Here is a 54,928-nt window from a genome sequence, read left to right on the forward strand (position 1 = left end):
TGGCCATGCACCACGTCCGCATTCAACTCGTCATTGACGAGCATAATCGACGATGCACCATGTATTAGACCACCGCTGATAATATAATATCTTCTGTGTCTTGATTTAAATATATCCTCCTTTAATATATCTACAACGCTGTATATTGCGTCGGCTTGTAATTCACTAATAACTTTCTGGGCTTTATTGGCAATTTCGTTTTTTTCGATTCTGACTTTTTCATCGTCACTGCCTATCTTTCCAGAAATAAGATCTTTAAAAACAGCGGGGGCAAGTCCCAGTTCTGTAGTTAATTTCTGCTTGATTTGATCTTCAACTGTTCGGACACGTATTTCGGTCTTTTCCCAGAAGTCATTTCTGTATTCGCGCAAATATGCTAGTGCTTCTTTTTTCTTTCTGCTTAGAAAGAATTTTTCAACCAATGATTCTAGGACTCCTCCTTCTTTGCAAGCTTCTTCGCCGAAATGCATTTTCAAAAATTCTATAATGAACACATGCTTCCATAATACTTTGTAAAATAAATCCAGATTTGTTCCTAGGCTTTTTAAATATCTTATAATGTCAGAATTGCTTAAGTATCTCAAAGACATTGCTTCTGGATTGATCCTATTCACATGTTCTTCTTGATCTTCTAAGTATCTTAAAAGTGCAGATTTTCCCGAGCCTGTGCGGCCTATAAGGATGCATTTGGCATTCTGAGTATCTTGTAAGACCTCAAAGTCTCCCTTGTCAGTAAATGCTTCAATTAATCTAGCATCTGTCTCTGCTTCAAGACTTCCTATATCAAGATTGCGACGGAAAACGAACTTGCCCATTTGTTGAACTGTGTTTTATTATTTTGTAGCAATAAGTATAAGGGAAAAAAGGTTTATTCGAAAGATATGTTTGTACATTTTGTCGACTGATTGAAACATATTTTTAGCAATCTGACTCATGCCGCCCGTTCAGCATCCCTCAACACGCTCCCCCGCCGCCCGGATACTGGCTACCTGGGCGGCGGGGTTCGTTCTGGCGAAGAGCCGATCGGAAGTCGGGTAGCCCGCAAACCATTGATTACAGGTCCTCAGGGTTCTTGTTGAGGTGGGTGCATTGGTTTACGGGCCGATGTGACGTCACACGTGCCCGGAAACCATGGTTTTTGCCCTCATGTGACGTCACAGTTGTTCGGAAACCATTGATTTTGCCCAGGTGCGACGTCACAGGTGCTCGAAACCAATGGTTTTTCCCTGCATGGGAAGTCATAGGGGCCCGAAAACGATGGTTTCCGAACAACTTTGACGTCCTAGTGGCCCGGAAACCACTGTAGCGGCAGTATGGCGGCTGGGGGTGGCTGTTGTTTGCGAAGTTTATTGCTGTATGGGGTGTTTCATTATGGGAAAGGCAAAAAATATCAGTTACTGATACACAAGTTGCCTAGACGGGCTTCTATATTCCCTCCGAAGTACCACAATCCAAACCCATTTATGTCCACTCTAATTAACGGTTCGGACGCTACGGCGTCGACCACCAAGACCGTGCGGCGCACGGCGCAACTTCCCACCAAAGACGTGCCGCTGGGCATCCTGGCTACCACCGTAGCGGAGAAGTGGCGGGCTTCCCCGCTGCCGCCGCTGATGTGGCTCAGCAAAGACAACTTCGCGGCGCAGGTAGCGGCTTTCGTGCTCAGCCACAAGGAAGCCGACGACACGGGCGACGCCCGCACCCCGCAGTCGAAGCGCCTCAAGGTGCTGGACAAAACCCTTGATACCAGTCTGCGCTACGTGAAGGGCTACCTGGAAGAAGAGTACGACGACCACGAGGGCTACTACGGCGAGTTCGGTATTGAGAAGCAGGGCAAGAATTACAAGCTGCCGCTCGGCCGGCCCGAGCGAGTAAAAGCCCTCGGCAAGCTGCTGGCGGCCTTGCGCAAGCACAAGTTCGACAAGAAGAAGTACGGCACGGCCTACTGGCAGCCGCTCTACGACGAGTATCAGCCGCTGGTAGCCGACAGCAACGAAACTACCGGGCAGCGCAGCGGCCTGGTGGACCAGAAGGACCAGGGCGCGGCCCAAGTGCGCAAGGGCCTGCGCAGCATCATTCACCACGTGAAGGCCAACTACCCCGACACCTGGGAAGCCGAGCTGCGCGGGTTCGGGTTTTTGAAGGAGTCGTTTGGGGGCTAAGAGCTGATTTGGGAAGTTTAGAGCATCATGCTGAGCGCCCTTGTTCAGTTTGAACGACTATGCGGACAGGCAACAGGGCCACTTTAGCCGCTACGGCCCGCTGGTTCCCGGCCCGGTTGCAAGCCTTGCAGCCGGGCCGCTGCGTTGATGGGGGGCGGAGCCGTGGTGCCGAAAGGTGCAATGGGGCAACTTGCCCTATTATTGGGGCTGATTTCACACTACTACCAGCTTATGCATCTGACCTCTACTCAAGTTTTCCGGCGCGCCCTGTTTCTGGGCGCGGCCTTGCTCGGCAGCGCGGCCGGGGCACTGGCCCAAGGGCCGGCCAAGCAATGGGACAAAGGCTTCGGCGGGAGCAACAGCGACGTGCTCTACGCCCTGCAGCAAACCCGCGACGGGGGCTATATCCTGGCCGGCTCTTCCGCCTCCCCGGCCAGCGGCGACAAATCCCAGGCCACCGCCGGCGCCCTCGACTATTGGGTGGTGAAGGTGGACGCCCAGGGCCTGAAGCAGTGGGAGCGGACGCTCGGCGGCAGCGGTACCGACCAGCTCCGCGCCCTACAGCAAACCAGCGACGGGGGCTACGTGCTGGCCGGAGGCTCTAACTCGCCGGTCAGCGGCGACAAATCCCAGTCCTCCCGCGGGGACTACGATTTCTGGGTGGTCAAGCTGGACTCGCTCGGGGCGAAGCAGTGGGACCGGACGCTGGGCGGCCTGGGATACGACCTGGCTTGGTCGGTGCAGCAGACCTTCGACGGGGGCTACGTGCTGGCGGGGCCTATTGAGTCGGGGGCGTCGGGCGATAAATCCGAGCCGACCTATTCCGGCGGTTACACTGATGGCTGGGTGGTGAAGCTGGATGCCCAGGGCACGAAGCAATGGGACCGGACACTGGGCGGCAACCAGCCCGACGAGCTGTTGACGGTGCGACAGACCACCGACGGGGGCTACATTACCTGCGGATTCTCCGCCTCGGGCGTGTCGGGCACCAAGTCGGAGCCCAGCCGGGGCAGCAACGACATGTGGCTGGTGAAGCTGAGCGGCCAGGGCGTGAAACTCTGGGACCGGACCTACGGGGGCAGCAGCTTCGACCACGCCGTGACCGTGGAGCAGGCCAGCGACGGGGGCTTCCTGCTGGGCGGGGATACGCAGTCGGGCATCGGCGGCGACAAAACCGAGACCAGCCGGGGCGCCCGGGACTACTGGGTGGTGCGCACCGATGCGCAGGGTGTGAAGCTCTGGGACCGGACGCTGGGCGGCCCCTATATCGACTACGGCATGGCCGCTCGGCTGACCCCCGACGGGGGGTGCCTGATGGCCGGCTACTCCATCTCGGGGGCCGGCGGCGACAAAACCGAGGGGCAGCGGGGCGGCTCGGATTACTGGCTGGTGAAGCTCTCGGCCCAGGGCCAGAAGCAGTGGGACCAGACGCTGGGCGGCACGGAGCAGGACGTGCTCTACGCCGCGCAGCAAACCCGCGACGGGGGCTTTATCGTCGGGGGTGGGGCCGTGTCGGGGCAGAACGGCGACAAGTCCCAGCCCAGCAACGGCGGCGTCGACTACTGGATTGTCAAGCTCGGTGTGGTAACGGCCGCGCAGCCCCCGCGCACCTTCACCCCGCCGGCCCTCTATCCCAATCCCGCCCACACCCGCCTCACGGTGCGCCTGGCCCCGGATGCGCCCCCCGCCGCCCTGCAGCTCCGCCTGCACGATGCAAAGGGCCGCGTGCGGCTGACGCTGCCCGTAGCGGCCCGGCAGACCGACGTGCCGGTGGAGCTGGGGCCGCTGCCCGCGGGCCTATACCTGCTGCGGGTGGAAGGCCCAGGCGGCTACGCGGCCACCCAGCGCCTGGTAGTGGAATAGCAAGGGCCGCGGAGCTGCGGGTTCCGGAAGGATTCATTTGGGGCTAGGAACCCGGCCACCCCACTACCAATGCAACCACCGCCGCTCGGGTTCTGGCTATCCGGGCGGCGGTGGTTGCATTGGCAATGCCCCGGGCAACCCTGCCCCTGTCCTCTTAGTAAGCCCTACCAAGCCCCCGAACTTTTATCTAACCCCAACGCTCAACTGCCTTCCCCATGACCCCAGCCGAACCCGAAGCCACGCCGTGCAAATCCGTGCAGGAACTCTTGGAGCGCTACGGCGTCCTGGCCTACGACAAGCAAAACGACCTGTTCGAGGTTATCGGCGAGAACAGCTGGAGCTTCGATATGGCGGCGGGCGCCATTTCCTTCGGGCCGGCGCTGGTGTTTCCGGTGCAGATTCTGGGCACGTTCTCGCACGCGTCGCAGAGCTGGCTGTGGGCCTGGGCCAACACCCAGTCGGGCATTCCGGAGCGGCTGCTGGCGCAGGCCCGGCAGCTCAAAACCTACGGGGAGCAGCAGGAAATCGACCTGCTCAAGCACGACGCCGTCGACGCGGAGGAAGATGACCTGCACCTGATCGGCTCCATTGCCGCGGGAATGTTCGACGCCAGCGGCTACTACCTGGCCGACTACGGGCAGGGCGTGATGCTCGTCACGGTGCAGAGCGAGCAGATAGACCGGCTGCGCACCAACGACTTGCCCCGCCTGCTGCACGCTTTTCCGCAGGCCATTTCCCTGTACGAGCTGCGGCACCGCCCCGCTTTCATCAGCTACGCCACCCTGAAGGGCTACACCGTGACCGAAGCGGCCGACTCCGTCACGGCCAGCAGCGCCGCCGGCACCCTCACCGCCACTTTCGACGACCTCGGCCGCCTGAGCAACCTAACGGGCAGCAGCAGCTAAGGCCCGCGTAAGGCCGCGGCAAGATTAGGCAGCGGCCCGCGGCCCTCCATCTGGCCCGGCGGCCGACGCCGCGGCCAGGCGAGCCGGCAGGAGGCGCTTGGCAAACAAGCATTGGCGCCGAGCACGGCCCGGCGCCGCCCACCCCGTAATTTCCCCCGGCCAGTGGCCGGCAGCCCTGGCCGGGGCCGCCGGCCACTGGCGTTATCGGGCGGGGCTACTCCTTGCGGTCGGTGGCAGCTGACAACGCGCTGGCCTCTGCGCAATCAGCAGTGGCAGCACCAGCCGGCCCGCGCCACCGGCGCGGAGCCGCGGCTTCGTAGCCGGGGCCCGGCCGGCCCCGACCATAGCTTCCCCGGCCTGTTTGCAGCTGGCTGCAGCCGGGCCGGTGCGTTTAGCGCAGCACGCCAGCTGGCTGCTGGTGGCACCTCCGCACCAAATTCAATGATGTTCTCAACCCTTTCGAGGCACTGCTTCCCCTTTTTATGAGCACCGAGCGGCAGCAGGCAAGGCGACGGGCGGGCTGGTACAACGCCGTGCCCAACGTACTGTGGTCGGTGCTGGGCCTGGGGCCGGTGGCGTGGTTTGCCTACGCCCACGTGGGGCGGCCCTGGCTGTGGGGGATGGTAGCAGTGAGTTTGCTGGCGTACCTGCTGCCGGCCCGGGCGCTGGAGCGGCTGCGGCTGAGCGCCTCGCCGGCCCGCTACCGCCGACTGGGCGTGCATTGGCTCAACCGCGTGACGCAGAACGGGGAGCTGGTGAACCGGCAGCTGCGGCGGCGGTTTCCCGGGTTTCGGCAGGTACCGGGGCGGGCGGCGGCCGAGCGGCACCTGCGCGCCTCCTACCACCTGGAACGGTTTCACCTGGCACTGCTGGTGTTCTTTGTGCTCGTCGGCGCCTACGCCGCCGCCTGCGGGCAGTGGGGCTGGGCCCTGCTGATTCTGGTGCTCAACGTCGGCTACAACCTGTACCCCATGTGGCTGCAGCAGTACTTGCGCAGCCGCCTGCGCGCCGCCCTGCGGCCCGGCCGCTGAACTGGTGCTGCGAGGCTAAAAAACGCACAGCCCGCTGCGGCGCAAGGCAGCGGCGGGCGGCGACGTGTAGAGAGGGGCAGCAGCTTAGTGGCGACCGTGGCCGTGGCCCCGGCCGTGCCCGCGCCCGGGGTGGCCGCCGGGCACGTAATACACCGGTTGGGCCGGCACCAGCATCACGGGGCGCGGCTGGTAGTAATGGCGGTGTTTTTTGTACTTATACTTGACGGGGTGCGTCTCATGCACCACGATTACCGGGGGGGGCGGGGCCGGTCGACCAATGTTGATGGTCACCTGGGCCCGCGCAGGAGCCGCGCTGAGGGCGAGGGCGCCTCCCGTCAGCAGGAGGGTCAGGAGAAAGGATGGTCGCATACGGGGAAAGGGAAAAGTGGACAATAGCGGCCTCAGGCCCGGGCAAAGATTACGCCAAGTTACCGATTTCAGCGAGAGGCAGCCCGGGCGGGCTTGACGCAAGCATAACCCTGCGGTACCGCGGGCGCAACACTGCTGCCGCACCTTTGTCGCGGCCAACGCCTGCGGGCCGGTGCCGCTTTTCCCCACCGTCAACCAACCCCACACTGCTATGAAACTGCTGCTGCAAACCGCCGCCCTGATGACCCTGCTGCTGATCGGGACCGGCCGCGCCGCCACCGCCCAGGAGCCCACCGCCCAGCCCGTGTGCCTCGACCAGGTGGCCGAGTGCGTGTACCTGGTGCGCGTGAGCAACCCCGCCCAGCTGCCCGGCCGCCTGCAACTGGTGCGCGCCACCGACGGCGCCGTGCTCTACGAGCAGGCCAGCACCGCCCCCGCCTTTGGCCAGAAGCTGAACGTAGGCCAGCTCACCGACGGCCGCTACGCCGTGGTGGTGCAGCTGGGCTCCGCCACCCACCGCTTCGCCCTCGACCTGCACACCACCCAGACGCGCAGTGCCCGCCTTATCAGCCTGGCCACGCCTGCCCGCTAAGGTCCGGCGCGCAACTTCGCGGGGCCGGACTTGCGTAGGAAGCATCGTTCTGTGCCGCCGGCGAGCCGTACGTGCTCCGCCGGCGGCACTTTTGCTGCTGCCCCTATGCACCGTACTCTGGAAATCACCGTACCGCCCGCCGTTACCGAGGTACTCCAAACGGAACTCGTCGCCCTCGACGACGTCATCGGCCTGACCTTGCAGCGCGGCGGTTCGCTCAAGCCCGTGGGCGACGTGCTCACCGTGCACGTGCTCAACCGCGGCGCCGACGAGGTGCTGCGCCGCGTGCGTGCCGCCGTTCCTGATAAACGAGACCTGAGCATCGTTACGGCCGAGGCTACCAGCTTCATCAGCCCCGCCGACCACCACCACGTGCGCGCCGACCAGGACGAGGCCATCTGGGAGGAAATGGAAAGCGGGCTGCGCCATCAGGGCCGTGTCACCAGCAATTACTTGCTGCTGATGGCGCTGGGCGGCGTCATTGCGGCGGTGGGCCTGGTGTCGGAGCCGGTGCCGCAGGCGGTGGCCTTTGTGGCCTCGGCCATCATCGCGCCGGGCTTCGACCCGATGACCACCGTGGCGCTGGGGCTGGTGCTGCGCCGCTGGCCGCTGGTGCGCCGGGGCTTCGGCTCGGCGCTGGCCGGCTACGCGGTGCTGGTGCTGGCCGCCGCTGCTACTATGTGGGCCATGGTGGCGGCGGGCGAGGCCAACGAAACGCTGCTGGCCACCAACAAGGAAGTGAAACACCTGGCCGACCCCAGGCTGATGGAGCTGGCCGTGGCCGGGGCCGGGGCGCTGGCAGGCGTGGTGATGCTGGCGGCCTTCCGGCGCAGCTTCCAGGCCGGGCCGCTCATTGCCATGGCGTTCATTCCGGCGGCGGCCCTCATCGGCGCCGGTCCCGTGGTGGGCCGCTTCGATCTGGCCCTGGAGGGGCTGGAGCGGTTTGGGGCCGACTGGGGCTTTATCCTGGCCTTGGGCATTCCATTTCTGTGGCTGAAGCAGCGCTTCCTGCACCGGCGCGCCCCGCTGGTGTAAGCACCCGGGCCTACGCAAATACATGCCCCGCCCCGATGCCTAACAGGGCGGGGGCGAGGCACGGGCAACGTGGCGACGTGTGCTGGCCTAGCGGCCCATCAGCGCCCCAGGGCGTTGGTAGCCGTGGTGGGCACCAGCAGGGCCTGCAGGGCAGGCGAGGCGGCCACGGCTTCGTCGAAGCAGGCAGCCGTGTAGTAGCGGTCGGTCAGCGGGTTCAGCCGCACGAAGAGCGTTTTGCGCGTGGCGCTGGGCCGGCGGTGCTCGGCGGCCGATTCCTGGTAGATGATTTCCTTGCCGGTCTTGTTGGTAAACACCAGTACGTACAGCCGCTGGGTGCTGAGCTGGTGCGTCTGCGGGTGGTAGCTCACCAGCACCAGCTCTTCGTTCTGGTGCGCGCGGGCCGCGCTGATGGCGGCGGGCATGTCCTTTTTCAGGTAGGTCAGCGGCATGTCCAGCGCGCAGCCGGCTAGTTGCTGCTCACCGGGAAACAGCTCGGTTTGGGCGGGTACTGCGGGCGCGCCGCACAGGCGGGCCAACGATGCCCAGAGTATGAATAGGTGCATAACAACAGCCAGCGTGGCGGCTGGCCCGACAGAGTAGGTGGAAAAGCGCGTGGGCCGGCCGCGGCTGAGGCAACTCAGGGGGTGGGCAACCAGTCCATTGATGCGTACGCCGGGCGCCGTCGTGGGTTGCCGGGCCCGTACCTTGCCGCCGCTTTCTTATGCGCAACTGGCACGACATCGAGTACCTGCAAGCCGGCACTCCGCGGCAACGCGCGGCCCACGCGGCGCTGCGGCAGCTGGGTATCCTGGCCACGCTGCAGTCCTACGGCCCGGTGCTGGCCGGCACCATCCCGCTGGCCGTCGATGTGGCCAGCAGCGACCTGGATTTGATCTGCGACGTCAGCGAGGCGCAGCAGCCGGCCTTCGGGCAGCTGCTGCGCCACCACTACGGCCAGCTGCCCGGCTTCGAGCTGCGCCAGGCCCGGTGGCAGGAGCGGCCCATGGTGGTCAGCCGCTTCCGGGCGGTGGGCTTTGATTGGGAAATTTTCGCGCAGCCACTGCCCGCGCTGCAGCAGCAGGCCGTGCGGCACCTGCAAGTGGAACACGCGGTACTGCAGGCCGGCGGGGAGAACTGGCGCCGGGCGGTGCAGGCGCTGAAGGCGCAGGGCCTGAAAACGGAGCCAGCCTTTGCCCAGCTGCTCGGCCTGCCCGGTGACCCGTATGTGGCCCTGCTCGCGCTGGAAAGCTGGTCGGCGGCTGAGCTGCGGGCCTACGTGGCGGGGTGCACAACTTTCTGAGGAGTACCAAGCTCGGTAAAAAATGCAAGGCTGGGCAGGCAACGGTGGGATAGAAGTGGTGCCTATACGAATGTTTTCGTTGAAGCCGCTCGCGGCGCGCAACGCGTTCAACCCTTTCAACCCTTTTACCACCTAACCGCTATGAAAACCCTCATCCAAACGGCGCCCCGCCTTGCCTTGCTGGCCGCCTGCCTTGGCCTCGGCGTTAGCCAACCGGCCCACGCCCAATCGGCTAGCCGCCCCCAGCCCGTGTGCATCGACCAGGTCGGGCCGTTCACCTACTTAGTGCGCGTGAGCAACCCCACCCGGCAGCCGGGCGAATTGCAGGTAGTGAACATGAGCAACAAAAAGTTGCTCTACCAGCACAACAGCCGCGGTATCGTGTTCGGCAACCTCCTGAACGTAGGGGCGCTGGCCGATGGTCAGTATGCCTTCTTGGTGAAAGTGGGCAAGCAGACCTACAACTACACGCTGGACATTCATTCCACATACGACCGGGTATCGCGCCTGGGCTCGGTATCGACGACGGCCATGGCCGTGGCCGATTAGGCCCCGCGGCGCTCCTGCCTTTTCCGAAGCGCCCTTGCCCTTACCGGCAAGGGCGTTTTTGTTGACAACTGCTGATTGGTGAAGCCAGCGGGCCGAGCGACCCCAGCCGCCGCCGCGTGCGGGGCGTACAAGGCAGACCGTCATCCATTCACTCCCCGTTTTCGCCTATGTACCGCTTCTTGCTCTTGCTCCTGCTGGGCCTGGCAGCCACTTGGGGGCAGCCCGCCGCTGCCGCTGAACTACCCCCGCGCCCGGTCCCGTTCACCTTCGTCACCGATCAGGCCCAACTGCTGCGTCCGGCCGACGTGCAGAAGCTGGAAAGCGGCCTGCGCCGCTACGCCGACAACACCGGCACCCAAGTGGTAGTGGTGACCGTGCCCTCCCTCGACGGCCGCGAGGTGGCCGACTACGCCCGGGCCCTGGGCACCGCCTGGGGCGTGGGCCAGCGCGACAAAGACAACGGCGTGGTGGTGCTGCTGGCCGGACAAGAGCACAAAGTGTCCATTCAGGCCGGTAGCGGACTGCGCCAGCAGCTGCCGCCGGAGCTGATCAACCGCATCATCAACGAGCAGATGACGCCCGGCTTCAAGCAGGGCAATTACTTCCTGGGTCTGCGCACCGGCCTGAACACGCTGATGCTGGCCGCCAACCCCGACTCGGACCCGCGCAAAAACCAGCCAGCCGCCACTGCCGCCGCCGCCGCCGACGCACCAGGGAGCGGGCTGAGCGCCGGAGCGGGTTCCGTCACCGCCGCGTCGTCCGCCCTGGACGAGCCCGCGGCCCCAGCCGAAGCGCCTTTCTCCCCTTCGGAGCCAACGGCGGCGGCGCCCAGCCCCGGTCCGGGCTTCGGCCTGGGCGCCATGGCCCTGGGGGCACTGGTGCTCGGCGGTGGAGTATGGCTGCTGCTGCGCCTGTTTCGCCGGCGGGCTGCCGCTAATGCTGCGGGCTACGGTAACAACCCAGCTGCCAGCTACGGTCCGGGCGGTGGCTACGGCGCCTCGGCGCCCACAAGCCCGGCCGGCGGCTACGGCCGCGGCCCGGCCAACCAGCCGGCGCCCGACTTCTACCCCAACCGCAGCGGCAGCGGCTTCGGGAGCAACACGGGCAGCGGCCTGGGCGGGGTACTGCTGACAGGTGTCGCCGCTGCCGCCGGCGCCTACATCGGCAACCGCATGGCCACCGGGCACGACGCGGACCGCCACGACAGCCTCGGGGCCGAGGGGGCCGCTGCGCCGCCGCTGCCCACCGGCAGCGGGGCTGCCTCCGGGGGCTTCCCGCTGCTCGATAGCACCGGCAACGACGCCGCCGGTCCCAACGACGCGCCCGACTACTTCGCCGACGACGCGGCCGGCAGCTCGCCCGACTACTTCTCGCCGGGCGACGCGGGCTCTTACGACGACCCGTCGTCCGGCGACACCGGCGGCGGCGGCTTCGACGATACCAACGACAACAGCGGTTCGTGGTAACTGCCGGGCGAGGCCTCACATCTTTGGGGGAGGCCGGACCGTGGCCAACCGCGTTTGGGCGTTATGGGATGGGTTAAGGGACAGGTTTCAGGACAGGTAGGGTAATGCGGCCCTGATGATGTGAATGCGCCAGGCAACGGTAGCCGGTAGCTTTGCATCTGTCAAGCAGCAACACAGTCGCCTGAGAGTCAGGTAGTGCTGCTGGTGCTCCGTCCAACCCTTCCAACCCTTGCCCGCTATGAAAACTGCCCTGATCAACACTCGCGTCCTGCTGCTCGCCGCCACCGCCTGCACCCTGGGATTTGCTCAGCCCGCTGCCGCGGCCGACAAGAACAACACCAACACCGACGGCCAGCCTGTCTGCGTCGACAAGGTGGCCGACTTCACGTACTTGGTACGCGTGAGCAACCCCGCACAGAAAGCCAGCCAGCTGTGGCTGGAGCGCGTCGACACCGGCGCCCGCCTCTACAGCAGCAGCGACAAGGCCCCTTCGTTCGGCCGCAAGCTGAACGTGAAAAACCTCGAAGACGGGCAATACGCCATCGTGGTGCAGACCGGCAAAAGCACCCGCCGCTACACGCTGGAGCTGGCCACGCAGCGTAAGCAGCGCGTGGCTTCGCTGCACGAAAACGCCGTGGCCGCCCGATAACGGTCCTGTTCGTCAGCAAGTTGATTTCGACGCCCCGGTCTGGCTGCTACGCGCAGTCGGGCCGGGGCATCGACGTTGTATGGCTGGCTTCACAATTCGGTAACCGGGCTTTTTGCAATCCGGTTAGGCTGAATTTCGTCCTATTCTGGTATCTTGGCCGGTGATATATTGGGAGCCGCCCGATTACGGTGATTGAACGTCTTTGAGGCCTGTCTCTTAGGCGTCGATATTCACCGCTGTTTAATTAAAAAACCGCACAACAATCCCGTTGCGCCGCTTCGCCTTGGTTTGCCGTAGTTTATCGGTTGCCCTGCGCACCGGCGTTATTCACCCCCTCACTTTCGCGCGCTGATTTTCCACCCGTCCTTTTTGCTATGAAAAAAGTACTACTTTTTTGTTTTCTGATCTGCCTGACTGCCAGCATGGCCTGGGCCCAACAGATGGGCCAGCGCGTGGTGGTGGCCCGCGACGGCAGCGGCAACTACCGCACCGTGCAGGAGGCGCTCAACGCCGTGCCTAAAAACAACACCACGCCCATTACCATCTTCATCAAGAAGGGCGTGTACAAGGAGAAGCTGAACCTGGCCAAGAAGCAGGACAACGTGCACTTGGTGGGTGAAGCCGCGGAGGAAACCATTCTGGTGTACGACGACTACAACGGCCGCGTGGTAGAAGGCGCCGCCGAGCCGCTGGGCACCTCGGAGGCCTCGTCGTTCCGGGTGTTCGGCAACAACTTCTCGGCCGAAAACCTCACCTTCCAGAACACGGCCGCGCATACGGCCGGCCAGGGCCCGGCCATGTGGGTGTACGGCGACAAGGCGCAGTTCCGCAACTGCCGCTTCCTCGGCAACCGCGACACGCTCTACGTGTACGGCTACGGCTCGCGCCAGTACTACAAGAACTGCTACATCGAAGGCACCACCGACTTTATCCTGGGCTCGAGCACGGCCTGGTTCGAGGACTGCACGCTCTCGTGCAAGCCCAGCGGCACCTGCATGCTGGCCGCCTCCACGCCCGATACCGTCACCTTCGGCATGGTGTTTCAGCGCTGCAAAGTGGTGGGCGACGTGCCCGAAGACTCGTACTTCCTCGGCCGGCCCTGGAAGCCCTACGGCAAAATCGTGTTCCTGAACTCCGAGCTGGGCGCTATGATCAAGCCCAAGGGCTGGGACCATTGGGGCAAGGAAACCAACAAGCAGGACGCCTTCTTCGCCGAGTTTAAGTCGAAGGGCCCCGGCGCGGCCAAGGCCAAGAACCGCGCCCTCTGGTCGAAGCAGCTGAACGCCCAGCAGGCGGCCCTCTACACCCCCGCCGCCGCCATGCACGGCTGGAACCCCACCGCGCAGGTCGTGGAGTAAACAAGCCCTGGATTTGAAACACTGCGGCCCCGATGCGTTGAGCATCGGGGCCGCTGGTTTTTGGGGCCGAAAAGTCGTCCGCGGCGCTTACTGAATGAAGTGCGGGCGGATCAGGTTTTCGAAGGTGAAGATTTCGTCCCACTTCTCCTGGCTCAGCAGCTGCCGCTCGGTCACGGCAATCTGGTACACCGACTTGCCGGTTTTGAGGGCTTCCTTGGCAATTTCGGCCGACATTTCGTAGCCCAGCACCGGGTTCAGCTGCGTGACGATACCCACGCTGTTGCGCACCAGCTCCTCGGCGTGCTTGGCGTTGGCGGTGATGCCCACCACGCACTTTTCGCGCAGGGTGTGCGCGGCGTTGGTCATGTAGCTGATGCTGGTGAACAGCGCGAAGCTGATAACCGGCTCCATCACGTTCAGCTGCAGCTGCCCGGCCTCGGCGGCCATGGTCACCGTCAGGTCGGCCCCGATGACGTAGAAAGCCGTCTGGTTCACCACCTCCGGAATCACCGGGTTCACCTTGCCGGGCATGATGCTGGAGCCGGGCTGCAGCGGCGGCAGGTTGATTTCGTTGATGCCGGTGCGCGGGCCCGAAGAGAGCAGGCGCAGGTCATTGCAGATTTTGGAGAGCTTCACGGCGGTGCGCTTCAGCACGCCCGAAAGCTGCACGTAGGCGCCGGTATCGTAGGTAGCCTCGATCAGGTCGCCGGCCAGGATGAGGTCGAGGCCGGTGATGTCGCGCAGGTGCTGGGTCACCAGCTCGGCGTAGCCCTCGGGGGCATTCACGCGGGTGCCGATGGCGGTGGCGCCCATGTTGATTTCGCTGATGAGCCGGCGCGAGTCGTCGATGCGCAGCAGCTCCTCGCGCAGGTTGGTGGCGAAGGCCCGGAACTCGTCGCCCATGCTCATGGGCACCGCGTCCTGCAGCTGGGTGCGGCCCATTTTCAGCACGTTGCGGAATTCCTCGCCCTTGGCCGCGAAGGCGTCGGCCAGCTCGGCCAGGGCGTCGCGGTAGCTCTGCAGCTTGTTGTTCAGCGCGATGCGGAAGGCCGTGGGGTAGGCGTCGTTGGTGCTCTGCGAGCAGTTGACGTGGTTGTTGGGGTGGCAGTACTGGTACTCGCCCTTCGGCTTGCCCATCAGCTCCAGGGCCACGTTGGCAATGACCTCGTTGGCGTTCATGTTCACCGAGGTGCCGGCCCCGCCCTGAATCATGTCGGTCAGAAACTGGTTGTCCAGCTCGCCGGTGGCCACCCGGTCGCAGGCCTGGGCGATGTAGCCGGCCAGGGTGGCGTCGAGCACGCCCAGGTCGCGGTTGGCCAGGGCGGCGCCTTTTTTCACGTAGGCCAGGGCCTGCACGAACAGCGGCTCGGCCTTGAGCGGAATGCCGGTGATGTTGAAGTTTTCGAGGGCGCGCAGCGTCTGGATGCCGTAGTAGGCGTCGGCCGGAATGGGCCGTTCGCCCAGAAAATCGTGCTCGATCCGGGAGGCGTTCATGAAGTCGATGGGGTGGGAATGGGGAAATGAAAGTGGCGCAATGGCCCGCCGGGCGAACCGTCGGCAAAGGTATACGCGACCCGGCAGTTCGCGGGGCAGCAGCCGGCCAATAACAAACCGCGCCGGCTACCCCTGGGGCAACCGGCGCGGCAGCGCAGCATGGGCGGCGCTAGTTGTTGCGTACGGGCGGATCGACGGTGATGACGCCCTTGGGCTTGCGGCGGAACAGGCCGCGGTTGGTTTTCTTCTGCTTGCGGGCCTTGCGCTTGGCTTTGCGGGCCTTGGCCTTGTGGCGGTAGTAGCGGTAGCGCGGCCGCGGAATGCCCTGCGTTTCCAGGGCGGTTTCGGGGGCGGCGGAAGTGCTGGCGGCTACTTCGGCGGGGTCGAGCACGGCCAGGAAAATGCCCAGCCAGAGAACAAAGAGTCTGTACATACGAAGCTCAGGGGAGTGGGCCGCCGAAACGGTAAAAGTACCTGCGTGCGGAAATAGTCCTACTGTTGGTCTTTCCCAACATAAAAGTAATGAATTCAACTGGGTGAATACTACCTACGGCAAAAACCGCTGCTGGGGTTGCCAAGGCAACCGGGTTAGGGCGTTTTTTATTGTTGAGCCGCTCAAAATGAAGATAAATTCAAGGTATGAAGCGGCTTGATTCCCGAATAAGTACCAAAGATCTGCGCGGCTGAAACGCTGATACGCTGGCTTGGCCGCCGATTACAAGGGCTGCTCCAGCAACCACGCCGCCGCGTCCGCGTCGCGGTCGAAGGAGCGGTAAGTCAGAGGCAGGCCCTGTACGCTGGTGGTAATGTAGGCCGTGGCCAGGCGCGTGAGCACCTGCGGCGACACCACCACGGCCCCGAAGCGGTAGCCGGCCTGCTGCACGGCCCGGGGCAGCCAATGCCGGGCCACCCACTCCTGCTCCTGGGTGGTGAACGGCGGCATTTCCACCTGGTTGATCAGGATGCGGCCCCAGCCATGCTCCCGCAGCGCCTGGGCCATGTGCTCGAACAGGGCCTGGGTATCGGCCAAGCGGCGGGGGCCACGGCTCCAGTGTGCCCGCAGGAAGCCGGCCGGGTCGAGGGACAGGGAGCCGGCGGCGTTGGCAAAGTAGGGGCTGGGAGCAGCAGGAAGCATCGGCGCAAAGGTAATGAGCCCGCGGCCGGGGCCGCTACCGGGCGGGCAAACGGGGTCATTGCTGGCCCTGCAGGTCTTCGGGCGGGGTGGGCACTTCCACGTTGGGCGTTTGTGGAAAGGCTAGGAAGTGCGTGACGCGCGGCGGCTCGGGACCCTGGTGAAACTGCAGGACCTGGGCCTCCACCAGCAGGTCTTCGCGGGTGAATCGGTGGTGCTGGCGCTGATGCTCGCCCCAGGTGGCCACGTAGAAAAACTCGGTAATCTGCTCGGGGCGGGCCAGGTCGGTGAACACGCCGGCGCGCAGGGCGCCGTCGCGCAGGCGCAGGCGGGTGAGCGGGCCCACGGCCTGCCGGAACGCGGGCTGCGCGGCCACCGGCACGTGGTACTCCACCATCACCACCACCGGCCCATCGTCGGGGTCGACGGCGCCGTGCACCACGGGCTCGGGCCAGTGCTCGGCGGGGGCCAGGTCGAGGTCTTCGGCGGCGCGCATGGGGAAGGGCAGGGCCAGCAGCAAGCTCAGCAGCATCCAAGCGGCGGCGCCGAGCAGGGAGTACTGCAGACCCACGCGGTCGGCCAGCTCGCCCCACACGATGCTGCCCAGCGACAGGCCGGCCTGAAATACCAGCATGTATATGCTCACCACCCGCGCCTGCACCCACTTGGGCACGTGCAGCTGCACGGTGGTGCTGAAGGCCGTCATCGTGAGCAGCCAGGCTACGCCCGAAAGGAACATCACCGGAAACAGCCCGTACTCCGTCGGCATCAGGGCCAGGCTTACGTTGGTGCCCACGAACACCAGGGCCCCGAGCAGGGCGCGCTGGTTGAAATTCAGCCGCTGGCCGATGCGCCCCACCAGAAAGGCCCCGGTGATGGCGCCCGCGCCCAGCCAGGAAAGCAGCACGCCGTAGGAGCCGGACTGCAGGTGCAGGCGCTGGGCCGTCACCACCGAGAGCAGGGCCCACATGGCCGCCGCCCCGAACGAAAACGCGAAGGCCCGCACCAGCACCGCGTAGATGGCCGGGGAGTACTGCACGTAGCGCAGGCCGGCGCGCAGGGCCCCGGCAAAGTTTTCGGCTGGCCCGATGGCCTCGGGCTGCACGCGCCGCCAGCGGTACACCACTATCCAGGTGCCCACGAACGACACGCCGTTGAGCAGAAACACGTAGCCCGGCGAGTAGTAGGCAATGATGAGCCCGCCCAGCGCCGGCCCGATGGCCCGGGCAATGTTGTTGCTGACCCCGTTCAGGGTTATGGCGAAGGGCAGGATGGGTCGCGGCACCAGCTCGGCGGGCAGCGTCTGCCACACCGGCGCGTTCAGGGCCGAGCCGATGCCGAGCACAAACGTGAAGCCCAGCACGCTGAAGGCCGATACCTGATTCGAGAGGGTGAGCACGCCGAGCACAAAAGCCACCACGCCCATGAAGCCCTGGGTGACCAGCAGCAGGCGGCGCCGGTCAATCAGGTCGCCAAGGGCGCCGGCGGGCATACTGAGTAGGAAGGCCGGCAGCGAGGTGGCGGCCTGCATCAGGGCCACCAATAGGGCCGAGGTGGTCAGCGTCGTCACCAGCCACACGCCGGCCACGTTCTGCATCCAGGTGCCCACGTTCGACACCACCGAGGCCAGCCAGATGGCCCGGAACATGGAAATAGCCAGCGGCGACCAGAGCGTGGCCGGGGCAGGAGGAGAGGAAGCAGCAGTGGAGGTCGACACGGACATAGGGCAGCACGGCCCCGCGCCGGGTGCGGCTCGGGGCAACCCCTGCGTACGGGATTTGCCCGCGCCGGGGTGAGGCCAGCGGCAAATGAGCGGCCGCCGGTAATGATTTCATAATTAGCCGCCCGGCTGCCGGCGGGGTAGCTTTGGGCCGTATCAGCCTTTACTCCATGCGTTGTGCCTTCTTCCTGCTGCCGATTATCGGGCTGGCAACGACCTGCGCTGCGGCTCAGGCGCCCGCGCCGCGCCCTATGCTGAGCGGGATGGTGGTCAACGGGGCCCGACAGCCGCTGGCGGGGGTGAGCGTACTGGTGCGCGGCACCACGCAAGCCACCAGCACCAACGCCGAGGGCCGGTTTCTGCTGCCCGACCTGCCCCGCGGCCCCATCACGCTGCGCTTCGAGCTGAGCGGCTTTGTTACCACCGACGTGGCCGTGGCCGATACCGCCCGTGCCCCGCTGCAGGTGCGCCTGCTCTCGACGCGCCCGCCGGTGCGCGCCCGGCGCAACTAAGGCCAGCGGCCAATTGCGGCACGACGGGAGCTGCTGCCGGCGTCCGCGTAGTGGGCGCAGCGCTGCCGCTTCGCCCTACCATGAGATAAAGAGGAAGCTGCACCGCACGGCGCTTCGGGCCTCATCCGCAACGGTACCGCTACGCCGGCCGCTCGGCCTTGGAGGCCGGAAAATCCGGGTTCATCTGCGCCAGGGTGTCGCGCAGGGTGGCGGCCACCACGTAGGCCTTGTACCAGTTCTGGTCGGCAGGCACGATGTGCCAGGGCGCCTCAGCGGGGCTGCAGTGGCGAAACACGTCCTCGTACACGGCGCGGTACTCAGGCCACTGCTGGGCTTTGTCCTCGTCGCCGGCCTCGTATTTCCACTGCTTGGCCGGGTCGTGCACGCGCTCCAGCAGGCGCTTGCGCTGCTCCTCTTCCGAGACGTGCAGGTAGAACTTGAGAATGGTAGTGCCGGCCTGCTGCAGCAGTTGCTCGAAGTCGTTGATGCGGGCAAAGCGGCGGCGGGCTTCGGCGGCGCCCACCAGCCCCAGCACGCGGGTAATGAGCACGTCCTCGTAGTGCGAGCGGTTGAAGACGTGAATCATGCCCTTGGGCGGGGTGCGCTGATGAATGCGCCAAAGAAAGTCGTGGGCCAGCTCGTCGTGGGTGGGCTCCTTGAACGAATGCACCTCCACGCCCTGGGGATTCAGCCCGCTGAATACGCTGCGAATCAGCCCGTCCTTGCCGCTGGCGTCCATGCCCTGCAGCACGATGAGGATGCTGCGGCGGTTTTCGGCGTAGAGGCGCTCCTGCCAGGTCACCAGCTCCTGCCGGATGCGCTCCAGCTCGCGCTGGGTTTCGCGTTTGTGAAAGCCGGCCGGGGCGCGGGTCGTCAGCTGGGTCAGGTCGAGGATAGGAGTCATGCCGGGGCGGCGCGTCAGGTGCGCCCGATGTCGCTACGCGCCCGGCCCCGAAAAGGCTGCGCCGGCTACACCACTTCGCGCTCCAGCGTGAGCAGCAGCGCGTCGATGCGGTCGGCGTAGGTGTTGACCTGGTCGAGGCCGGCGCGGGCTTCCTCGATCTGGCCGCGCTGGTACAGGCGCACCAGGTCGCGGCCGGTATCGAGCAGGCGCTGCAGCTGCGCGTCGATCTGCGTCACCTCGGGCCGGGCGCCGTACTTGGGCTTCACCACCGCGTCGAGCCACTGGCCCAGCGGGTTGTCGGCACGCGCAAACAGGGCCGAATCGGCCTCGCGTACGCCGTAAAGCACCGAGCGCAGCCGGGATTTGAACAGCACCTGCTTGATGCGGGCCTGCTGGAAATCCAGGCTGGTAATGTCGAAGGCCAATGCCATTGAGGAGGAGGGGAGTTAGGCGCCGGAATGAGCGGCCGGGCCGGCGCCATGCAGGCGCTCCAACACCTGACGAGCCCGAACAAGTTCAGTTACGTCGAAGGCAAAGCAGAACAACCCCACTACCTGCCCGTTCTCGCGGAAGGGCTGGTACACGAAATTCAGGTAGATGGGCTCGGCCGCGTTGTCCACGGTCAGCGGCACTTCCTTGCCATAATACGGCTCGCCGGTCTGGTACACCTGGTCGATCAGCTGCTGGAAACCCTGCTCCGCCGCCTCGGGAATGGCCTCGGCCACCGGGCGCCCCAGCAGCTGCCGGCCCGGAAACAAGGTCTGCTGGTACCGCTCGTTCACGAACTCGAAGCGGTGCTCCGGGCCGCGCACGATGGCAATGAGGGCCGGCGCCTGCTGAAACAGCTGCAGGAAGGTTTCGCGCTGGGCCACGGCCTGCTGCTGGGTGGCGTAGGCCTGGTCGGAAAGGGCGGCGTGCTGCTCGCTGGCGGCCAGCAACTCCTGCACCAGCTGCTTCTGGTCGTGAATGTCGGTGGCGCTGCCCACCCACATGGTCGTATGGCCGGCGTCGTTGCGGCGGGGCACGGCCCGGGCCAGCACCCAACGGTACTGCCCGTCGTGGCGGCGCAGGCGGTACTCAGCTTGAAACACATCGTGCCCGGCCAGGGCCTGCGTCCAGGCGGCGCTGAGGGCCGGCGCGTCGTCGGGGTGCACCAGGGTAGTAGCCGTTTGTTCCATGGACTGATCCAGCAGGTCGTAGCCCGTAAACTGCCGCCAGCGCGCGTTGAAGTAATCCGCGTGGCCGTCGGGGCGGGTGGTCCACACCATCACAGGCAGGGCCTCCAGCACAAACTGCGCCTGGGCCTGGGCCTCGGCCAAGGCCTGCTGCATCTGCTGGTTTTGCTGCCGGGCCAGCTGCTGCTCGGTCACGTCCTCGGGCGTCTGCAGAATGTAGAGCAGCTGGCCGTCGTCGTCGAGAATGGGGTGGTGGGTGAGCTGCCAGTAGCGCACCTCCGTGCCGCCGCCCTGCGCGGCGGGCCGCTCCAGGTCGTAGCGCAGCAGCGCCATGGTGTGCGGGCGCAGGGTGCGGCGCACCTCTTCCTGCGACTCGAACAGCTCACGCTGGCTTTCGGGGGCCGAGGGGTAGGCCTCGAAGATGCTGCGGCCAATGCCCTGCTCGCGCGGCAGCATCGATACCCGTTGGTGGGCGTCGGAGTTGTCGAGCACGGTGCCATCGGCCGCCAGCAGCAGGAAATTGCCGGGCAGGCGGTGAAACAGGCGGTGGTAGTCGAGGGAAGCGGGCATACGTGAGCGGGGAAGAAATGCGCGGGCAGGACTAAGGTAGCAGGTGCCGCCGCGGGCCATTGGGCAGCCCGGACAAGCAATTGCTTGCCACATACGGCCGCGGGGATGGTGCCGTCGAGCTTTCTTGGAAAAACCTTGGCAATAAGCCGAATAATGCAGACGTTGCAGCAGTTCCTACCTCTTATCCCCGGCCCGTTATGCTCCGACGCTACTCCCCGTTATTGCTGGCCCTGGCCCTACTAGCCTGCGCCCGCCCCGACGATTCCGCCCTCAGCCGCACCGGCCAGCCCGGCCGCCCCGCCGCCTTATTGCCCGATTCGTTGCCGGTGCCCGTCGCGCCGGCAGCCGCCACCTCTACGGCGTCGGCAGCCGCCACCGCTACGGCGTCGGCCGGCCCCCCCGCGGCACCGGCCGACGCGGGCAAAGCGCAGGTAGCTGTATCCGACGAGTCGTCCGAACGCCCGGGGCCAACGGCGCCGGCCGCTGTCGGCAAGGAGTATAGTCGCCGCTCCAACAGCCTGGCCGCCGTGCCCGAAGCCCCGGCAGCCCGCACGGTAAAAGCGGCGCGCCGCGCCAGTGCATCCACCGCTGCCCGCCGTGCCGGGCGCCGTCGGCCGGCGGCTGCGCTACCGCAAGCCGTAGCCAGCAGGCAGGCTGCCGAAGCCGACGAATCGTCTGCAACGCGGCCGGTAGCCACTGTAGCCGCGCAGACAGGGTCCGCCGTGGGCGTTTCCACGGCCCTTCCCGAACTTCCGGCGCAATCCGGCGCTCCGGCGGCCAGCCTGGCCGCTGCCAATGCCGAGCTACTGCCCGAAACCGCCTGGGCGGGCTTGCCGGGCGTCCCCACCCAGGTATTTCGGCTGCAGACGGCTCTCGACACCGCCGTGGTGGGCGTGCGCGGCACCACGCTGGCATTGCCGGCCAATGCCTTTGCCTACGCCGACGACCCCGAAAAAATCGTAGCCGGCACCGTGGAAGTGCGCCTGCGCGAGTTTGTCACCGTGGCCGATATGGTGCTGAACCAGCTGCACACCGCCTCGGGCGACAACCTCCTTGAAACCGGCGGCATGGTGCAGCTCACCGCCCGCACCGCCGACGGCCGCCCCTGCCAGCTGCGCCCCGGCGCCTCGGTGCTGGTGCGCCTGCCCACAGCCCAGCCGGTGGCCGGTATGCAGCTGTTCAAGGGCGTCGCCACCTCCACCGGCCGCGTCGATTGGCAGAGTCCGCGCCGGGCCCTGCGGCCGCGCCAGCTGCGGGCCGGCGCGCCCGTGTTCCGGGCGGGCGTGCCGCTGCGCATGTTTCTGCAGAAGCGTCTGGCCTGCTCCGACGCCACGCTGCGCGAATTGCGCCGTAGCCCCCAGCGGCTGCGGCGGAAGATGTGGTACGAAGGGCAGCGCGTACGCGTGTTGGCTTACTGGAAAGCCGTTATCGTGCTCGACTCGACGGGCCGGGCCCGGGGCGTGCGGCAGACCGCGGCGCCCACGCCCGAGCTGCGCGCCACCGTGGAGCGCGCCGTGGCCCAGCTGCCGTCGTTCATGCCCGCCTACTTGCAGCCCCCGGCCGAAAAGCTGCCGCGCCAGCGCCGCCGCAGCCTGGGCGTGAAGCCGCCCCGCCTGCGCACCCGCAGCGTGGTGCCCGTGTGGCTGACGGTGACCAAGCGCGGCCGGGTGCTCGTCAAAACCGACCGGGGCCGCCCGGTGTACCCCGCCGGCATCGAGGACCCGGAAGCCGCCGGGGCAGGCGTTGCCCGGCAGCGCGTGAGCAAGATGAGCGAGCAGGAGTTGGCGGCGCTGGAAACGCGCCAGCTGGGCGGCTACCTGTTCACGGCCTCCGCCCTGGGCTGGATGAACTGCGACCGGCTCATCCGGTCCAACGAGCCCAAGGTCCTTTTCACGGTGCGCGACACCCAGCCCGAAGACCTGGTGTGCCTGGTGTTTCACAACCTGCGGGCCGTGCTGAGCGGCACCTCTTCCGGCCGTCACCACGAGTTCCGGCAAATTCCGCGCGGGGAGCCCGTCACGGTGCTGGCCCTGCGCCGCCGCGGCCCCGATTTGGAAATGGCCATGACGCAGACCACCGTCGCCGGCTCTTCGCTCGACGGCCTGCGCTACCAGCCCGTCACGCCCGCGCAGCTGCAGACGGTGCTGCTTCAGCTGGACAAAGTGGGCCAGCCCGGCGCCGGCAGCCTGAGCAGCCGCTGATAAAGCAAACACAACGGCCTCGGCCGGACGAATGAGCACGTGCGCTTATTCGTCCGGCCGAGGCCGTTTGATAGTGGCAGGTTACCGCTGCGCCACCAGCCAGCGCACGGCCTCGCCCTCGTCGGTAAACTGATTCACCGAGCAATTGTCGCCGTGGGTGTGGGGCAGGGGCGGCAGTGAGTCGTCCTGCACGTCGTCGGCCTGGTGCGGGCCGATGAGGAAGGCCAGGTACACGTGCCCGTTGAGGTGCTGGCGCAGCGTGGGGTAAAACACCGAGGTGAGCCAGTGCACGTCGCGGGCGTCGACTTCCACCCGGCGGCGGGCATCGATCAGCCAGCGGCGGCAGGCGTCGCAGCCGCCGGCGTAGCGCAGAATTTCCTGGTAGCCCGCCCGCAACTCGTGGGAGCCAACGGGCCGCGTCCAGCGGGCCGTCACCAGGCCCAGGTCGGGGCGGTGCTGCAACAGCAGGTAATCGGTAACGGAAACGGGTGCCGTCATGCGCAGGAGGAGAGGGCCAGATTCAAGAGCACTGTGCCCCACCCTACGCAGCAACACTCGTTTGCGTTATCGACGGACCGACCAGAGCCGGATTGTCCTCACAAAGCCAGCGGCATAATTAAGCCGGGTGCACCGCGGTCGTCTCCACTAACATTGGTCCTTCGTCAGAAACCCAGGGTAAAGCAGGCCGGAGGAGGTCGGTTTCCCGGCTTTGGGGCTGGGCTTGGACTGTTCTATGCCGTGCTGGCGGATGAATTCCTGCACCGCGGCCGACTGCTCGTTGGCCTTGGTGACGACTATAATAACGTCGTGGGTGCCGATGTTCTGAAAGGCGTAGCGCTGCCGGGCTTTATCGTTTTTCATCACCCACATGCTGCTGATGGCTGCGGGCTGCAGTTGCTCCACGGCCGCCTTGTCGGCTGGCTGGCCGTCGAGGAAGTACAGCGGGGTGTTTAGGTCCTTGTCCAGGGTACTCACCAAGCCGTCGACGGGGTCGGGTTGGGCTTGGGCCGCAGGCTTCGTGGTGGTCACCATGACCAAACCCTTGCGGCTGGCCTCGCCGAATTTCTTGGCCGGCCCGTCGGAAACGGCAAACCCGCTGACGGTGCCGGGGGGCAGGGCGCGCAGCTGCGCCGCCGTGGCGGGCTGCTGGTCGATGAGCACCAGGCGTCCCCCAATTTCCTCGTCCGTCAGGCCCTGGCCGTCGAGCACTTTCCGGTACATGGCTTCGGTATCGGTTTTGTGCTTTTCCAGCACGGCCGGGTCGCCCAGCTTGATGCCGTACTTGGCGTTAAGCGCCTGCACGGCCGGGGTGTTCACGCCGGCTTTGGTGAAGCCAAACGCCAGCCCGTCGTCGAGGCGGCTGCCGTAGTCGCGCCGCAGGGCTGCGAGGTCGGCGCCCTGGTTGGGCTTGGTGCCCTTGTATACGTGCAGGGTCAGCAGGTTTTCTTCCTGCGCAAACACTTCGGCTTCGGTGGAGGGGCGCCCGTCGAGCAGGTAGGTCATCTTATCCAGGGCCCGGGCGGCGCTGGCGCCGGGGCGGGGCTGCGGCACTTCCGAGGCTTTGGGGGTGGCGCAGGCGGCGGCCAGCAGCAGCAGCAGGCTCAGGCCGGCGGCGTAGCGGCTCAGCTGCCGCGGCGACGATTCGGGGGTGTTCATCATTTGAATGCGGTTTTTAAGCGTGATAAAAGAAAAAGGCGTGGCAAAGGCCGGGGCCGCGCCCAGGGTGCTCAGGCGCAGCAGGCTGTACTGATAGGTTTTGGCCGGCAGGGCACTTTCGCGCAGCACGGCCGCATCGGCAATGAACTCCAGGTTTTCCTGCACGGCCCGCAGCCACAGCCAGGCGGCCGGACTGGCCCAGGCCAGCGCGCGGTGCAGGTGGGCCAGCAGCGTATCGAGGCTGTGCAGCTGCCGCACGTGCACTTGCTCGTGCAGCAGCACGGCCGGCAGCTCCTCGGCCGGGTGCCGGGCCGGATTCAGGTAGATGTGCCGCCCAAACGAAAACGGGCTGATGGGCGCCGCCACGGCCCGAAAGACGCTGCCCGCCGCCCGGGCCGGGCGGGAGCCCCGGTGCAGCCGCCACAGCGCGGCGGCCTGTACCAGCAGCAGCAGCAGCAGCAGGCCCGCGCCCGCGCCGTAGCCCAGCCACCACCACGTTTCGGCCGACACCGGCGCCGGTCCGGCCGCTGCGGCTGTCGGGCCGGCGCCGTCCAGCAATTGGGGCAGTAGCCGGGGCCGGGCCGCGGCGGCCGGGGCCGGGCGCAGACTCAGGGCGCTCAGGTCGAGAGCGGGGTAGAGGGCCGCCAGGGCCAAGCTGCCGAGCAGGTAGCCGCGGTTGAGGCGGTGAAAGGTGAGCTGGCGCAGTGCCAGGTAATACACGCCCAGCAGCAGCAGCAAGGCTAGCTGCATCTGAACCAGGTAAAGCAGCGCGGCGGGCATCATGACTGCGGCTTTTGCGGATTAGACCCGTCCTCAATCATGCGCACGATTTCCTTGAGCTCCTCGGCGCTGATTTTCTGCTCTTTGGCGAAGAACGACACCAGCTCCTTGTAGGAATTCTTGAAATAGTCGCCCACCAGGGTGTTCACGAAGCGGCGGCGGTAGTCCTGCTCGGCCACCAGCGGGCTGAAGCGGAACACGTTGCCCAGCTTTTCGCCGCGCAAGTAGCCCTTGCGTTCCAGGTTGCGCACCGTGGAGGCCAGGGTGGTGTAGGGCGGGCGCGGCTCGGGCAGCTCTTCCAGCACGTCCTTGATAAAGCCGCCGCCCAGGCGCCAGAACGCCCGCATGGCGTCCTCTTCGGGTTGGGTTAGTTTCTCCATAACTGGCTATTACGATTTGTTCGTAATTCTACGAATGTTTCGTAATGATGTGCGTATGGAGTCGAAATATTTTTTTGCGGGTAAATAAAAAAGGCGCTCTGCGCGGTGCAGAACGCCTTTTTATAGTCAGGCTGAGGGTCGTGTCATGCCTCGCGTGACGTAGCTGACGGGGCCGGGCCCCGGCCTACCAGATTTTGGCCCGGTCCTGCTCGGCGCGCACCATCTTCTGGCTGGGCTGGCAGCCGAAGGCCTGGTAGAATTCCGGCATGTTCATCAGCGGGCCGATGGTGCGGTACTGGCCGGGGGAGTGCGGGTCGGTCAGGATTTGCTGGCGCAGGGCTTCGGGGCGGATGTTGGTGCGGCGCAGCTGGGCCCAGGCCAGGAAAAAGCGCTGCTCGGGCGTGAAACCGTCGATTTTGGGGCGCGGGCCGGTGCCGTAGGTTTTCTGCAGCTGCTTCTGCAGGGCCCCGTACACGATGGTCAGGCCGGCGAAGTCCGCCAGGTTTTCGCCCATGGTCAGCTTGCCGTTCACGTGCACCGAGTCGAGCGGGCTGAAGGCGTCGTACTGGCGGCCCACCACGGCGGCGCGGCGGTTGAACTCGTCGTTGTCCTGCTGGGTCCACCAGTCGCGCAGGTTGCCGGCGGCGTCGTACTGCCGGCCCTGGTCGTCGAAGCCGTGGGTCATTTCGTGGCCCATCACCCCGCCGATGGCTCCGTAGTTCACTGCGTCGTCGGCGTCGGGGTTGAAGAACGGGGGCTGCAGGTAGCCGGCCGGAAACACGATTTCGTTCATCGGCGGGTTGTAGTAGGCATTCACCGTGGGCGGCGTCATGCCCCACTGGTTGCGGTCGATGGGCTGGCCGAGGTGGCGGGCTTCGTCGCGGAAGTCCCACTGGCGAGCCGCCAGCAGATTTTTCAGGTAGGACTCGCGCGAAATGGTCAGCGCCGAATAGTCCTTCCACTGGTCGGGGTAGCCGATTTTCACGCGCAGGGCGTTGAGCTTTTTCAGCGCCTCCTCTTTGGTGGCCGGGCTCATCCAGGTGTTGGTCTGGATGTGGTCGGCCATCGAGGCTTTCACGTTGGCCACCATTTCCAGGGCCTTGGCCTTGGCGCGGGGCGGAAAGGCCTCATCGACGTACAGCTGCCCAAAGGCTTCGCCGAGGTAGTTGTCGGTGGCGGCCAGCATGCGTTTCCAGCGCACCGTCTGGGTTTTGGCCCCGCCCAGCACCTGCTGGAAGCGGAAGGCTTCGTCGACGTAGGCCTGGGGCAGGCCGCTGGTGGCGGTGCGCACGAGGTGCCAGCGCAGGTAGGTTTTCTGGTCGGCCAAGGGCTCGGTCTGCACCAGCTTGTCGGCTTCGGCCAGGAAGGCGGGTTGGCCCACCACCACGTCCTTGGCCGCGCCCAGCTGCAGGGCCCCGAGCAGGCGCGGCAGCTCCAGGTGCGGGTACTTTTTGGTGGCCTCGGCCACGGTCATCTTGTTGTAGTTGGCCTGCGGGTCGCGCAGCTCCACGCGGGTGCGGGAGGCGCGGGCGAGGCGCGTTTCGAGGCGCTCCACCGCCTCGGCGTTTTTGCGGGCCGTGGCCTCGTTGTCGCCGAGCAGCTGGAAGGTGTTGCGCAGGTAGGTGCGGTAGGCCTCGCGGATTTTCTTGCTCCGCTCGTCGTCCTTGAGGTAGTAGTCGCGGTCGGGCAGGGTGAGGCCGCCCTGCGACATGCCCACGATGTACTGCGCGGAGTTTTTCTCGTCCACCTCCACGCCGATATTGAAATAGGTACCGATCTGCAGCATTTTCTGGTGAGCCAGCGCGTCGAGCAGGGTGCGGCGGTCCTTCACGGCGGCCACGCGGGCCAGCTCCGGCTGCAGGTACTTCAGGCCCGCGGCTTCGATGGCCACGGTGTCCATGGCCGAGGCGTAGAAGTCGCCGACTTTCTGGGCGTTGGAGCCGGGCGCGGCGGCGCGGTTGGCGGCGGCCGCGTCGAGGATGCGGCGCATCAGGGCCTGGTTGCGGTCCTGTAGCAGGTTGCGCGGGCCCCAGCTGGAGGCGTAGCCCGGAATGGGATTGGCCTTGAGCCAGGCCCCGCCAGCAAACTGGAAAAAGTCGTCGCAGGGCGCGGCCGTGCGGTCGATATCGGCCACGTTGATGCTCAGGCCGTGCACCTCGGGCTCGGGCGCGGGTGCCGGGGCGGTAGTGGCGGTTGGCGTAGTGGTGGAGGCCGGGGGCGCGGAGGCGGCGCAGCCGCCGAGGGCCAGCAGGCCGGCGGCCGTGGCCAGGCGGGGCAGCAGGGTAAAGGTGTTCATAGGCTCAGGGAAACGAGGGGAAGCGGAAGGTAGGAAAGGATGCGAAAGACCGCGCCCGGCCGGCCGGGCTGCATTGCCCGCTTGTGGGCGCAATTCCGCAACAGGGTGGCGCCACTAGTGCTTATCTTGCCCGGTAAACGTCGCTCCCCCATCCTACCGCTCGCATGAAACACGCTCTACTCCTCGCGCTGGCTTTGCTGCTCACCGTCGGCGCGGCCCGCGCCCAGGCCCCGGCCAGCCCCGCCGCTGCCCCGGCCGCAACAGTGCCCGCCAACGTCGAAACCGACTTTCTGGCCGTGGCCAACGCCGCTGCGGGGCTGATGAAGCGCCTGATGGCCCAGCCCGCCACCGCCGCGGCCGAGGCTCCGCTGCTGCGCGAGTGCAACGCCCTGTGCCAGCGCGGGCGGCGCGTCACGCCGGCCTACGCGCAGTGGCTGCGCGGCCTCTCGCGGCCCGAGCTGCAAACGGCCGTGCAGCACCTGAAAGCCAGCGCCTTCGTGCAGTACTTCGGCCCCTTGCAGTACGACCCGCAGTTCGAGGCCCGCTACAAGCGCAGCCCCGCCGCCGCCGACATGATGCTGGCCCTGCTCAACGCCCTGGACTTCGAGCGGCAGTAAACCAGCGTAGCAGCAGTTGCGGCTACTCGTTCATCACCCGGTCCTGGTGCTGGATGGATTCGAGGTGGATGGCGTCGAGGAAGCGGTGAATGAAGCCTTCACTCAGGCCTAGTTTGGCACCTTTCCGCACGCCCCGGTCCACGATTTCCTGCCAGCGGCCGGGCTGCAGGATGGTGATGCGGTTGTCCTTCTTGTAGCGCCCGATCTGCTCGGCCACCCCCATGCGCTTGCTGATCAGCTGCAGGATTTCGTCGTCGAGGTGGTTGATTCGCTCGCGCAGCTGGGCCAAGGCACTGAGGAAGTCCGGCTGGTCGGTGGTTTCGCGGCGCCACACGATGCCGGCCAGCAGCTCGGCCAGGCGCTCGGGCGTCACCTGCTGGGCCGCGTCGCTCCAGGCCGCGTCGGGGTCCTGGTGCGCCTCGATCATCAGGCCGTCGAAGTCGAGGTCGGCGGCCTGCTGGGCCAGGGCGGGCAGCAGCTCGCGGCGGCCGGCAATGTGGCTGGGGTCGCAGAGGATGGGCAGCTCGGGGAAGCGGCGCTTCATCTCGATGGGCAGGTGCCACATGGGCGCGTTGCGAAACTCCGTCTGCCCGTAGCTGCTGAAGCCCCGGTGAATCAGGCCCAGCGGCCCGGTGCCCACTTGGCGCAGGCGCTCCACGGCGCCGGTCCACAGCTCCACGTCGGGGTTGAGCGGGTTTTTGATGAGCACCGGCCGGTCGACCCCGCGCAAGGCGGCGGCCACTTCCTGCACCGAGAAAGGGTTGACGGTGGTGCGCGCCCCCAGCCACAGCACGTCCACGTCGAAGGCCAGGCAGTCCTCCACGTGCTTGGCGGTGGCCACTTCCACGGCCACCGGCAGGCCGGTCAGCTCGCGGGCCCGTATCAGCCAGGGCAGACCCCGCGTGCCGATGCCCTCGAACAGGCCCGGCTTGGTGCGCGGCTTCCAGATGCCGGCGCGCAGCAGGTTCACGCGCCCGGTGGCGGCCAGGCGCTGGCAAGTATCAATAACCTGCTGCTCGGTTTCGGCCGAGCACGGCCCGGCAACGACCAGGGGCTTGTCGGCAAGGAGCGGGTTGGGTTTGGTGGTAAGCGGGGCCGTGGGGTTCATGGCTATGAGAAGGGTTTTGATGACGAGAGAAGCGGAGAGGGGGCCAAGAGCTGGCGCCGGTTTAGCGAGCGAAGCGAGAGTAACCGGTGCCGAAAATCAGGCAGGCTTTCAGCCTGCGTAAAGCGCCCGGTCGGATTTGCCGGGCCTGGCAACGTTCGACGCAGGTTGGAAACCTGCTTTATACCCGGCACCGGTTACACCGCTGCGCGGCTAAACCGGCGCCAGCTGTACCCGCTCACTTGATGATGCGGCGGATGTGGTTGGCCTGCTCGATGAGCTGGGCGAAGGCGGCGTAGTCTTCCTGCGCCAGCAATTCGCGCATGCGCTGCAGCTGGTGCAGGTGCTCGTCGAGCACGTCGAGCACGTTCAGGCGGTTTTGGCGGAAGATGGGCACCCACATGGCGGGCGAGCTTTTGGCCAGGCGCACAGTGGAGGCGAAGCCCCCGCTGGCCAGGTCGAAAATGCGCTGCTCCTCCTTCTCCTTTTCCAGCACCGTGAGGGCCAGCGCAAAGGAGGTGATATGCGAAATGTGCGAGACGTAGGCCGTATGCACGTCGTGCTCGGCCGCGTCGAGGTAGACCAGGCGCATGGGCAGCTGCCGAAACAGCGTTTCCACTTGCTGCAGCGCGTCCGGGTCGCTGCCGGCGGCGTCGCAGATGACCAGGGTGCGGCCGGCAAACAGGTCCGGCACGGCGGCTTCGGGGCCCGAGTACTCGGTGCCGGCCATGGGGTGCACCGCCACGAGGCGGCCCCGGCGCGGGTGCCCGGCCACGGCGGTCAGCAGCGCGGCCTTGGTTGAGCCCGCGTCGATGACGATTTGCCGTTCCGTCAGCACATCGAGCACCCGCGGCAGCAGGGTGAGCAGCCCGTCCACCGGCACGGCGGCCACCACGAGGTCGGCCGGCTGCACGGCCGCCGCCAGGTCGGGCGCGGCTTCGTCGATGAGGCCCAGCGCCAGGGCTTTCTGCAGGTGCGCCGGGTTCTGGTCGACGCCGATGATGCGCGTGGCCAGGCCCTGCTGCTTCAGGCTCAGAGCCAGGGAGCCGCCGATGAGCCCCACGCCGATGATGGTTACTATCATGAGAGTAGCGCGGGCGTCAGCCCGCGTTTTTCAGAACGAAATCAGGAAAGGGAATCAGCCACGGCAGTATCCGGGAGGACGCGGGCTGAAGCCCGCGCTACGGGCCAGCCCGCTTCGGCCAGGCGCTGCTGCGCCTCCGTCAGCACCGCCGTGGGCTGGCACAGGCTGAGGCGCACGAACCCGTTGCCGTTGGAGCCGAAAATGCCGCCGGGGGTGATGAACACCCGCGCCCGGCTCAGCACCGCGTCGCTGAGGGCGTAGCCGTCGGCGTAAGCGGCCGGCACCCGCGCCCACACGAACAGGCCTACCTGCGTCCGGTCGTAGGCGCAGCCCAGGGCGTCGAGCAACTCGAACACCTGCTCGCGGCGGGCGCGGTAAGTGGCGTTCAGCCCGGCCGACCACTCCGGGCCGAGATGCAGGGCGGCGGCGGCGGCCAGCTGCACCGGCAGGAACATGCCCGAGTCCATGTTGCTTTTGAAGCGCAGCACCTGCTGCAGGAGGTCGGCGCGGCCGGCCAGCAGGCCCACCCGCCAGCCCGCCATGTTGTGCGACTTGCTCAGCGAATTCAGCTCCAGGGCCACTTCGCGGGCGCCGGGCACGGCCAGCAGGCTCAGCGGCTCGTCGTTGAGAATGAAGCTGTAGGGGTTGTCGTGCACCAGCAGGATGCCGTGCTGCCGGGCAAAGGCCACCAGCTTTTCCAAGGCCGCCGCCGAGGCTCGGGCGCCGGTGGGCATGTGCGGGTAGTTCAGCCACATGAGCTTCACGCGGCTCAGGTCGCGGCGGGCCAGGGCGGCCAGGTCGGGCAGCCAGCCGTTGGCCGCCGTCAGGTCGTAGTCGACGGGTGCGGCGCCGCTGAGCTGCACGGCGGCGCGGTAGGTGGGGTAGCCGGGGTTGGGAATCAGGGCCTCGTCGCCGGGCTGCAGAAAGGTCATGCACACGTGCACGATGCCCTCCTTGGAGCCGAGCAGCGGCAGCACTTCCGCTTCGGGGTCCAGCGTCACGCCGTAGCTGCGCCGGTACCAGTCGGCCACGGCCTGGCGCAGGGCGGGCACGCCCCGGTAGCTCTGGTAGGCGTGGGTGTCGGGGCGCAGGGCGGCGGCAGTCAGCGCCTGCACCACGCTGGGGTGGGGCGGCAGGTCGGGGCTGCCGATGCCGAGGTTGATGACCCGGGCGCCGGCGCGGTTCAGCCCGTCGATTTCGCGCAGCTTCTGCGAGAAGTAGTATTCCTGAATGGGCGCCAGGCGCTCGGCTACGGGTATGTTCATGGTCGTTGTTTTTCGTGTCATCCTGAGCAAAGCGAAGGACCTTGTTCGAACACTGCACAGTGGGTTAAGTCCTGGCTTCGACGTTCTGGTGATTGGGCATCGATGGGTGCATTTGTTGGCGTTTAGGGGTGGTTGCGCATTGTTGGTGGTGTTGGTGCGGGGTTGGAGGAAGTTCCTTCGCTGCGCTCAGGATGACGTTCTGTTTGCTTAGCTGTTCGGTGTCCTTCAGTAAGTCCCTCCCTTTCGGTACACGCCCAGCACCCGCACGCTCTCCGCTATCTGGTCCAATTCGGCCAGGGCACGGCGGAAGTCCTCGGGCGCGTCGAACTCCAGGTCGGCGTGGAAGAAGTATTCCCAGGTGGTGCCGGGCCGCGGAAACGACTGCAGCTTGCTGAGGTTGATGCCGCAGGCGGCCACCCGCGTAAGCACCTCGGCCAGGGCGCCGCGGCGGTGGGCGGTGTGGAAGTACAGCGAGGCTTTGTTGGCGCCCTCGGCCGGCGCGGCATCGGCGGGGCGCTGCACCACCAGGAAGCGCGTGTAGTTGTCGGCGGCGGAGTGAATGTCGGGCGCCACGATGTCGAGGCCGAACAACCGGGCGGCCAGCTCGCCGGCCACGGCGGCCACGCCCGTCAGCTGCTGTTCGTGGATGCGCTGGGCGCTCAGGGCCGTGTCCTCCGTCTCGGCTGGTCCAGGAAGCCGGTACACTGCTGCAGGGCCATGGGGTGGGAGTGCACCTCGCGCAGGGCGGCCAGCGTCTGGCCGGGCAGGGCCATCAGGTGCTGGCGAATCCGCAGGTACACCTCGCCGGTGATGCGCAGCTCGGCCTGCTGCAGCAGGCGGTAGTTGGGCAAAATGCTCCCGGCAATGGAGTTTTCGATGGCCATCAGCCCGGCGCTGACTTCACCCGCCGCCACCTGCCGCAGCACTTCGGCAAAGGTGGCGCAGGGGCGCACCGTGCCGAGCCGGGGGCCGAAGTAGTGGCCGGCGGCAACCTGGTGGAAGCTGCCGGCGAAACCCTGAATGGCAACGGAATGCGTCATGCGAACGGAAATAAAAAAAGGGCCTCCGCGCTGCGGGGCCCTGGTGGTATGCTGGTCGGTGAGTGAGTTGGCTCAGACTGCGCAATAGGGACCCCGCTGCTTCCGGTAGAAGCAGTAATAGCAGCCAAAAAAGAAGCAGGCGGTGCGGAGCATGAGCGGGCTGAAACTGGGCGAAAAAAAAGCGCCTCCGGGGCAGGAGGCGCTTGTAAGGTCAGGGGTGATGCTGCTACAAAGAGGCCTCGCTGCTACGCGTGAGCGTAGTAGAAGTAGTAGCTAAAAAACGTCGAGGCCTGCGAGGTCAGCATGGGGGTATTCGATGCGGAATAAGCCAAAGATGGAGAAGCCCGGCGAGGAATGCAAGGTTTTTTTCGGGCGGATGGCTGCTGCAAGGCCTGTAACAGCGTCCGCGTCGAGTGGCCCACACACGCAGCGACCCGCCAGAAGCGGGCCGTTGCGGAGGTGAGTGAATGGTGAGTGAGCATGAGGCGGGCTTACCAGCGCCCGGTGAGGCGGCGAGGCAAGGAGCGGATGCTGTACCACAAGCCGCGGGGCGAGTACCAGGGCCTTACATAAGTGGTGACAACTATTCCGGATAACGCTTGCTCGTTTAGGGACATGTTGATATTTATCTTACCCTCTGAAGCTGCGCTGATTGGTTGTTCACGATTTGTGTAGCCAATAGAAGAGAAGAGCAGAGTGCCGCCAACTGGGGCGTCCAGCTCATAGTAGCCATCCGCATTGGTTGAAACGCCAACAGTGGTGCCAGCGACCCGAACGGTCACTCCAGGCATGGTTTCCCCGCTATGGGCTTCTATCACGCGGCCAGATATATGCTGTAGGTACAGCGGCGCCATCGTTCCACCCGGGGGCATTTTCCGGGTAGTGTCCGATGAAACGTCGGGGTTGCCCGAAACAGCTGCGTTGGGCAACTGCTCAGTCAAGTCTGCCGTGCGGCCCCCGCCCGCCGGCACTGGCCCGCCCGAATGTGTACTGCGCAGCTCCTGGCTGCGGGCGGCTGTGGGCAGCAGGCCCCAGAGCGCGGCGGCGGCCAGCACCCAGGCCCGCCAGCGCGGAGCAGCCGCCGGCGCATGCACCAACGCCCGGTCGAGCTGCTCCGCCCGGAACCGACCGCACACCCTGCCGCCGGCGGCCTGCCGCAGCAGGGCCAGAATTTCGGCGTCGGTGCGCTGGGTGAAGTCGGTTACGGTGTGCTGGCAGGCGGCACAGTGGCGTCCCTGGGTGGTTGGCGTCATGGCCTCCCACGCCTCCCCGCAGGGCCGCGGAATCTGCACGTGTATCGTGGCACGAGTCATAAAACGAATGGAATGGTACGCGTTAGGGGTTTCGGGTTTTCTGTCATCCGGAGCCGTGCGAACCGCAGGTCGACGGGGGCCAGGACCTTCTCACGTCAGGTATTGGCTGACGGTAGTCGGGCTGCGGTTCGCTTTGCCCGGGCTGAATGGTTTTTTCTCGTCGGCTAGCGGCGGCCGTAGGCGCCGGGCGTGAGGCTGGCGGCGGTTTCCATCAGGCGGATGCACTCGGCGCGGTAGCCGTCATCGTCCTTGCCGCGGGCGGTGCGGGCCAGCTCCACGGTATTCTGCCAGGTGGCCTCGCCCCGCCGCTCCGACTGGCGCAGCAGCAAGCTCATCTGGGCCACGGCCGCCGCCCAGCGCAGGTTGTTGGAGGCTGCGGCCAGCGCGGTGGGGGCGGCAGCGGGCAGGGCTTGGCTGAGCAGGCGGCTCGTCCGGCCCTGGGGCTGCTTGTAGCGCATTTTCACCGTCAACAACTCGGTGGCGGCGGCCCCGGCGGTTGCCTGCGGGGCCGGCTGGTACTTCAGCCCATCGACTACCGGCGGAGCGCCCACGGGCACCACCTCGTACAGGGCCGTCACCTGCTGGCCGGCGCCCAGCTCGCCCGCGTCTTTCTGGTCGTTGTTGAAGTCCTCGTCGGCCAGCAGGCGGTTTTCGTAGCCGATAAGGCGGTAGGCCTGCACCCGGGCGGGGTTGAATTCGACCTGCAGCTTCACGTCCTTGGCCAAGGTGAACAGGGTGCCGCCAAACTGCTGCACCAGCACCCGCCGGGCCTCGCCCAGCTGGTCGATGTAGGCGTAGTTGCCGTTGCCCTTGTCGGCCAGGCGCTCCATCTTGCTGTCCTGCAGGTTGCCGGTGCCGAAGCCCAGCACCGACAAAAACACGCCCGATTCGCGCTCCTGGGTGATGAGGTGTTCCATGGCGTCGTCCGAGGATTCGCCCACGTTGAAGTCGCCGTCGGTGCAGAGCACCACGCGGTTGTTGCCCTCCTTATTGAAGTGTTGGCGGGCCGTGGCGTAGGCCAAGCGCAGCCCCTCGCCGCCGGCCGTCGAGCCGCCGGCTTCCAGCCGGTCCAGCGCCGCCACGATGTCGCCCTTGCGGGTGCCGGGCGTGGGCGGCAGCACCACCCCGGCCGCCCCGGCATATACCACCAGCGACACCTGGTCTTGCGGGCGCAACTGCTGCACCAGCTGCTTCAGGCCGGCCTTCACCAGCGGCAGCTTGTCCTCGCTCTGCATCGAGCCCGACACGTCGATGAGGAACACCAGGTTGGCCGGCGGCAGATTCTCTACCGGCACGGTGCGCGCCTGCAGCCCGATGAGCACCAGCTGGTGCGCGGGCGCCCAGGGGCAGCGGGCCTGCTCCAGGTGCAGGGCGGCCGGGGCTTCGGCGGCGGGCTGGGGGTAGTCGTAGCGGAAGTAATTCACCAGCTCCTCGGTGCGCACCGCGTCGGCCGGCGGCAGCTGGGCCTGCTCGGTCAGGAAGCGGCGCACGTTCGAGTACGAGGCCGCGTCCACGTCGATGCTGAAGGTGCTCAGCGGGGCCTTGCTCACCGGCTGAAACGGGTTTTCGGTCTGGTGGGCGTAGCCTTCGCCCTCGGTCTGGCGCCGGGCTTTTTCATCCTTGCTGAAGTAGCCCTGAGCTGCTGCCGGGGCCGCAGCGCGTTTGGCCTTGCCAGGCGACATGGCGCGGTTGCCCCGGATACGGATTGCGGGGCCGGCGGAGTAGCCCGTCACCACGCATTCGCTCAGAGCCTTGGTGTCGGCAGCCAGACCTACGTTGAGTGCCTGGCCGCCGCGGGTTGGTTGCTCCTGGGTGAGGTAGCCCACGCTGGAAAACTGCAGCGTGGCCTTGCGCGTGCCCGGGGCCAGCCGCAGGCTGAAGCTGCCGTCGTGGCTGGTGCTGACGCCGTTCGTCGTGCCCTTCACGAGCACCGTCACGCCGGGAATGCCCTGGCCACTGGCCCGATCCGTCACCCGCCCGCTGACGGTGAGCGAATCCATGACGGCCGATTCGGGCCCCGCACCCAGGCGCGTCTGCGCCGTGGCGGGGTGAACGAAAGCGCTGCTAAGGGCGGCAGCGAGTAAGGAGCAACATAAAACGGTGCGCATCGAGCCAGGGCAGTTAAAGGGTGATAGATGCCTGGTTGATGCCGGGTAGCCGTGGTTTCCATATGACCGCCCGAAAAAGTTTTGCGCCGCCGGACGGGCCGGTTACTAGAGAATTCGCCGCTCTGCGGCCCGGTCGCTCGCGCCGCCGCTACCCGGGCCGCGGCGCTGGCATCGTTGCCGGCATCGTTTGCATAACTTTAGTAATGCCTCTGCTTACTTAAATGCTCTTTTTCTGACGGCTGAAGTTAGGTTTGTGTAAACCGCTGTTCCCGATTTCCCACCTAAAAGCCCCGGAATATGAAGCACTTACTTACCCTATTACTACTGCTGGCTCCCCTGGCATTACGGGCCCAGGCCCTGACCATCCTGGAGTCGGCGGGCTGGCTGGAATCGGCGTACGTGCGGTGGCAGCCGGTGGCCGCTGCGCAAAGCTACAACGTGTACTACAGCGGCGGCGGCGTGGTCAACCAGCGGATTGACGACCAGCTGATCCGCAACTACGGCTCGTTTTACCGGGCCGACGCGCTAGGGCTGAGCCCGGGCACGTACACGCTCAAAATCGTGCCCGTCGTGGCGGGGGTAGAAGGCACCGCGACGGTGACCAGTTCCCTGACCGTACTGGCCCAGGACCGGACCGGGTTTGCCTTCAGCAACGGCCGCGTGCCGGGCGCCTACAACACCAACGGCACGGTGAAAAGCAACGCGGTGATACTCTACATCACCCAGAACACCAAAAACACGGTGTCGCTGAACGTGACCGGGGCCACCACCAACCCTTGCGTGGGGCTGCAGACCATTCTGGATGGCTTCAAGAAAGGCCGGGACGCGCGGCCGCTGCTGGTGCGGCTGGTGGGCAACATCACCGACCTGAGCTACATGCTGGGCGGCGACATCGTCATCGAAAACGACAACCTGGCTACCAGCTCCATCACCCTGGAAGGCGTGGGCAACGACGCCGTGGCCAACGGCTGGGGCATCCGCATCAAGAACGCGTCCAACGTGGAGGTGCGCAACATCGGCACGATGAACTGCGACAGCGACGAGGGCGACAACATCGGCCTGCAGCAGGACAACGAGTACGTTTGGGTGCACAACGTCGATTTCTTTTACGGCCGCGCCGGCAGTGACCCCGACCAGGTGAAGGGCGACGGGGCGCTGGACTGCAAAAAGTCGACTTACGTCACGTTCTCCTACAACCATTTTTGGGATTCGGGTAAGTCCAACCTGCTGGGGCTCAGCGAAGCAACTACACAGGGCCTCTACATCACCTATCACCACAACTGGTACGACCATTCGGATTCGCGGCATCCGCGCGTGCGCTACTACTCGGCGCACGTGTACAACAACTACTACGACGGCAACGCCAAGTACGGGGCGGGCTCCACGTTGGGCTCCTCCGTGTTCATGGAAAGCAACTACTTCCGCAACTGCAAGTACCCGATGCTCACCTCCATGCAGGGCACGGACGTGTACAACCCGGTGACCCAGCGCAACGACTACAACACCATGCCCATCTTCTCCAACGAGAACGGGGGCACCATCAAGGCCTTCGACAACTACATGGTGGGGCAGCAGCGCTTCGTGCCGTACGGCGCGGCCGGCTACCCCAACTCCACGGTCGATTTCGACGCCTACGTGGTGACGACCCGCGGGCAAACCGTCCCCGGCACCGTGGTTTCGGCCTACGGCAACAACACCTACAACAACTTCGACACCAACGCGGCCATCATGTATGCCTACACGCCCGATGCCCCGGCCGCGGCCCAGGCCAAGGTGGTGCAATACGCCGGCCGCGTGGGGGGCGGTGATTTCCGTTGGACCTTCAACAACGCCGTCGACGACGTGTCGTCCGCCGTCAACGCGCCCCTGCAAACAGCCCTGGTCGGCTACGGCACCGGCCTGGTGTCGGTGCAGGGCGACGGACCGGCCACCCCGGGAGGCCCCGGCCCGGGCACTTCGACCGCCGGCATGGTGCATAATTTCACCCTGGCCGGTACCACCAGCACGTTTTACACCATCACCGGCAACCTGTCCACCTCGCAGGGGACGGTGAGCTACAACGGCCTGAACCTGACGCAGTGCCTGAAGCTGGAGTCGTCCACGAACATTGCCTTCACGCTGGCCGCGGATGCCACGCTGACGCTGGTGTTCAACGATGCGTTCAGCGGCACGGTGAAGGTGGACAACGTCAACCAAACGGTCAGCGCGGGCCGGTTCACGATGACGCTGCCGGCCGGGCCCCACCAGATTGCCAAAGGCAGCACCGCGAACCTGTACTACCTGAGCACCGCTTACCTCACGCCCCTGGCCACCCGCAAGCAGGCCGCGCCGGCGGTGAGCGTGTACCCGAACCCGGCCGCCGATGAAGTAACGGTGGGCTGGACGAGCAAGCGCGTATTTTCGCTCTACTCCGTCACGGGCCGCTTGGTCAAAACGGGTTACACCAACCAGCCGGTTGACTTGAAAGACGTGAAACCCGGGGTGTATCTGATTCGGGTTCAGGACGAAGACGGCTACCTGCGGACGGGCCGCCTGGTCAAGCACTAAGCTGCTGCAGCCCCATGTCGGTACCGCAACGGGCCGGCTGGAACAGCGCCAAGGGGCCTCTCCGCTAAACCGGAGAGGCCCTTTTATGTATTTTGGAGCGTGGGCCGTTACCCGGCCCACGTGCTGACGCCCCCTGCTGATTAATTCGGTGCGGTGGCCGGAAGGAGCGGGCTGGCTACCGGCGCCGCCGTTCCGGCCCGTTCGGTCGTCGGCTGGTGCCTTATCTTTAGCTGGCCAAGTCTCCCCCGATGTTTTCCCTGTTCCGCCGCTCCAAGACGCCCGCCGCTGCCGCGCCGCCCACCGAGGCGGAGCTGCTGGCGCGCTACCGGCAGCACGGCGACGTGCAGGACCTCGGCCAGCTCTACGAGCCCTACTTCCACCTCGTCTACGGCGTGTGCCTGCGCTACCTGCGCGCCGAGGACGACGCCAAGGACGCGGTTATGCAGATCTTTGAGAAGCTGGTCGTCGATTTGCGCCGCCACGAGGTGCAGAACCTGAGCAGCTGGCTGCACACCACCGCCCGCAACTACTGCCTGATGGAGCTGCGCCGCCGCAAATCGGTTCCCGATACCATCGAATTTGGCCTGCCCGGCGCCCCCGGTGTGGAATCCGAGGCGGCCCTGCATCTGGTAAGCGACGATGACGACGACTTTCCCACCGAAGAGCACTTGCAGCAGCTGGAGGCCGCCCTGGCCCGCCTGCCGCCGGAGCAGCAGCGCTGCCTCGAACTATTCTACCGCCAGCAGCTCTCGTACCAGGAAATTGCCGCCGCCACCGGCTACGACCTCAAACAGGTGAAAAGCTACCTCCAGAACGGGAAGCGCAACCTCAAACTCCTCCTCGCCAGCCATGTCGCCCGCTGATCCGCACTTTCAGGCCCCCGCGCCCGCCGCGCACCTCTCCGCAGCCCTGCTGCGGCAGTACGCGGCCGGCACCCTCGCGGCCGCCGAGCGCCGGCAGGTGGAGCGCCACACCCTGGCCTGCGCCCTCTGCGCCGATGCCCTCGACGGCTACCTGCAGGCCGCGCCGGCCGCCGTAACGCCCGAGGCCCTGGCCGAGCTGCAGCAGCGCCTGCACGCCCGCGTGGCCACCGAGCCGGCCGCGGCTACCCGCGGCGGCGCCTGGTGGATGGCCGCTGCGGCCGCCGTAGCCCTGCTGCTGGTATTCGTGGGCCTCTGGCAGTGGCCGGCCTCGCCCTCGAAAGCCCCCATAGCAGCCCGCCAAAGCACCACGGCCCCAGTCGCCGCCACCGAGCCGGCCGCAGCCGAACCGTCCATTGCCGCCGCGCCCACGCCCGAGCCGGCGGCGGCACCCGCGCCGCCCGCCGTGCAGCCCGAAACGACCGCCGCGCCCGTTGCCTCCGCTTCGGCGCCACGCCGGCGCCGGGCCCGCCCACGGCCGGCCGTGGTAGCCGCCCGCAGCGCCGCGCCCAAAGCCGCCACCGTGCTGGGCAACGCGGCGCCCATCAGCAGCGCCACCGCCGCCGATAGCAGTCAGGCGCTGGGCTGGGGAGCAACGGCTGCCGCGCCCCCGGCGGCGGTCCAGCAACCGGCCGCCGAAGCAGCGGATACTGCCCCGGCCAAGCCCATGGCTATGGCCCGAATGGCTGCCGCCGCGCCGACCGATACCGCCCACGCCTTTCGGGAAGAGGCCAGCAAGCGCAAGGCCGCGCTGCCCCCGGCGCCGGCCCTGGCCCCGTTCCCGGTGGGCGGATATCCGGCTCTGCGCACTTACCTGCGCCGCGAGCAGCAGCGCCCCGAAACCGGTATCGGCGACCAGGCCCACTCCGACGGCATCGTCAAGCTGAAATTCATGGTCGAGGCCGACGGCACGGTACACAACATCCAGGTGGTGCGCGGCATCAATGCCGAGTACGACGAGGAAGCCATCCGCCTGATCTGCGAAGGTCCGGCCTGGCGTCCGGCCATCGTCAACGGCCGCCGCGCCGCCCAGGCCGTGCGCCTCGACGTGCCCTTCCACTAGGCGCAGCAGCTAATTAGTACGCCCGGCGGCCCGGCGCGGCAACTCCCGCCGGAGCCCCGTGCCGGGCCGCCGTGTATGTGGCTTCGTGGGCCGGCTTAGCCGCTGTAGCCGCCGCCGTTTTCGGGTGAGGTGGCGCTGCCGCTGGGCTCGTGGGGCGCTTCCGCTGCGGCCGCGCTGCCCGCGTGGGTGGGCTCCCAGCGGTGCATCACCTCAAAGGAAATCTTGGCCGTGATGCGGTATTCCACGATTTTGTTGTCGCGCACCCGGCAGCTCTGGTCCTTGATGTAGATAGATTTGATGCCCTGCACGGTGGTGCTGGCTTCGTTTAGGGCTCGTTGCAGGGCGTCTTCAAAGCTTTTGTCAGACGAGGCCAGCACTTCGATGACTTTCTTGATGGTGCTCATGGGGCTGAGGTCAGTTAGCGGTAGAACATCGGGTGACAAGGCGCGAAGGCCTGACAAACACATACGCAAAAGCACCCGGCCAGGCGTGCCGCGCACTACCCCGCTGGCAGCTTCGTTAGTGTTGATCAGTTTTACGCGTTGACAATCAATGACATTTTCATTTGGTAACCATATTTATTATCTAAGCAAAAGTTTTGAAATGTCATTAAGTAAACTCGTTTATAGAATTGATAAAAGCCTTTCAGCGTGGCTTTTTACCTCCTAATAAGCCTGGGCTTTTGTTGCGTCACACCATAACCGCTTCGCGGCGCGGTGCTACCTTTGCCGCGCCTAATTCCCATCGTTTCACCGAGTCTGTTCGCCTGATGCAATTCCGCACCGAAAAGGACACCATGGGCACCGTGCAGGTCCCCGCCGACGCCTACTGGGGCGCCCAAACCCAACGCTCCATCGAGAACTTCCAGATTGCGCAGGACATCAACCGGATGCCCAAGGAAATCATCCGCGCCTTCGCTTACCTGAAGAAAGCCGCCGCCCTCACCAACCGCGACGCGGGCATCATGCCGGCCGAGAAGGCGGAGCTGATCGGCCGCGTCGCCGATGAAATCCTCGAAGGCAAGCTCGACGACCAGTTTCCGCTGGTGGTGTGGCAGACGGGCTCGGGCACGCAGTCGAACATGAACGTGAACGAGGTCATTGCCTACCGCGGCCACGTGCTGCAGGGCGGCAGCCTGCTCGACGAGAAGAAGGCCCTGGCCCCGAACGATGACGTGAACAAGTCGCAGTCGTCGAACGACACCTTCCCGACGGCCATGCACATCGCGGCCTACAAGATTCTGGTGGAGGTGACCATGCCCGGCATCGAGAAGCTGCGCGACACCCTGGCCGCGAAGTCCAAAGAGTTTATGCACGTGGTCAAAATCGGGCGCACGCACCTGATGGACGCCACCCCGCTGACGGTGGGCCAGGAGTTCAGCGGCTACGTGTCGCAGCTCGACCACGGCTTGCGCGCCATCAAGAACACCTTGGCCCACCTTTCGGAGCTGGCCCTGGGCGGCACCGCCGTGGGCACGGGCATCAACACGCCCGCCGGCTACTCCGAGAACGTAGCCAAGCACATTGCCGACCTGACCGGCCTGCCTTTCGTCACCGCCGAAAACAAGTTTGAGGCTCTGGCCGCCCACGACGCCATCGTGGAAGCCCACGGCGCGCTGAAGACGGTGGCCGCCTCGCTGATGAAAATTGCCAACGACGTGCGCCTGCTGGCCTCGGGCCCGCGCGCCGGCATCGGCGAGCTGTTCATCCCCGACAACGAGCCCGGCTCCAGCATCATGCCCGGCAAGGTGAACCCGACCCAGTGCGAAGCCATGACGATGGTGGCCGCGCAGGTGATGGGCAACGACGTGGCCATCAACATCGGCGGCATGAACGGGCACTTCGAGCTGAACGTGTTCAAGCCCGTCATGATCTACAACTTCCTGCACTCGGCCCGCCTGATCGGCGACGTGTGCGTGTCGTTCAACGACAAGTGCGCCGTGGGCATCCGCCCCATCGAGGAAAACATCAAGAAGCACGTGGAGTCGTCCCTGATGCTGGTGACGGCGCTGAACCCGCACATCGGCTACTATAAGGCCGCCGAAATTGCGCAGACGGCCCACCGCGAAGGCAGTACCCTAAAAGAAACCGCTCTGAAGCTGGGCTACCTCACCGAGGAACAGTTCAATGAGTGGCTGCGTCCGGAGGACATGGTGGGCGAATTGCCCCGCTAAATAAAAATTAGCCTTGTGCGTTGGAACGCCGCAGCCCCGTTGGGTTGCGGCGTTTCTTTTATCCGGACAAACCAACTACCGTATCTTCCCGTTTCGGGAAACTGTTCGGCGTGCCTCATACCTATCATGCTTAAGCTTTACGAAACAAATCATTTACGCATCAGTTACGAGCCCCGCCTGCGGCTGCTGGAAGTGCAATGGCTGAGCGACGCAGCCACGCCTGCCGAATTTCGGGAGGGCTACTGGCAGGCCCTGTTGTTGGCCGAACGCCATCAGACGCGCGCCTGGCTGTCAGATTTCCGCACGGTGCCCACGCCGCCGGAGGCCGAAATTCAGTGGCTGGCGCAGCAGTGGTACCCGCGCTACGTGCGGCTCAAGCTCGACAAAGTGGCCATTATCAAGCCTCTCAGCGCCAGTGCCCAGCAGGCGCTGGCCCGCATCGTGCAGCTGGCCGACGAAGCCGGCCACACCAACCGCCCCGACGCGCACTACTTTGACGACCCGGCCGACGCCCGCGCCTGGATCGAGCGGCCCTTTACCAAAGGCCAACTGCCGCCGGCTGGCTAGCACCACGCGGGCACTTTCGCGCGGGTGCGCGTCGTTAAGCGCCTGACGCGTAGGTTTGCGTGTCAGAATTGATGACAGATGAGCGGATGAGTAGTTGAGCAGATAAAGCGGCCCAACTATCCATTCATCAACTCATCAACCCAGCTACTCATCTTTTGCCCGTGCGCTACCTTTTCCCGCTGCTGTTGCTTTTCTCCATGCTGACCTCGGTGCTGCTGTCCGGCTGCGAACCGAAGGAGGAAATGGTCACCACCGACGGCAGCGTCCGGCTGGCGTTTTCGGCCGATACGGTGAAGTTCGACACCGTATTCGTGCAGACGCGCACCGTGAGCAAGCGCCTGTGGGTGTACAACCGCAACAAGCAGGCCGTGCGCGTCGATGAAATCCGGCTGGCCGGGCCCTACGGGCAGCCCTACAAGCTCATCATCGACGGCGACTCGGGGGCGGTGCGGCAGAACGTGCTCATCCGCGGCAAGGACAGCCTGCTGGTGCTGGTGAAGGCCACGCTGAACGTCAACGCCCAACCCGACAACCGGCCCTTTCTGACCGAGGACCAGCTGTTGTTTCGTACCAACGGCAACGAGCAGCAGGTGAAGCTGCTGGCGTTCGGGCAGAACGCGTATTTCCACATCAATGAGCTGCTGCCCTGCAACACCGTGTGGCGCAAGGATAAGCCCCACGTTATCTACGGCGGGGTGCTGGTCGGCCCGGGCTGCACGCTCACCATCGAGGAAGGTACGCGCGTGTACTGCCACGCGGGCGCGGGCATGGAGGTGCAGGGCCGGCTGCTGATCAACCCCGCGCTGCAGCCCACCGACGAGGTGAAGCCCGATGACCCGCGCATCGTGCGCTTCCAAGGCGACCGGCGGGAAGCGTTTTACAACGACATTCCCGGCCAGTGGGCTGGCATTCAGTTCGACCCGGGCAGCAGCCGGCAGAGTGTGTTGCGCTTTTGCGAAATCAAGAATTCCTCGTTCGGCCTGCTCGTCTACAACCCCGACGCCCAGACGCCCTTCCCGAAGGTGACCGTGGAAAATGCCGTGTTCCGCAACATTTCCGGGGCGGGCCTGACTTTCGCCAGCGGCGGCCAGAGCTTCGACGGTGGCGGTATTCTGAGCTTCTCGGGGGATTTTGACGTGCGCAACTCCCTGTTTACCAACTGCGGCGAGTACGCGCTGGGCGGTTTTCAGGGCGGTACTTACAACCTGCAGTACTGCACCTTCGCCAACTACACCCCGCTGTTTCAGCGCAAAACGGCTTCGCTCACCTTCTCCGACGGCCTGCCGGTGCGCGTGCCCCCGCGCCAGATCAACCCGGTCGTCAGCCTGGAAAACTGCATCGTGTGGGGCTCCATTGCCGATGAGCTGTTTTTCAACAACAGCAGCCGCTACCTAGCGCAGATCAGCGTGAAAAACAGCGTGCTGCGCACCCAGGAGTACCTGGGCGCGGCCGACAACGGCGGCAAGCCCGGCCTGGCCCGCGCCGGCAACCTGCTCAACACCGACCCCAAATTCCGGCGCACGCCCGAAACCGCCGCGAACCGCTACGACTACCGTCTCGACACCCTCTCGCCGGCCAGCAACCGTGCCGTGCCCCTGCCGCTGCTCCCCCGCGACCTGCGTAACCTCAGCCGCAGCAGCACCACCCCCGACCCCGGCGCCTACGAGCGGGTGAATCCGTAATCGGTGAGATGGAGAGGTGGTGAACTGGTGAGTGCCGTGCCGATGGCGCCAAATGCGTGGCGCTGCGCGGTTCTGGCCTCCCGAACATCAACTCACCAGTTCACACCTCACTATCTCACCGCATGATCTGTGCTCAGAAACGAATGCGCCTGCCGGCCGTGCGCCGCGGCTTTCACCTCATCACCGACCTCGTGACGGCCGAGCTGCCCGAGCTGGAGCAGGTACAGGCGGGTACCCTGCACGTGTTCATTCAGCACACCTCAGCCAGCCTCTCGATCAACGAAAACGCCGACCCCACGGTGCGGCACGACTTCGAGCAGTTCTTCAACCGCACGGTGCCCGAAAACGCCCCCTACTTCCGCCACACCCTCGAAGGCCCCGACGACATGCCGGCCCACCTCAAGGCGGCCATGCTCGGCAGCAGCGTGACGGTGCCCGTTACCAACGGCGAGCTGGCCCTGGGCACCTGGCAGGGCATTTACTTGGGGGAGCACCGCAACAACGGCGGCCGCCGCTGGCTGGTGCTGACGTTGTTGGGGACGTAAATACAGATACCGATGCTTCCCAAAGCAAACGGCGCCCAGGTTCTGAACCGGGGCGCCGTTTGGATTACCGCAGCACCCGCCCGCGGGCCACGTAGCGCGTGGTGTCGAAGCCGACGAGCTTCTGCTGGCCCAATACCTCGTAGCTGCTCAGCGTACCATCTTCCCCGAAGCGCAGGCGCAGCTGCTTGCCGGAGAAGAACAGCGGATTCTGTTGGTTGACAATGGCGCGTAGCTCGCGCACCGTCGGGCCGGCTTGCAGCACCGTCATGTCCGTTACGGGGTGGTCCACGTCGGGCAGGCGGCGGAAGCTGCGGCGCGTGAGGCCGGCTGAGTCTGTGGTCTGTACCTGGTAGGCGCCGCGCAGAGCGGGCTTGTTGATGTCGGCCTGGTAGAACAGCTGCAGCTCGTGGGCCCAATCGGGCTGGGCCAACGTCTGGGTTTCCGGGGCGCTGCCGCGCAGGCTCACGCGCTTCTCCAGGCCCGGGTGCTGAGCCTGCAATTGCTGCACCTGCTTGTCGAGCAGGCCCTGGGTATCGAAGTAGCCGGCGGGGCGGCGGGCCGGGCGCTCGGCCGGGTCCGACGAGCAAGCGGCGCCAACTCCGCTTCCGAGAAGCAGAATCAGCGCCGCCTGGGCTGCCCGGTAGGGGCGGAGCTTACGCATTGCGCGGGCGCAGCAGCGATTCGCCGGTCATGTCGGCGGGCTGCGGCAGTCCCATCAGGGCCAGCACGGTGGGCGCGATGTCGCCCAGCTTGCCGTCGGCCAGCGTGCCTTGGTAGTCGTTGTCGGCCAGGATGCAGGGCACCAGGTTGGTGGTGTGGGCCGTGTTAGGCGTGCCGTCCTCGTTGATCATCATGTCGGCGTTGCCGTGGTCGGCAATGATGATGCTGGCGTAGCCGGCCGCCAGCGCCGCCGAAACGACGTCGCCCGCGCACTGGTCTACCGTTTCCACCGCTTTTACGGCGGCCTCGAACACGCCGGTGTGGCCCACCATGTCGGGGTTGGCGAAGTTCAGCACCACGAAGTCGGCGGTGCGCTGCTGCAGCTCGGGCACCAGCGCGTCGCGCAGCTCGTAGGCGCTCATTTCGGGCTGCAGGTCGTAGGTGGCCACCTTGGGCGAGGAGCGCAGGATGCGGCTTTCGCCCTCAAACTCGGCTTCGCGCCCGCCCGAGAAGAAGAACGTCACGTGCGGGTACTTCTCGGTTTCGGCAATGCGGATCTGCTTTTTGCCGTTTTCGGCCAGCACCTGCCCGAGCGTGTGCTCCAGGTTGTCCTTGTCGAAAATCGGCTGCACGCCCACGAACGTCGCGTCGTAGTTCGTCATCGTGAGGTAGTGCAGGTTCAGCCGGTGCATGTTGAAGGCGTGGAAATCCTGCTGGGTCAGCGCCTGCGTGATTTCGCGGCCGCGGTCGGTGCGGAAGTTGAAGCAGATGACCACGTCGCCGTCCTTGATGGTGGCCAGCGGCTGGTCGTCGGCCCCGATTTTCACCAGCGGCTTGAGGAATTCGTCGGTCACGCCCGCCTTGTAGGAGTCGAGCATGGCCCCGATGAGGTTGTTGCAGCGCTGACCCTTGCCGTTCACCAGCAGGTCGTAGGCCACCTGCACCCGCTCCCAGCGGTTGTCGCGGTCCATGGCGTAGTAGCGCCCCACGATGGAAGCAATTTTGCCGCTGGCCCCGTGCTGCAGGTGCTGCTCCAGGTCGTTGACGTAGCGCACGCCGGCTTTGGGGTCGGTGTCGCGTCCGTCGGTGAAGGCGTGGATGAACACGCGGTGCACGTCTTCGTCGTGGGCGAGGGTGCAGAGGGCCTTCAGGTGGTCGATGTGCGAGTGCACGCCGCCATCGGAGAGCAGGCCCATCAGGTGCAGGTTTTTGTCGGTATTCTGTCGCAGGTACTCAAAGGCCTGCTTCAGCGCCGGCATGGCGGCCAGCTTCCGCTCCCGCACGGCTTTGTTGATGCGCACCAGATCCTGGTACACCACGCGGCCGGCGCCGAGGTTCATGTGGCCGACTTCCGAATTGCCCATTTGCCCCTCGGGCAACCCCACGGCCTCGCCGGAGGCCTGGAGGCGGCTGTGGGGAAAACGCTGGAAAAGGGAATCCACGAAAGGCGTCTTGGCGGCGGCAATAGCCGACACGGCCGGATTGGTGCCCAAACCCCACCCATCAAGGATTACCAACAGTACCGGTTTATTCATGCTCGCAAAGATAGGCGCTGGCGTGCTGCGAAACCGTACCGATTCACTATTTTGGACGCAGCCGCGCCGAACCAACGATTTGCCCCCGCCGTATGCGGTTGGCACAATTTTCGCTCACGCCGCGCAGCAACCCCGCTTACCATGAAACGATTACTCCTCCGTGTGCTGACGGTGCTGTGCTTGGCGTTGCTGAGCCCCGCCGTTCATGCCCAGAACGATACGTTCGGGGCAGTGCGCTCGGCCATTCAGAACGGGTCGTCGCGGGCTGTTTCCCAGTACTTTGGCGGTACCGTGGAAATTGGCTTCGACGGCGAGAAACAGAGCTACAGCGCCACCCAGGCCGAATTCGTGCTGAAGGATTTCTTCGCCAAGAATTCCCCGGCAACCTTCGAAGTCGTGCACCAGGGCTCCTCCACCGGCGGCATCAAGTATGCCATCGGGCGCTACGCCGGCAAGAGTGGCAGCTACCGCGTCTACATCAAGCTCAAGCCCGTGCAGGGCGGCCAGCAGATCGACACCATCGATTTTAACCACGAGTAGATGAAGTGAACCGCTACTTTCTCCCCTGAATTACCTCCTTCCGCTGGGTTAGGTCCCGACTGCTAAGTCGGGGCCTTTCCCTATTTTTGCACCTGTGCAAAACCCGCCCTACCTCACGCCTGACGCGCTGCGCGCCTTTATTCACTCGGCCCTGGCCGAAGACGTGGGCGACGGCGACCATTCGTCGCTGGCCGGGGTGCCGGCCGAGGCCCGCAACCGGGCCCGCCTGCTGGTGAAGGACGAGGGCGTGCTGGCCGGCGTGCAGCTGGCCGAGCTGATTTTCCGCGAGGTCGACCCCGCGCTGCAGGTGACGGTGCTGCTGCCCGACGGCAGCCGCGTGAAGCACGGCGACGTGGCCCTGACGGTGGAAGGCCCGGCCCGCAGCATCCTCACGGCCGAGCGCCTGGTGCTCAACTGCATGCAGCGCATGAGCGGCATTGCCACCAAAACGGCTTACCTGACCTCGCTCATCGCCGGCACCAAGGCCAAGCTGCTCGACACGCGCAAGACCACGCCCAACTTCCGCCTCTGCGAGAAGTGGGCGGTGCTCATCGGCGGCGGCGTGAACCACCGCTTCGGCCTCTTCGACATGATTATGCTGAAGGACAACCACGTGGACTACGCCGGCGGCATTCGGCCCGCCATCGAAGCCACGCACCGCTACCTGCAGCAGCTGGGCCGCGAGCTGCCCATCGTGGTGGAGACGCGCACGCTGAGCGAGGTGGAGCAGGTGGTGGAAGTCGGCGGCATCGACCGCATCATGCTCGACAACATGAAGCCCGACACCATGCGCGAAGCCATTACCATCATTGCCGGCCGCTTCCCCACGGAGGCCTCGGGCGGCATCACCGAGCAAACCATTCGCGCGGTGGCCGAAACCGGCGTCGACTACATCTCGGTGGGTGCCCTCACGCACTCCGCCGATATTCTGGACCTGAGCCTCAAGGCTTTTTGATGAGTGGATGAGCAGATGAGTAAATGAGCGGATGGCTCATCTGTCCCACCTAGCACGTTCACTCATCTATTCATCCACTCATCTACTCATCAAGAAATATGCAACCACCCATTCCCCGCGGGGGCGGCGCGGGCCGCCAGTTCGTCCAGCAGCCGCAGCAGCCTTCGCCGCTGGCCATCCGCACCAAGAAGTACCAGCTCGACAAGGAGACCTACACCCGCATGGCCCTCACGCAGGTGTGGAAAAAGGACTGGTGGCAGGCCGCCATTCCGCTGGTGGTGCTGGCGGTGCCGGCTATTTTCAGCTTTTCGTGGTGGTGGATAGCGGCGGCCGTGCTCGTGACGGTGCTCTACGTGCTGCTGCGCTCGGCCCAGGTGACGGGCATCACCCAGCTGGAGCAGGGCAAGGTGCTGTTTGAGCGCCTGAGCTACGAGTTTGACCCGCGCTACATCGCCCTGCGCGCCAACGACAAGGATCAGCCCCGCGGCATGACCTGGGACATGATCGAGACGGTGAAGCGCACCAAGGACGCCTACGTGCTCTACCTGAAGCAGCCCGACGCGGCCGAGCAGGTATCGGGCTGGCGCCTGTGGCTGGCCAAGCTGATGTGGGTGCCGGTGTTTATTCACCTGCCGCTGCGCATCTTCCCGGCGCCCAAGGACCTGACCATGTTCGAAAACCTGCTGCGCCGCAAAAACCTGCTGCCGGCCACCGCGCCCAGCGCCGCCGACGCGCCGAAAGCTGCCTAACCGCGGTTTTGTCCGTACTTCGCATTCCGAGAACCTACTTCGCCTTCCTTATATGACCTCCAACAAACTCGTTCTGGGCCTGGCCACGGTGGCCGCCCTGGCCCTGGGTGCGTGCAGCGCCGAGCCTTCCGATTGGCGCGACGACAAGAAAGTATCCGTGGACTCGGTGCCCCCCGGCACCCGCGACACCGAAAACTTCGACCTGGCTACCGACGCGCCCAGCCAGCATAAGGGCGGCGCCATTGCCGAGCCCATCAGCCAGAACCACGACGCCCCGCAGACCCTGGACGCCGCCGCCGGCAAGCACGACGTGATGTCGGCTGAGCACGCTACTTCGGCCAATGCCGAAGAGGCGGCCGCCGAACATACCGCCACCGAGCACGACCTGGGCAACAAGCCCGGCGAGGTGCAGAAGGAAAACTAAGGCCTTCGATTTCGGTTGTTCCGACGCCCCGGCGCGGGGCTGGCCGACACCGGTCAGCCACTGCGCCGGGGCGTCGGCGTCGGCGGGCGGGTAGCGGCCGATTTTCTGCTTACTTGCGCCCCTGCCTATTGCCCCCTGCCCCCTATGCATCCCACCAGCTATGCCCAGTCCGCGGAGTGGTTCAGTACGTGGTTTGACTCGCCGTACTACCACCTGCTCTACCAGGACCGCAACCACGACGAAGCGCGCTACTTCCTCGACAACCTGCTGCGCCACCTGCACCCCAAGCCCAAGGAACGGCTGCTGGACCTGGCCTGCGGCCGGGGCCGCCACTCCATTTACCTGAACGAGCACGGCTTCGACGTGACGGGCATCGACCTTTCGGCCGAAAACATCGACGCGGCGCGGGCGGCTGAGAACGAGCGGCTGCGCTTCCACGTGCACGACATGCGGGCCCCGCTGCCCTACGGCCCGTTCGATTTCGTGCTGAATTTGTTCACTTCCTTCGGCTACTTCGACGAAGAGGCGGAAAACGTGGTGGCCCTGCGCAACGCCGTCGACGCCATGCAGTACGGCGGCAAGCTGGTCATCGACTTCATGAACACCGAGCGCACGGTGCGCGAGCTGGTGGCCCACGAAACCAAGCATGTGGAGGGCATCACCTTCGAGCTGCACCGCCACCTCGACCGCGACTTCGTGGTGAAGGACATTCGCTTCGTGGACCGCGAGGGGCAGCCCCAGCATTTTCAGGAACGCGTGCGCGCGTTGAGCGTAGAGCGGTTTCGCGAGTACTTCTACCTGGCCGGGCTGCGGCTGGGCGAGGTGCTGGGCGACTACGACCTGCGCCCCTACGTGCAGGCCGAAAGCCCGCGCATGATTTTCATTCTCAAGAAATAAGCCCGCCGCCGGTGCCCCATGGCGCCGCGGGCGGGCCGCTTACCCGCAATGCTCGTAGCCCTTCTGCTGCTGTTTGTGACGGTGCTCGGCGCCGGCTGGCTCACGCGCTTCGTCCCGACGGCCCACACCACCTGGCTGCGGCCCCTGCTGGCCTTCAGCGGGGCCTACCTGGTTACGCTCACGCTTACCCACCTGCTGCCCGAGGCGCTGGAGCTGGATACCGCCAGCCACCGCGTGGGCTACTTCGTGCTGGCTGGCTTCTTCGGGCAGCTGGTGCTGGAGCTGTTTTCGCAGGGCGTGGAGCACGGCCACCAGCACGTGCACGCCGAGCACGCCCACGCGGGCGTGCCCTTCCTGCTGCTCGGCTCGCTCACGCTGCACGGCTTCATGGAGGGCAGCATCTTGGTGCAAAGCCCCGGCGGCGAAGTGCCCGGCGGCTTCTACGCGGTGCTCACCGGCGTGGCCCTGCACCACATTCCGGCCGCCTTTGCCCTGATGGCGGTGCTGGTCACGCGCCTGGGCTCTTTCAACAAAGCCCTGCCCTGGCTGACCATTTTTGCCGCTGCGGCGCCGCTGGGCGTGCTCTTTAGCTACTACCAGGGCCTCGACCCGCTGCAGCACGGCGGCTGGTACCCGGCGCTGCTGGGCCTGGTGAGCGGCAACTTCCTGCACGTGTCGACCACCATCCTCTTCGAAGTCAGCCCCGAGCACAAAATCAACGTGCGCAAGCTGCTGGCTACGGTGCTGGGCGCCGGGCTGGCCCTGCTGGTGAACGGGCACTAAGCGCAGCCGCTTCAGCCACGGAAAAGCTTGCGCTGCCGGCTGGAACCACGATTTCCCGGACACCCCAGCTGGTCGGGTGTTATTGGTATAGCGGAACCACAGCGGCCTTATCGTAGTACGAGTACTGATGAGCGGCAATTCCCCTACGTTACTCGACTACCAATCTGGCTGTGCGGCACACGCTGGCACCTGTCCCAAGGTCTCCTTGGCTGAAGGCACCCAGGGCGGGCTTGCAAACTTATGGGCTCATCAATGACTTCGCCGCGTAATCAATTCCGCGTCGCGGCCACTTCGGCCGAGCTGGCGCAGTTCCGGCGAGACGCCTGGCGCCTGTACCAGCCCGTGGCGCCGGTGGCCGTTGAGGCCTTCGGGCAAACGTGGCAGCTGCGGCCGGGCCTGACCTTCACGCCCTTCGCCAACGCGGTGCGCTGCACGGCCCACTGCGCCTTCTGCTCTGAGGAGCTGCAGCGCTACGACGGGCACCAGCTCACGGCCAAGCGCCTCATCGACGACTACCCGGCCTATTTTGCCCGGCTGCAGGCGGTGCTGCGGCCGTTTCGGGGCCTGCCGCTGGGCCTGAGCTTGTCGGGGCTCGAAGCCACGGCGGAGCCGCAGTGGCTGCGCGAGCTGCTGGCCAGCCTGGGCGCGGCGGAAGCGGCCGGTAGCGTGTTCGACGAGAAAGTTCTGTATACCAATGGCAGCGGCTTCGTGCTCAGCCCCGACCTGGCCCCGGCCCTGCAGGACTTCGGCCTGACCCGGCTGGAACTCTCGCGCTGCCACGACGACGAGGCGGTGAACCAGCAGATCATGCGCTTCAACCGCAATCAGCCCATGCGCCACAACGCCGTGTACGCGGCCACGGTGCGCACGCTGCACCAGCATGTGGCCGTCAAGAACTCCTGCATTCTGACCCGTGAGGGCATTGCCTCGCTGCCCGATGTGGAGCGGTACCTGGCCTGGGCCGCCGGGCTGGGCGTGCGCCGGGTGGTGTTTCGGGAGTTGAGCCGGCTGGAAGGCAGCTACCTGCCCAACCGCTTTACCGAGTGGATTGAGGCCCAGCGGGTGCCCATCGAGCCGCTGCTGGCGGCTGTGGTGCCCACGCTGGAGGAGCCGCGACCGGGCTGGCAGTACGCGGGCAGCACCTTCGGCTACTATTATTACAACGAGCATTACCGCTGGCAGGGCACCGACGTCATCTTCGAAACCAGCAGCTACCCGGCCCTGCAGGCGGCCAACGCCACCGGGGTGCTGCAGAAGCTCATCCTGCACTCCGACGGTACGCTGGCCGGCGACTGGGACCCCGACAGCCACGTGCTCAGCCGCCTCGACGCCCCAGCCGCCGCGCCCCAGCCATGACGGCCACCCACGAGCAGCTCTACCGGCGCACGCTCCGCGCCCTAGTGGCCGCCGGCGTACCGTTCGTAGTACTGGGCACGTTCGCCCTGCGCCGGCAGTGCCCGCCGCTGCCGCGCCGCCTCGTCGCCGACTGCGACCTGCAGCTCCCGCCGAACGAGGCCGTGCTCACCCACCTGACGCAGCTGCTGCAAGCAGCCGGCTGGCAGGTGACGCTGTGGGAAAAGCCCGTTCAGCTACCGCTCACCACGGCAGCGCTGGCCGGCAAGTACTACCTGCGCGCCCGCCGAGTAGGCGCCGTGCTCGACTGCACTTACGAGCACGATTCCCTGAGCTGGCCGGAGTTCCAAGCCAGCAGCTACCACCACGAAGGACTGCCCCTGATGCGCGCCGCCGCCATTCTGCAGCAGAAAGCCCAGATCGGCCGCCCGCGTGACTTGGCGCTGCTCGACTGGTGGCAGCAAACTATCGGCCCGCTCTAGGGTGTGTGAGCAGTTTGGAAAAAGCACGTCATGCTGAGCTTGTCGAAGCATCTCTACCGCTTCGTTGTTCGGTAGAGATGCTTCGACAAGCTCAGCATGATAGCCTGGAGGCATCAGTATTCCGCATCGGTAGCCGGGTGGCGGCGCACCCAGGCTTCCAGCTGGGCTGCCCGGGCCGATTGGCGCGTCAGCTCGTACTGCAGCTGCACCAGGCGGCGGCGCATGGCCAATACCAGGTCGATGCCTTCGGGAGCGAGGTGCAACTCGTGGTGCAGGCGGGCCAGGCGGGCCAGGTGGTCGGCTTCGTCCTCGATGAGGGGCTCGGCGGCTTCGGGTTGCAGGCGCAGCCAGCCCAGGTCGGCCAGCTCGTGCAGCACGGTTTCGGAGAGGCCGTAGGTGCTGGCGCAGTCGCGGAAGGTGAG

Annotated in this window: 54 protein-coding genes (1 of these 54 cut by a window edge); 29 read left to right on the forward strand and 25 right to left on the reverse strand. The window is 65.8% G+C overall.

Translation table 11 applies throughout. From position 1 onward, the window contains the following. Positions 1–815, reverse strand: an 815-nt coding sequence (locus FDY95_RS24865; protein WP_212744955.1) for a hypothetical protein, incomplete at its 3' end; no start/stop codon positions are given. Between the two features lie 648 nt (positions 816–1,463). Between FDY95_RS24865 and FDY95_RS24870 the strand changes: the two genes are divergently transcribed. From FDY95_RS24870 to FDY95_RS24885, 4 genes are all read left to right on the forward strand, one after another. Next, positions 1,464–2,162 (forward strand): hypothetical protein, encoded by a 699-nt coding sequence (locus tag FDY95_RS24870; protein ID WP_138082257.1) that lies wholly within the window; start codon positions 1,464–1,466, stop codon positions 2,160–2,162. A gap of 231 nt (positions 2,163–2,393) precedes the next feature. Continuing rightward, a complete protein-coding gene (locus FDY95_RS24875) occupies positions 2,394–4,025 on the forward strand; it encodes a T9SS type A sorting domain-containing protein (protein ID WP_171025848.1) in 1,632 nt (543 codons plus the stop codon). 215 nt (positions 4,026–4,240) lie between these two features. Further along, entirely contained in the window at positions 4,241–4,930 is a 690-nt protein-coding gene (locus FDY95_RS24880; protein WP_138082261.1) for a DUF6882 domain-containing protein, read from the forward strand. Positions 4,931–5,412: 482 nt separating this feature from the next. Then, positions 5,413–5,961, forward strand: a complete 549-nt coding sequence (locus FDY95_RS24885; protein WP_138082263.1) for a glycosyl-4,4'-diaponeurosporenoate acyltransferase CrtO family protein — start codon at positions 5,413–5,415, stop codon at positions 5,959–5,961. Positions 5,962–6,045: 84 nt separating this feature from the next. On the opposite strand, the gene FDY95_RS24890 is transcribed toward FDY95_RS24885, so the two are convergent. Continuing rightward, complete coding sequence (locus tag FDY95_RS24890; RefSeq protein WP_138082265.1) at positions 6,046–6,330, reverse strand: hypothetical protein; 285 nt, start codon at positions 6,328–6,330, stop codon at positions 6,046–6,048. A gap of 211 nt (positions 6,331–6,541) precedes the next feature. Between FDY95_RS24890 and FDY95_RS24895 the strand changes: the two genes are divergently transcribed. Both FDY95_RS24895 and FDY95_RS24900 read left to right on the forward strand, forming a co-directional pair. After that, the gene (locus FDY95_RS24895) at positions 6,542–6,922 is read left to right on the forward strand and encodes a hypothetical protein (RefSeq protein ID WP_138082267.1); all 381 of its coding nucleotides are present in this window, start codon (positions 6,542–6,544) and stop codon (positions 6,920–6,922) included. A gap of 105 nt (positions 6,923–7,027) precedes the next feature. After that, positions 7,028–7,957, forward strand: coding sequence for a DUF389 domain-containing protein (locus FDY95_RS24900; RefSeq protein ID WP_138082269.1), 930 nt, complete (start codon positions 7,028–7,030; stop codon positions 7,955–7,957). A 98-nt stretch (positions 7,958–8,055) separates the two neighbouring features. Here FDY95_RS24900 and FDY95_RS24905 read toward each other — a convergent pair whose 3' ends face one another. Further along, positions 8,056–8,520 (reverse strand): hypothetical protein, encoded by a 465-nt coding sequence (locus FDY95_RS24905; RefSeq protein ID WP_138082271.1) that lies wholly within the window; start codon positions 8,518–8,520, stop codon positions 8,056–8,058. A gap of 158 nt (positions 8,521–8,678) precedes the next feature. Between FDY95_RS24905 and FDY95_RS24910 the strand changes: the two genes are divergently transcribed. From FDY95_RS24910 to FDY95_RS24930, 5 genes are all read left to right on the forward strand, one after another. Then, entirely contained in the window at positions 8,679–9,257 is a 579-nt protein-coding gene (locus tag FDY95_RS24910; protein ID WP_138082274.1) for a DUF4269 domain-containing protein, read from the forward strand. Between the two features lie 141 nt (positions 9,258–9,398). After that, positions 9,399–9,806: a hypothetical protein gene (locus FDY95_RS24915; protein WP_138082276.1), complete on the forward strand. Its 408-nt coding sequence runs from the start codon at positions 9,399–9,401 to the stop codon at positions 9,804–9,806. Between the two features lie 167 nt (positions 9,807–9,973). Then, positions 9,974–11,272, forward strand: coding sequence for a TPM domain-containing protein (locus tag FDY95_RS24920; protein WP_138082279.1), 1,299 nt, complete (start codon positions 9,974–9,976; stop codon positions 11,270–11,272). Between the two features lie 238 nt (positions 11,273–11,510). After that, positions 11,511–11,921 (forward strand): hypothetical protein, encoded by a 411-nt coding sequence (locus FDY95_RS24925; RefSeq protein ID WP_138082282.1) that lies wholly within the window; start codon positions 11,511–11,513, stop codon positions 11,919–11,921. A 374-nt stretch (positions 11,922–12,295) separates the two neighbouring features. Further along, positions 12,296–13,279 carry a pectinesterase family protein gene (locus FDY95_RS24930; protein WP_138082284.1) on the forward strand — a complete coding sequence of 328 codons (984 nt, stop codon included), beginning with the start codon at positions 12,296–12,298 and terminating at the stop codon, positions 13,277–13,279. A gap of 87 nt (positions 13,280–13,366) precedes the next feature. On the opposite strand, the gene aspA is transcribed toward FDY95_RS24930, so the two are convergent. The 4 genes from aspA to FDY95_RS24950 form a co-directional block, all read right to left on the reverse strand. Beyond that, positions 13,367–14,773 (reverse strand): aspartate ammonia-lyase, encoded by a 1,407-nt coding sequence (gene aspA, locus FDY95_RS24935; protein WP_138082286.1) that lies wholly within the window; start codon positions 14,771–14,773, stop codon positions 13,367–13,369. A gap of 169 nt (positions 14,774–14,942) precedes the next feature. After that, positions 14,943–15,206: a hypothetical protein gene (locus tag FDY95_RS24940; protein ID WP_138082288.1), complete on the reverse strand. Its 264-nt coding sequence runs from the start codon at positions 15,204–15,206 to the stop codon at positions 14,943–14,945. 282 nt (positions 15,207–15,488) lie between these two features. Next, complete coding sequence (locus tag FDY95_RS24945) at positions 15,489–15,908, reverse strand: hypothetical protein (protein WP_138082290.1); 420 nt, start codon at positions 15,906–15,908, stop codon at positions 15,489–15,491. A gap of 55 nt (positions 15,909–15,963) precedes the next feature. Continuing rightward, positions 15,964–17,622: an MFS transporter gene (locus FDY95_RS24950; RefSeq protein WP_171025849.1), complete on the reverse strand. Its 1,659-nt coding sequence runs from the start codon at positions 17,620–17,622 to the stop codon at positions 15,964–15,966. Positions 17,623–17,795: 173 nt separating this feature from the next. On the opposite strand from FDY95_RS24950, the gene FDY95_RS24955 reads away from it, so the two are divergent. After that, entirely contained in the window at positions 17,796–18,137 is a 342-nt protein-coding gene (locus FDY95_RS24955) for a carboxypeptidase-like regulatory domain-containing protein (RefSeq protein ID WP_138082294.1), read from the forward strand. A 139-nt stretch (positions 18,138–18,276) separates the two neighbouring features. Here FDY95_RS24955 and FDY95_RS24960 read toward each other — a convergent pair whose 3' ends face one another. The 3 genes from FDY95_RS24960 to FDY95_RS24970 form a co-directional block, all read right to left on the reverse strand. Beyond that, a complete protein-coding gene (locus tag FDY95_RS24960; RefSeq protein ID WP_138082296.1) occupies positions 18,277–19,041 on the reverse strand; it encodes a PPK2 family polyphosphate kinase in 765 nt (254 codons plus the stop codon). Between the two features lie 65 nt (positions 19,042–19,106). Beyond that, positions 19,107–19,472, reverse strand: a complete 366-nt coding sequence (locus FDY95_RS24965) for a CZB domain-containing protein (RefSeq protein WP_138082298.1) — start codon at positions 19,470–19,472, stop codon at positions 19,107–19,109. 15 nt (positions 19,473–19,487) lie between these two features. Continuing rightward, a complete protein-coding gene (locus tag FDY95_RS24970) occupies positions 19,488–20,786 on the reverse strand; it encodes a PAS domain-containing protein (protein ID WP_171025850.1) in 1,299 nt (432 codons plus the stop codon). Between the two features lie 197 nt (positions 20,787–20,983). On the opposite strand from FDY95_RS24970, the gene FDY95_RS24975 reads away from it, so the two are divergent. Next, positions 20,984–22,987 carry a hypothetical protein gene (locus FDY95_RS24975; protein ID WP_138082302.1) on the forward strand — a complete coding sequence of 668 codons (2,004 nt, stop codon included), beginning with the start codon at positions 20,984–20,986 and terminating at the stop codon, positions 22,985–22,987. A gap of 81 nt (positions 22,988–23,068) precedes the next feature. On the opposite strand, the gene FDY95_RS24980 is transcribed toward FDY95_RS24975, so the two are convergent. The 4 genes from FDY95_RS24980 to FDY95_RS24995 all read right to left on the reverse strand — a co-directional run bounded on the left by FDY95_RS24980 (position 23,069) and on the right by FDY95_RS24995 (position 28,099). Beyond that, on the reverse strand, positions 23,069–23,485 hold the full coding sequence (locus FDY95_RS24980; RefSeq protein WP_138082304.1) for a hypothetical protein: 417 nt from the start codon (positions 23,483–23,485) through the stop codon (positions 23,069–23,071). Positions 23,486–23,632: 147 nt separating this feature from the next. Next, positions 23,633–25,393 carry a M56 family metallopeptidase gene (locus FDY95_RS24985; protein ID WP_171025851.1) on the reverse strand — a complete coding sequence of 587 codons (1,761 nt, stop codon included), beginning with the start codon at positions 25,391–25,393 and terminating at the stop codon, positions 23,633–23,635. A 29-nt stretch (positions 25,394–25,422) separates the two neighbouring features. Beyond that, positions 25,423–25,803, reverse strand: coding sequence for a BlaI/MecI/CopY family transcriptional regulator (locus FDY95_RS24990; RefSeq protein WP_138082308.1), 381 nt, complete (start codon positions 25,801–25,803; stop codon positions 25,423–25,425). A 184-nt stretch (positions 25,804–25,987) separates the two neighbouring features. Next, positions 25,988–28,099 (reverse strand): M13 family metallopeptidase, encoded by a 2,112-nt coding sequence (locus tag FDY95_RS24995; protein WP_138082310.1) that lies wholly within the window; start codon positions 28,097–28,099, stop codon positions 25,988–25,990. Positions 28,100–28,263: 164 nt separating this feature from the next. Between FDY95_RS24995 and FDY95_RS25000 the strand changes: the two genes are divergently transcribed. After that, complete coding sequence (locus tag FDY95_RS25000) at positions 28,264–28,716, forward strand: hypothetical protein (protein ID WP_138082312.1); 453 nt, start codon at positions 28,264–28,266, stop codon at positions 28,714–28,716. Between the two features lie 22 nt (positions 28,717–28,738). Here FDY95_RS25000 and FDY95_RS25005 read toward each other — a convergent pair whose 3' ends face one another. From FDY95_RS25005 to FDY95_RS25030, 7 genes are all read right to left on the reverse strand, one after another. Beyond that, complete coding sequence (locus FDY95_RS25005; RefSeq protein ID WP_138082314.1) at positions 28,739–29,824, reverse strand: chorismate mutase; 1,086 nt, start codon at positions 29,822–29,824, stop codon at positions 28,739–28,741. Positions 29,825–30,059: 235 nt separating this feature from the next. Further along, positions 30,060–30,905: a prephenate dehydrogenase gene (locus FDY95_RS25010; RefSeq protein ID WP_138082316.1), complete on the reverse strand. Its 846-nt coding sequence runs from the start codon at positions 30,903–30,905 to the stop codon at positions 30,060–30,062. 41 nt (positions 30,906–30,946) lie between these two features. After that, positions 30,947–32,170, reverse strand: coding sequence for a pyridoxal phosphate-dependent aminotransferase (locus FDY95_RS25015; protein WP_138082318.1), 1,224 nt, complete (start codon positions 32,168–32,170; stop codon positions 30,947–30,949). A gap of 225 nt (positions 32,171–32,395) precedes the next feature. Further along, positions 32,396–32,875: a prephenate dehydratase gene (locus FDY95_RS26640; protein ID WP_212744956.1), complete on the reverse strand. Its 480-nt coding sequence runs from the start codon at positions 32,873–32,875 to the stop codon at positions 32,396–32,398. After that, positions 32,830–33,210, reverse strand: a complete 381-nt coding sequence (locus FDY95_RS26645) for a prephenate dehydratase domain-containing protein (protein ID WP_212744957.1) — start codon at positions 33,208–33,210, stop codon at positions 32,830–32,832. Before FDY95_RS26645 ends, FDY95_RS26640 begins: the two co-directional genes overlap by 46 nt. 491 nt (positions 33,211–33,701) lie before the next feature. Beyond that, complete coding sequence (locus tag FDY95_RS25025) at positions 33,702–34,523, reverse strand: carboxypeptidase-like regulatory domain-containing protein (protein ID WP_138082320.1); 822 nt, start codon at positions 34,521–34,523, stop codon at positions 33,702–33,704. Between the two features lie 164 nt (positions 34,524–34,687). Continuing rightward, positions 34,688–36,631 carry a vWA domain-containing protein gene (locus tag FDY95_RS25030; protein ID WP_138082322.1) on the reverse strand — a complete coding sequence of 648 codons (1,944 nt, stop codon included), beginning with the start codon at positions 36,629–36,631 and terminating at the stop codon, positions 34,688–34,690. A gap of 297 nt (positions 36,632–36,928) precedes the next feature. On the opposite strand from FDY95_RS25030, the gene FDY95_RS25035 reads away from it, so the two are divergent. From FDY95_RS25035 to FDY95_RS25045, 3 genes are all read left to right on the forward strand, one after another. Further along, complete coding sequence (locus tag FDY95_RS25035) at positions 36,929–39,178, forward strand: pectate lyase family protein (RefSeq protein WP_138082324.1); 2,250 nt, start codon at positions 36,929–36,931, stop codon at positions 39,176–39,178. 248 nt (positions 39,179–39,426) lie between these two features. Then, on the forward strand, positions 39,427–40,041 hold the full coding sequence (locus tag FDY95_RS25040; protein ID WP_138082326.1) for an RNA polymerase sigma factor: 615 nt from the start codon (positions 39,427–39,429) through the stop codon (positions 40,039–40,041). Continuing rightward, positions 40,028–41,161, forward strand: coding sequence for an energy transducer TonB (locus tag FDY95_RS25045; protein ID WP_138082328.1), 1,134 nt, complete (start codon positions 40,028–40,030; stop codon positions 41,159–41,161). The genes FDY95_RS25040 and FDY95_RS25045 overlap by 14 nt, the downstream gene beginning before the upstream one ends. 95 nt (positions 41,162–41,256) lie before the next feature. On the opposite strand, the gene FDY95_RS25050 is transcribed toward FDY95_RS25045, so the two are convergent. Beyond that, a complete protein-coding gene (locus FDY95_RS25050; RefSeq protein ID WP_138082330.1) occupies positions 41,257–41,565 on the reverse strand; it encodes a dodecin family protein in 309 nt (102 codons plus the stop codon). Between the two features lie 365 nt (positions 41,566–41,930). On the opposite strand from FDY95_RS25050, the gene fumC reads away from it, so the two are divergent. The 4 genes from fumC to FDY95_RS25070 all read left to right on the forward strand — a co-directional run bounded on the left by fumC (position 41,931) and on the right by FDY95_RS25070 (position 46,128). Then, complete coding sequence (gene fumC, locus FDY95_RS25055) at positions 41,931–43,334, forward strand: class II fumarate hydratase (RefSeq protein WP_138082332.1); 1,404 nt, start codon at positions 41,931–41,933, stop codon at positions 43,332–43,334. A gap of 126 nt (positions 43,335–43,460) precedes the next feature. Next, positions 43,461–43,901 (forward strand): hypothetical protein, encoded by a 441-nt coding sequence (locus tag FDY95_RS25060; RefSeq protein WP_138082334.1) that lies wholly within the window; start codon positions 43,461–43,463, stop codon positions 43,899–43,901. A 161-nt stretch (positions 43,902–44,062) separates the two neighbouring features. Next, positions 44,063–45,583: a hypothetical protein gene (locus tag FDY95_RS25065; protein ID WP_138082336.1), complete on the forward strand. Its 1,521-nt coding sequence runs from the start codon at positions 44,063–44,065 to the stop codon at positions 45,581–45,583. Between the two features lie 122 nt (positions 45,584–45,705). Next, the gene (locus FDY95_RS25070) at positions 45,706–46,128 is read left to right on the forward strand and encodes a secondary thiamine-phosphate synthase enzyme YjbQ (protein WP_138082338.1); all 423 of its coding nucleotides are present in this window, start codon (positions 45,706–45,708) and stop codon (positions 46,126–46,128) included. Positions 46,129–46,192: 64 nt separating this feature from the next. Here the strand turns inward: FDY95_RS25070 and FDY95_RS25075 are convergent, their stop codons facing one another. After that, the gene (locus tag FDY95_RS25075; RefSeq protein WP_138082340.1) at positions 46,193–46,789 is read right to left on the reverse strand and encodes a hypothetical protein; all 597 of its coding nucleotides are present in this window, start codon (positions 46,787–46,789) and stop codon (positions 46,193–46,195) included. After that, a complete protein-coding gene (gene gpmI, locus FDY95_RS25080) occupies positions 46,782–48,323 on the reverse strand; it encodes a 2,3-bisphosphoglycerate-independent phosphoglycerate mutase (RefSeq protein WP_138082342.1) in 1,542 nt (513 codons plus the stop codon). The genes FDY95_RS25075 and gpmI overlap by 8 nt, the downstream gene beginning before the upstream one ends. Before the next feature lie 141 nt (positions 48,324–48,464). Between gpmI and FDY95_RS25085 the strand changes: the two genes are divergently transcribed. From FDY95_RS25085 to FDY95_RS25120, 8 genes are all read left to right on the forward strand, one after another. Further along, on the forward strand, positions 48,465–48,863 hold the full coding sequence (locus FDY95_RS25085) for a DUF4783 domain-containing protein (protein WP_138082344.1): 399 nt from the start codon (positions 48,465–48,467) through the stop codon (positions 48,861–48,863). A 94-nt stretch (positions 48,864–48,957) separates the two neighbouring features. Further along, positions 48,958–49,818: a carboxylating nicotinate-nucleotide diphosphorylase gene (nadC, locus tag FDY95_RS25090; RefSeq protein ID WP_138082346.1), complete on the forward strand. Its 861-nt coding sequence runs from the start codon at positions 48,958–48,960 to the stop codon at positions 49,816–49,818. A 98-nt stretch (positions 49,819–49,916) separates the two neighbouring features. After that, positions 49,917–50,567 (forward strand): hypothetical protein, encoded by a 651-nt coding sequence (locus tag FDY95_RS25095; RefSeq protein WP_138082348.1) that lies wholly within the window; start codon positions 49,917–49,919, stop codon positions 50,565–50,567. 52 nt (positions 50,568–50,619) lie between these two features. Then, the gene (locus tag FDY95_RS25100) at positions 50,620–50,991 is read left to right on the forward strand and encodes a hypothetical protein (protein ID WP_138082350.1); all 372 of its coding nucleotides are present in this window, start codon (positions 50,620–50,622) and stop codon (positions 50,989–50,991) included. A gap of 144 nt (positions 50,992–51,135) precedes the next feature. Beyond that, positions 51,136–51,888, forward strand: coding sequence for a class I SAM-dependent methyltransferase (locus FDY95_RS25105; RefSeq protein WP_138082352.1), 753 nt, complete (start codon positions 51,136–51,138; stop codon positions 51,886–51,888). Positions 51,889–51,936: 48 nt separating this feature from the next. Then, entirely contained in the window at positions 51,937–52,671 is a 735-nt protein-coding gene (locus tag FDY95_RS25110) for a ZIP family metal transporter (RefSeq protein WP_138082354.1), read from the forward strand. Between the two features lie 252 nt (positions 52,672–52,923). Continuing rightward, the gene (locus FDY95_RS25115; protein ID WP_138082355.1) at positions 52,924–54,027 is read left to right on the forward strand and encodes a hypothetical protein; all 1,104 of its coding nucleotides are present in this window, start codon (positions 52,924–52,926) and stop codon (positions 54,025–54,027) included. Further along, entirely contained in the window at positions 54,024–54,506 is a 483-nt protein-coding gene (locus FDY95_RS25120; protein ID WP_138082357.1) for a hypothetical protein, read from the forward strand. Before FDY95_RS25115 ends, FDY95_RS25120 begins: the two co-directional genes overlap by 4 nt. A 113-nt stretch (positions 54,507–54,619) precedes the next feature. On the opposite strand, the gene FDY95_RS25125 is transcribed toward FDY95_RS25120, so the two are convergent. Then, positions 54,620–54,928 carry the 3' portion of a chaperone modulator CbpM gene (locus FDY95_RS25125; protein ID WP_138082359.1) on the reverse strand. 18 nt of this gene lie beyond the right edge of the window, so 309 of the gene's 327 nt are visible here — the last part of the coding sequence; its start codon lies off the right edge, out of view — the gene reads right to left on this strand; it ends in the stop codon at positions 54,620–54,622.

This window comes from Hymenobacter jeollabukensis, assembly GCF_005771675.1.
In the GTDB taxonomy this organism is placed as follows: Bacteria; Bacteroidota; Bacteroidia; order Cytophagales; family Hymenobacteraceae; genus Solirubrum; species Solirubrum jeollabukense.

Excerpts from the sequence above, each read along its gene's own strand:
- FDY95_RS24870 (WP_138082257.1), top strand. The coding sequence starts at position 1,464 with ATGTCCACTCTAATTAACGGTTCGGACGCTACGGCGTCGACCACCAAG.
- FDY95_RS24875 (WP_171025848.1), top strand. The coding sequence starts at position 2,394 with ATGCATCTGACCTCTACTCAAGTTTTCCGGCGCGCCCTGTTTCTGGGC.
- FDY95_RS24880 (WP_138082261.1), top strand. The coding sequence starts at position 4,241 with ATGACCCCAGCCGAACCCGAAGCCACGCCGTGCAAATCCGTGCAGGAA.
- FDY95_RS24885 (WP_138082263.1), top strand. The coding sequence starts at position 5,413 with ATGAGCACCGAGCGGCAGCAGGCAAGGCGACGGGCGGGCTGGTACAAC.
- FDY95_RS24890 (WP_138082265.1), bottom strand. The coding sequence starts at position 6,330 with ATGCGACCATCCTTTCTCCTGACCCTCCTGCTGACGGGAGGCGCCCTC.
- FDY95_RS24895 (WP_138082267.1), top strand. The coding sequence starts at position 6,542 with ATGAAACTGCTGCTGCAAACCGCCGCCCTGATGACCCTGCTGCTGATC.
- FDY95_RS24900 (WP_138082269.1), top strand. The coding sequence starts at position 7,028 with ATGCACCGTACTCTGGAAATCACCGTACCGCCCGCCGTTACCGAGGTA.
- FDY95_RS24905 (WP_138082271.1), bottom strand. The coding sequence starts at position 8,520 with ATGCACCTATTCATACTCTGGGCATCGTTGGCCCGCCTGTGCGGCGCG.
- FDY95_RS24910 (WP_138082274.1), top strand. The coding sequence starts at position 8,679 with ATGCGCAACTGGCACGACATCGAGTACCTGCAAGCCGGCACTCCGCGG.
- FDY95_RS24915 (WP_138082276.1), top strand. The coding sequence starts at position 9,399 with ATGAAAACCCTCATCCAAACGGCGCCCCGCCTTGCCTTGCTGGCCGCC.
- FDY95_RS24920 (WP_138082279.1), top strand. The coding sequence starts at position 9,974 with ATGTACCGCTTCTTGCTCTTGCTCCTGCTGGGCCTGGCAGCCACTTGG.
- FDY95_RS24925 (WP_138082282.1), top strand. The coding sequence starts at position 11,511 with ATGAAAACTGCCCTGATCAACACTCGCGTCCTGCTGCTCGCCGCCACC.
- FDY95_RS24930 (WP_138082284.1), top strand. The coding sequence starts at position 12,296 with ATGAAAAAAGTACTACTTTTTTGTTTTCTGATCTGCCTGACTGCCAGC.
- aspA (WP_138082286.1), bottom strand. The coding sequence starts at position 14,773 with ATGAACGCCTCCCGGATCGAGCACGATTTTCTGGGCGAACGGCCCATT.
- FDY95_RS24940 (WP_138082288.1), bottom strand. The coding sequence starts at position 15,206 with ATGTACAGACTCTTTGTTCTCTGGCTGGGCATTTTCCTGGCCGTGCTC.
- FDY95_RS24945 (WP_138082290.1), bottom strand. The coding sequence starts at position 15,908 with ATGCTTCCTGCTGCTCCCAGCCCCTACTTTGCCAACGCCGCCGGCTCC.
- FDY95_RS24955 (WP_138082294.1), top strand. The coding sequence starts at position 17,796 with ATGCGTTGTGCCTTCTTCCTGCTGCCGATTATCGGGCTGGCAACGACC.
- FDY95_RS24960 (WP_138082296.1), bottom strand. The coding sequence starts at position 19,041 with ATGACTCCTATCCTCGACCTGACCCAGCTGACGACCCGCGCCCCGGCC.
- FDY95_RS24965 (WP_138082298.1), bottom strand. The coding sequence starts at position 19,472 with ATGGCATTGGCCTTCGACATTACCAGCCTGGATTTCCAGCAGGCCCGC.
- FDY95_RS24970 (WP_171025850.1), bottom strand. The coding sequence starts at position 20,786 with ATGCCCGCTTCCCTCGACTACCACCGCCTGTTTCACCGCCTGCCCGGC.
- FDY95_RS24975 (WP_138082302.1), top strand. The coding sequence starts at position 20,984 with ATGCTCCGACGCTACTCCCCGTTATTGCTGGCCCTGGCCCTACTAGCC.
- FDY95_RS24980 (WP_138082304.1), bottom strand. The coding sequence starts at position 23,485 with ATGACGGCACCCGTTTCCGTTACCGATTACCTGCTGTTGCAGCACCGC.
- FDY95_RS24985 (WP_171025851.1), bottom strand. The coding sequence starts at position 25,393 with ATGCAGCTAGCCTTGCTGCTGCTGCTGGGCGTGTATTACCTGGCACTG.
- FDY95_RS24990 (WP_138082308.1), bottom strand. The coding sequence starts at position 25,803 with ATGGAGAAACTAACCCAACCCGAAGAGGACGCCATGCGGGCGTTCTGG.
- FDY95_RS24995 (WP_138082310.1), bottom strand. The coding sequence starts at position 28,099 with ATGAACACCTTTACCCTGCTGCCCCGCCTGGCCACGGCCGCCGGCCTG.
- FDY95_RS25000 (WP_138082312.1), top strand. The coding sequence starts at position 28,264 with ATGAAACACGCTCTACTCCTCGCGCTGGCTTTGCTGCTCACCGTCGGC.
- FDY95_RS25005 (WP_138082314.1), bottom strand. The coding sequence starts at position 29,824 with ATGAACCCCACGGCCCCGCTTACCACCAAACCCAACCCGCTCCTTGCC.
- FDY95_RS25010 (WP_138082316.1), bottom strand. The coding sequence starts at position 30,905 with ATGATAGTAACCATCATCGGCGTGGGGCTCATCGGCGGCTCCCTGGCT.
- FDY95_RS25015 (WP_138082318.1), bottom strand. The coding sequence starts at position 32,170 with ATGAACATACCCGTAGCCGAGCGCCTGGCGCCCATTCAGGAATACTAC.
- FDY95_RS26645 (WP_212744957.1), bottom strand. The coding sequence starts at position 33,210 with ATGACGCATTCCGTTGCCATTCAGGGTTTCGCCGGCAGCTTCCACCAG.
- FDY95_RS25025 (WP_138082320.1), bottom strand. The coding sequence starts at position 34,523 with ATGACTCGTGCCACGATACACGTGCAGATTCCGCGGCCCTGCGGGGAG.
- FDY95_RS25030 (WP_138082322.1), bottom strand. The coding sequence starts at position 36,631 with ATGCGCACCGTTTTATGTTGCTCCTTACTCGCTGCCGCCCTTAGCAGC.
- FDY95_RS25035 (WP_138082324.1), top strand. The coding sequence starts at position 36,929 with ATGAAGCACTTACTTACCCTATTACTACTGCTGGCTCCCCTGGCATTA.
- FDY95_RS25040 (WP_138082326.1), top strand. The coding sequence starts at position 39,427 with ATGTTTTCCCTGTTCCGCCGCTCCAAGACGCCCGCCGCTGCCGCGCCG.
- FDY95_RS25045 (WP_138082328.1), top strand. The coding sequence starts at position 40,028 with ATGTCGCCCGCTGATCCGCACTTTCAGGCCCCCGCGCCCGCCGCGCAC.
- FDY95_RS25050 (WP_138082330.1), bottom strand. The coding sequence starts at position 41,565 with ATGAGCACCATCAAGAAAGTCATCGAAGTGCTGGCCTCGTCTGACAAA.
- fumC (WP_138082332.1), top strand. The coding sequence starts at position 41,931 with ATGCAATTCCGCACCGAAAAGGACACCATGGGCACCGTGCAGGTCCCC.
- FDY95_RS25060 (WP_138082334.1), top strand. The coding sequence starts at position 43,461 with ATGCTTAAGCTTTACGAAACAAATCATTTACGCATCAGTTACGAGCCC.
- FDY95_RS25070 (WP_138082338.1), top strand. The coding sequence starts at position 45,706 with ATGATCTGTGCTCAGAAACGAATGCGCCTGCCGGCCGTGCGCCGCGGC.
- FDY95_RS25075 (WP_138082340.1), bottom strand. The coding sequence starts at position 46,789 with ATGCGTAAGCTCCGCCCCTACCGGGCAGCCCAGGCGGCGCTGATTCTG.
- gpmI (WP_138082342.1), bottom strand. The coding sequence starts at position 48,323 with ATGAATAAACCGGTACTGTTGGTAATCCTTGATGGGTGGGGTTTGGGC.
- FDY95_RS25085 (WP_138082344.1), top strand. The coding sequence starts at position 48,465 with ATGAAACGATTACTCCTCCGTGTGCTGACGGTGCTGTGCTTGGCGTTG.
- FDY95_RS25095 (WP_138082348.1), top strand. The coding sequence starts at position 49,917 with ATGCAACCACCCATTCCCCGCGGGGGCGGCGCGGGCCGCCAGTTCGTC.
- FDY95_RS25100 (WP_138082350.1), top strand. The coding sequence starts at position 50,620 with ATGACCTCCAACAAACTCGTTCTGGGCCTGGCCACGGTGGCCGCCCTG.
- FDY95_RS25105 (WP_138082352.1), top strand. The coding sequence starts at position 51,136 with ATGCATCCCACCAGCTATGCCCAGTCCGCGGAGTGGTTCAGTACGTGG.
- FDY95_RS25110 (WP_138082354.1), top strand. The coding sequence starts at position 51,937 with ATGCTCGTAGCCCTTCTGCTGCTGTTTGTGACGGTGCTCGGCGCCGGC.
- FDY95_RS25115 (WP_138082355.1), top strand. The coding sequence starts at position 52,924 with ATGACTTCGCCGCGTAATCAATTCCGCGTCGCGGCCACTTCGGCCGAG.
- FDY95_RS25120 (WP_138082357.1), top strand. The coding sequence starts at position 54,024 with ATGACGGCCACCCACGAGCAGCTCTACCGGCGCACGCTCCGCGCCCTA.